Here is a 57,671-nt window from a genome sequence, read left to right on the forward strand (position 1 = left end):
GTCGAAGTGAAATGGGTGCATGTGTTGTGTTATACACCTCGATGAATTCAAAAGCATCCTTGCCTTTGCGGTTTTTTGAATTCACGACGATTTCTGTCATCAATAGCTCAGGAATTTGTGAGAGATCCTCTTCAAATCCGTTTAAGTGAACTGCTTGTTCGGTTGTTTTGATGACAGACTTCTGCGTCAGGAATTCTGTATAGTAATGAACTGTTGGATTCCACAACTGATCTGTCGGGATTTTCGCTGTGAATTCTGGTTTCATCCCCGGTAATCGTTCCATTGGGATCAATCGATATCCTAGTTCATCACTCTGTTTATAGTACAAGTTTGCAGACAAAATTTGCTCTGACTGACTAATAGATGCCCTAAATTGAAGATCACGTTTTTTTCCTTGAACCGGACGGACATCTACTTGAAATTGATCAAAGATAAAAGGTGAAAAGGGCTTATTTCGTATGTTCACTTGTGTTTGTGTCAAAGATCCTGCTGAAGCAGGCTGACTGAAACAAAAAAGAATGCTCAAAAAAAGCAAAAGAATGATTTGTCTGCTCACATTCACCATCGTGCACCGCCTCCCTTCGGATATTGTGTCTCCTGAAGACGGTTTTTATGACAGATGGAACGGGGAAACGATATAAATTCACACAAAAAAACCGTTAGCTTTTTTTCGCTAACGGTTCCACGATTCCTTTCTGTATGAGCAGATGGAAAATGGATAAAATGACAGCCATCCAAATGGCCGTTCCAAACCCATCAATGTTAAAACTATCTCCCATAAAGCTTGAGGTCATCATCAGTGTGATGGCATTAATGACAAAGAGGAACAATCCTAGTGAAAGTACTGTCACTGGCAGCGTTAAAATGATCAAAAACGGCTTCACTAAAATATTGAGCAAGGACAAAATAATACTTGCTACAATCGCTGCGCCAAAGCCTTCAATATACACACTACCAAGGCCTGGCAAAATGCCTGAATCAAAATATCCAGCAATGACGATTAAAAGTAATGCATTGACGAAAATACTAACGATCCATCTAAGCATTTAGTTAGTGCCTTCTTCCGGAACAACAAAATACCAGATGAAGTAGATCAAGAAGATCGGCATAAATGCTGTCATAAATCCGATGATCACCGTTAAAATACGAAGCAGGGATGCATCGACACTTAAGTATTCAGCAAGTCCACCGACAACTCCCGCTATTTTTTTATCTGTCGCTGAACGATAAAGCTTCTTCATGTAGAATCACTCCTTGTCTGATTGGTGCTTTACTTGGATTGAGCCTGTTTTTGTTTCTGCAAAAATGGATATATTGTGCTCCGCCTGTTGATTGGCTTTGATCATTTTCTCTTTTTGCAGCGTTTCATTTTTCTCTTTAATCATATTTGCATCAAGCAGCTCATGAGAGATCGATCCGAGATTGCTTTTCAGCTCTGCAGTCACTGCACAAGCACGCGGAATCTGAACGTCCACACTGCCTGTTGTCGTTTTTGCATAGATCGAACGGCATTTCTCATCTGACAGCTGAACAGCAATGTTCCCATTGAAGCTCTGTGCATCAATTGATTCACTTTTCCCGCGCAGGTCAATGAGCCCATTAATGGTTTCTACTTCAATCATACCACACTCGTGATCAGCCAGTTTGATTTGTCCATTTGCTGTTTCAATTCCGACTTTTTCTGCTTGTAAAGAGGCAAAAGAGACGACGCCATTTGTTGTTTTTGCAGCCAGTTCTTTTGTCTTTAGCTTTTCCCCGCGAATCGGTCCATTAAACAGTTTGACTTTGATTTTATCGTATTGGATACGTGGTACATACAGGGTGACATTGACCTTCATGGTCTTCTTTTCAGTTCGGATAAAAAATTTGTCCCCTTCAAGCCCGCAATCCAGATGTTGAAGAAATTGCTGTCTTGCCTGCTCTCCATCCTCTGCACGGTAAATTTTCGCATGACACTCTGCCCGAGCATCCCCATCATCCCAAGGCATCAAATTGAGACTGCCGTTTGCCAATTGAATATCTAAATGAGACAGTGCCGCGTCTTTGAATTGAAAAATGTGTTCAACGTCGACGGACTGTCCAAAGTTCAAATCAAGATCTACATCTTTGACCTTTTTCACCGCCGAATCTAACCATCCAAACAGCTTTGCACCGAGGTTTTCAGTACCAGTTCCTTTATTCTCTGTGCCAGCTTTTTCTTCATGAAAGGTATGATCAGCCGTTGGTTTTTCTAGTGAAATGGACTGATTTTCTTCTAGTTTTTCAAGCAGCGTAATCGCTTCTTTTGCAGATAATGTCCCGTCTTCTACTAATTTTAAAATGCGTTCTTTTTCATTCATACAAAGCCCTCCTACGATTTGATGGATTGAAGCACTTTAATACCTTGAATGATATTCCAAATGACAGAGATCAAAAAGCCAATGGCGACTAAAAAGGACAAGATAAGTACGGTGAACACTGGAACGAGTGAGTCGCTTGCCTGTGTCGTCAATAAAAAGGGGATAGCTCCAAAAACCAGCAGCACACACGCTGCGACTGGCAAAACATGTGACCACAATGCACGCAGCGAATGCCGTTTCGTTTCCTTTTGATCCACTACAAAATATGCCACGATCGGTACAATAAACGGCATGAAAAATACACTAAAATAACAAATAGATGCAATGATCGACTGATCTCTGTTCATATATATTCGCTCCTTCATGATGAAAATTCCTTTCTAACTCATACGTTTATGGCGTATAAAAAGTTTCAAACTCATTCGATTTACATATGACCTTAGACACAAATTATTTCTTTTTGCACCTAAGTGTAGATTCTTCATGGATTACCCTTTAAAATATGTTGAAAAGATGGTGATTATCATTATAGGGGGTAATTATTTTGACAGATCATCATAATGCTAACCACACGGCACAAACGCTTTTAGACCTTATACAGAAACAGAAAAGCATGAACAGCGATATGATCAAGGAGCTAGAGGCCATTCATCCGTCTCATCCGAAGTATGGTGATATCCGTTATTTAAAAGTACTGCTCGATAGTAGCAGCACTCATATTTTAAAGGATTTAACGCACCTCAGTAACTTAATGCCAAAGGAAGATGTGCAATAAAAGGAAAACCCCTCTTTCGGAGGGGTTTTTCTTTATGAGGATGTCACACTTTCTGTTTCTTTGACTAACTGTTTCATTCGCTCACGATCACGCTCTAAAATCGGTTTTAAGTATCGACCGGTGTAAGAAGCTTCTTCTTTAGCAATGTGTTCAGGTGTTCCTGAAGCAATAATCGTTCCTCCACCAGCACCGCCTTCTGGTCCTAGATCAACAAGGTAATCGGCTGCCTTAATAATATCAAGGTTGTGCTCAATGACCAATACCGTATCCCCGTTTTCGACCAAGCGCTGGAGCACTTTTAACAACCTAGCAATATCATCCACATGAAGACCCGTTGTCGGTTCGTCTAAAATATACAAGGATCTTCCGTTTGAACGGCGGTGAAGCTCGGATGCCAATTTCACGCGCTGCGCCTCTCCACCAGACAATGTCGTGGCAGGCTGCCCAAGTGTAATGTATCCTAATCCAACATCAAAGATCGTTTGCAGCTTCCGCTTAATTTTCGGGATATTCTCGAAAAATTGAAGTGCGTCCTCTACCGTCATTTCAAGCACATCGGAAATATTTTTCCCTTTATACGTGACCTCTAACGTCTCGCGGTTATAACGTTTCCCGTGACACACTTCACAAGGCACATATACATCAGGTAAAAAGTGCATTTCAATTTTAATAATGCCATCTCCACGACACGCTTCGCAGCGTCCACCTTTCACGTTAAAGCTGAATCGCCCTTTTTTATAGCCTCGTACCTTCGCTTCATTGGTTTGCGCAAAGACATCCCGCACGTCATCAAATACACCTGTATACGTAGCAGGATTGGATCTTGGTGTACGGCCAATTGGAGATTGATCAATATCAATGACTTTGTCTAAGTGATCCATTCCTTTGATTTCTTTGTGCTGTCCTGGCTTCGCTTTTGCTCTGTGCAGTTTTTGGGCAAGGGATTTCAATAAAATTTCATTCACAAGTGTACTTTTCCCTGATCCTGACACACCTGTCACAGCGGTAAAGACACCTAAAGGAAACTTCGCATTCACGTTTTTAAGGTTGTTTTCTTTTGCCCCTTTAATTTCAATGAATCGGCCGTCAGGCTTTCGTCTCTCAATCGGAAGCGGGATGAATTTCTCACCAGATAAATATTGTCCAGTCAACGATTTTGGGTCTTTCATGACTTCTTCTGGTGTTCCAGCTGAAATCACTTCTCCTCCATGAACCCCTGCACCTGGTCCAATATCAATGAGATAATCAGCGGCAAGCATCGTATCTTCATCATGTTCTACGACAATCAGTGTGTTTCCGATATCACGCATGTTTTTCAATGTTCCAATCAATCGGTCATTATCCCGTTGATGCAGACCAATCGATGGTTCATCTAAAATATAAAGAACGCCTGTCAGTCTTGATCCAATTTGTGTCGCCAAACGAATCCGCTGCGCCTCCCCGCCTGATAATGTGCCAGCAGACCGGCTTAATGTCAAATAATCTAATCCGACATTATTTAAGAAGGATAAGCGCTCTTTGATTTCACGTAAAATGAGCTGGGCAATCTGCAAATCTTTCTCAGATAACTCAATTTTCTCATAGAAATCAAGGGCATCAGATACAGACAAATCGGTCATTTCTCCGATATGTTTGCCATTGATGAGAACCGCAAGTGTTTCTTTTTTCAGGCGATATCCTTTACAGGTCGGACATGGCTGATTGGCCATATATTTTTCCATCTGCTCCCGAATATAATCGGAGCTCGTTTCCTTGTAGCGCCGTTCAATGTTACGAAGCACACCTTCAAACTCGATTTCATTTTCACGGACCTGGCCAAAATCATTTTCATATTTAAAATAAATCAGCTCAGAGCCGCTACCATATAAAATTTTATCAAATAAATGCGCCGGAATATCTTTTACTGGAATATCCATGTCAATTCCATAGTGTGTACATACCGCCTCAAGAAGCTGCGGGTAATATTGTGAGCTTTGAGGCTCCCATGGGGCAATGGCATGCTGACGTAAAGTCAAATCCTTATTCGGAATCACAAGCTCTGGATCTACTTCTAGTTTAGAACCAAGCCCATCACAGCTTGAGCAGGCACCGAAAGGGCTATTAAACGAGAACATTCTCGGCTCAAGTTCCCCAATAGAGAATCCGCAGTGCGGACAAGCATGATGCTCACTAAATAACAGCTCCTCTTGTCCAATCACATCGATCATCACACGACCTTCACCAAGTCGGAGTGCCGTTTCAAGAGAATCAGACAACCGTGCAGCCACGCCTTCTTTCACGACAATTCGATCAATCACCACTTCAATGGAATGCTTTTTATTCTTTTCAAGCTCGATCTCTTCTGACAGGTCCTCCATCTCGCCATCAACTCTGACTCGAACGTAGCCCTGCTTCCGAATTTGATCAAGTACTTTCACGTGTGTTCCCTTACGTCCAGATACGATCGGCGCAAGCACTTGTAGTTTCGTTCGTTCTGGATACTCTAAAATACGGTCTGTCATTTGCTCAATCGTCTGTGATGTAATTTCGATCCCATGAATAGGACAAATCGGTTTTCCGACTCGAGCATATAATAGACGCAAGTAATCATAAATTTCTGTAACAGTCCCAACGGTTGATCGAGGGTTTCTGCTTGTCGTTTTCTGGTCAATACTAATCGCTGGAGAAAGCCCTTCAATCGCATCTACATCTGGTTTGTCCATTTGACCGAGAAATTGACGTGCATAGGCTGACAGTGATTCAACATACCTGCGCTGACCTTCTGCATAAATGGTATCGAAGGCAAGCGACGATTTTCCCGAACCAGATAAACCCGTAATGACCACTAGCTGATCGCGCGGGATATTGACATCAATATTTTTAAGGTTGTGGGCTCTTGCCCCTTTCACCTCTATTCGTTCCATAGCCATCTGGCATTCATCCTTCCGCTTTTAGCTCTAGCAATAGATCTCTTAATTCTGCTGCTTTTTCAAAATCAAGCGCTTTTGCTGCATCTTTCATTTCCATCTCGACGTTTTCGATCACTTTTTCTCGTTCTTTTTTGCTCATTTTTGACAACTTTGGTGCTGCTTTTGTTTCGTATTCTTCCGAATCCTCATGTACTTTTGTTGCCTTGATCACATCTCGAATCTTCTTATGGATCGTTTGCGGAGTGATACCAAATTTCTCATTATACGCTTCTTGCTGCTCACGTCTCCGCTTTGTTTCTTGTATGGCAATGTCCATTGATTTCGTCATATTGTCTGCATACATAATAACCCGGCCTTCTGCATTTCTTGCAGCACGGCCAATCGTCTGGATGAGGGATCTTTCTGAACGTAAAAAGCCTTCTTTATCCGCATCTAAAATCGCCACGAGCGACACCTCTGGAATATCCAAACCTTCTCGAAGAAGGTTGATCCCAACAAGCACATCATATTTTCCGAGACGTAAATCACGAATAATCTCAATCCGCTCTAGTGTCTTAATTTCTGAGTGCAGATAATTGACCTTGATTCCGATTTCTTTCAGATAATCTGTCAGATCCTCAGACATTTTCTTCGTTAAAGTCGTCACAAGCACACGCTCATTTTTCTCAACCCTTGCATGAATTTCCCCAATTAAGTCATCGATTTGTCCTTCAATCGGACGGACTTCAATGATTGGATCAAGCAAACCGGTTGGTCGAATAATTTGTTCCACAACCTCTGGCGTTTTCTCAAGCTCGTATGGGCCAGGTGTTGCGGATACATGCACAATATGGTTAATGTGTTTTTCAAACTCAGCAAATGTGAGTGGTCTATTATCAAGTGCTGACGGCAGACGGAATCCGTGATCAACAAGCACTTGTTTTCTTGCCTGGTCCCCATTGTACATGGCGCGAATTTGCGGGATGGTCACGTGTGACTCATCGACAACAATCATAAAATCATCCGGAAAATAATCAAGCAATGTGTAAGGTGTTGAACCGGGCGGACGTAAGGTGAGATGTCTTGAGTAGTTCTCAATCCCTGAACAAAAGCCCATCTCTCTCATCATCTCAAGGTCATACCTTGTCCGCTGCTCAAGACGCTGTGCTTCAAGTAGTTTTCCGTTTTCACGAAGCTTTTCCAACTGTTCCTCAAGCTCTTTTTCAATATTAATAATCGCTTTTTCCATCTTTTCTTCTCTTGTGACGAAGTGAGATGCTGGGAAAATAGCAACGTGGTCACGATCACCGAGAATTTCTCCAGTGAGAGCATCTACTTCACGAATACGTTCAATTTCATCACCGAAAAACTCCACTCTGATACAATGCTCATCTCGTGAAGCAGGAAAAATTTCAACGACGTCTCCTCGAACTCTGAAGGTTCCGCGCTGAAAATCTATATCATTACGAGAATACTGAATATCCACAAGCTTACGCAGCAGTTGATTGCGTTCAATTTCCATTTCAGTTCGTAAAGACAGCACAAGCTCTCTGTATTCTTCAGGAGAACCTAAGCCATAAATACAGGACACACTGGCAATGATGATGACATCTCTTCGCTCAAATAATGAGGATGTGGCGGAGTGTCTTAGCTTATCGATCTCATCATTAATACTGGCATCCTTTTCAATAAATGTATCAGTTTGAGGCACGTACGCCTCAGGCTGGTAATAATCATAATAACTCACAAAATATTCAACAGCATTATTCGGAAAGAATTCCTTAAACTCGCTGTATAATTGTCCGGCAAGTGTCTTATTATGCGCAATGACAAGTGTTGGTTTGTTCACTTCTTTGATCAGGTTAGATACAGTAAAGGTCTTTCCCGTACCTGTAGCACCTAATAGCGTTTGATGCTGTTTCCCCTGATGGATGCCCTCCACAAGCTTTTCAATGGCTTTTGGCTGATCTCCTTGGGGCTGATAGTTAGAAACTAATTCAAAGCGGTCACTCACATCAAAGCCTCCGTTTCGTTACGAAATCTATCTAATGAATATATTATCATAAAAGAACACAAAAATACGAACTAAAGTTCGTGTCTGACTTGATTTTTATTTCCAATACAACCATACCCTCTCTGCCGTGGCTCATAACCCTCTAAAGAAACCTTCCTTTCAGTATGGAACATTTTGGAGCGAGATATTCGATCAGCAGAAAAACCACAAAAAAGAAAGCTGCACTCACTAGAATCGTAAGCACAGCTCCTGCAATCAAAAACATTTTCTTTTCATCAAGAGGGATCACATCAATGATGTTTTTCAGCCTTCTCTCTTTTTTCGACTTCTTTCTTGGCCATAAACAATGCCCCGGCCACTAAAGAAATAATATCTAATCCTACGATAAAGTAGGTTTCTGTATAGCCTTTCATATACGAAGCAAATAAAAGCGCTGCTGTTAATGCAATGCCAACGTAATGATTATAAGTAACCTTTGAAAATAAAATAACGAGCAAGAAAGGAAAAACAAGTGCAAATATGGCTTTTGTAATCACAAAAACCCTCCCTCTACATGGTCTACTCCCTTGATTATAGTAAAGATTGGCATAATGAACAATTCACAGTTTTCAATTTCAGCTTTTTTCTTCTCGGTTGAAGACTTTTGATATAGATGAGGAGGAAAATTAGTGAAAACGTCCCCTTTCTAAAGATAGGTCTTTACGTCTTTGACAGTTACATCCAATAAATTCTATGATGAAAATGATAGTGCGCACTATCATTTTAAAAAACAAAAAGAGACAAATGAAACCATTGGCTATTTGGATAAGGGGGCATTCCCATGTATTCAGTATTATTTCATGCGGCTGAAGAATCCGCATCACTCGCAGGGGCAAAAGGCGTGAATTTAATTAAATTAAACAATCACGGACTGCCAGTTCCAGATGGATTTATTATTAAAACGAACAGCTTTGCAAGCTTTCTTTCATATCACAATTTCCATCCAACTGATCAAAATCTTGCCCGAAAAATCACAGAAGCTTCGTTTCCTTCACAAATGGAGACAGAATTACTTTCATCCTTTCAATCATTGTTGAAAACATATCCATCCGTTGCAGTGCGATCCTCTTCTGTTGCGGAAGATCTTGAAGGCGCCTCCTTTGCAGGTCAATACGAGACCTATTTAAATATCAAAACAAATGAAGAATTCTTGCAAGCCGTCAAAGAATGTTGGTCGTCTTACTTCGCAGCAAGAGTCACAGAATATAAGGAAGAAATGATTGAGAACGAGGAAGAGATGCCGCTCATGGCTGTTGTTGTACAAGGCTTGATCCATTCTGACATCTCTGGTGTCATCTTTAGTGAGAATCCTGTATCAGGAAAAACAAACGAAGTCATGATGACTGCAAGCTATGGACTAGGAGAAGCCATCGTCTCCGGCCTTGTGACGCCAGATACATTTATTGTAAACAAAGAAACGTACTCTATTGAAAAATCACTAGGAACAAAAGAAGTGCAAATTGTCCCCTGTCAAGAGGGCGTCGTTGAACAACCCGTAGGTGAGGAGATGGCTGGCCAATTTTGTCTTCGAGATGATCAATTGATCCAAATCACGAAAATGACAAAACAAGTAGAAGAACTTTATGGACATGGAGTAGATATCGAATTCGGCATGTCAGATGGTACTTTTTATTTACTTCAAGCAAGACCGATTACTGCTTCTTTTTCCAATACAGCAAATGGCTCCTCAGGTGCAGCCTTTCAAATGAAACCTGAAGAGCTGCAAGACTTCTGGATCTCAATGGACGATCATATGCCTGGACCCACAAGTCCTCTTTTTTCAAGTTTGATCATACCTGCTTTAAAAAACGGGATGAAGAAAAACGGAGAGAAGTATCAAGTACCAGACCTTAATATTAAAGATATCAAGCTTTATAGAGGTCATTTGTATTCTTCACCGTCCATGCCAGAAGCGTCAGAGGAACCAGTTTTTGACGAGAGCCTATTCGAAATGTTTCCTCGTTTAAGCGAAAGAATGTATCGCATTTTAAAGCAAAACTTGTTCCCATTATACGAAAAACTTGATCAGCAAATCACTCAACCGCTAACAATTGAGGAAGCCATTAATGGCTTTCAAGAATTAAAGGAGATTTATCTAAGAGCGTATGACGACCATTTTGATATTGTCATACCTCAAGTCATTCTATCAGCGATCATTGAAGACATGCTTGTCACATATACTGGGGATCAAACACAAGTCGTTCTGCTGCATGAAATGATGATAGGTGTGATGAACAAGTCTCTTGAAACAGATCAAAAGCTATCTCACTTGGCAAAAGACGTTCTTCAAGATTCCGAGCTTCTTCAGGCATTTAAAGATCATTCAACGAATGCTGAACTATTATTTGCCCTCAATCACACAGATAAAGGAAAAAACTTCATTTCCGACGTAGAAGCTTTTCTCCAAGTCTATGGTTGGCGGTCTGTTAAAAGCCATGATTTCACAGAGGAAACATGGGTGGAAAATCCTGAATTTGTCTTGGACATCATTAGAAACAACATTCGGTATCAATCTGATTTTGATGAAGAATTTGCACAAGCCGTGATCAAAAGGCAAGAAACGTATGAACAGTTTATCAGTCAAGTGACAGATGAAGCGTTTAAAACAAAATTTGAGGAACTTTATCATTTTGCACTCCATGCAGCCAATATTCGAGATGATCATCACTTTTACATTGATGCCATGTTAGATGCAAAAGCGAGACTCTATCTCTTAAAAATTGGTGAACTTCTTGTTCAAAAAGGAGCGATCCCTCATCAAGAAGACCTTTGGTATCTTTACGATGATGAAGTACTCAATGCGCTCACAACTTCGACCACATACGATTCGATCATTCAGCAAAGAAAAATTGAAATGAAGGAAAATGAATCCATCCAACCACCAGCTTATACAGGAACGCCTTCTGAAGCTGAATTGCAGCAAGTAGAAAGAATGCTCGGTTCGCTAAGGGAAAATGAAAACAACACAGACGATGCAATCTATGGAATTGGTGCATCTAGCGGCATTACTTCCGGAAGAGTCAGAGTCATTACATCTGCTGATGAATTTTCACAATTTGAGAAAGATGACATTTTAGTTTGTAAAACAACGACACCTTTATGGACCAGCTTATTTAGAGACGCAAAAGCAGTCATCACCGATTCTGGCGGCATTTTGTCCCATTCCGCTATTATCGCTAGAGAATATATGATACCTGCTGTCTTAGGTACACGGATCGCAACTGAAAAACTAAAATCTGGTGACCTCGTGACAGTAGATGGAGCCAATGGGCGTATCCAGTTATTAAATCAGCATTCACGGGCATAGTCGTCACTGTTTGGATCATATTGGCGGTCACAGATTTTATCGGTATACTTACTTTGTTGCAAACACATTCATAACCTGAGGTGAGTATGCTTGTTAAAATCAACAAATCAGCGGATCATTCGCGCAACAATGGAATTATTGTCTGAAAAGGGCTATCAAAAAACAACGACAAAAGAAATTGCGACAAAAGCGAATGTAAGTGAAGCGACAATTTTTCGTAACTTTAAAAACAAACGCGGCGTGATTGCTGCCATTATGAAAATGAAATCAACACCGACCAAAACCCTTGAAGCTGAATTTAAAGACGATTTATACACCGATTTAAAATTTCTCGGTAGCTATTTCCTTGAAGATTTGACTTCAAAAAAAGAATTTATCTATATCAGCATGAGAGAACCCGCTATGTTTAAAGATTTAACAGACCATGAAAAAATTTATCCTCAAGAATTGAGAGACATGCTGATTCATTATTTCAAAAAAATGAGTGCTCAGCATCGTGTATTAGAAGGAAAAGAAGACATCTATGCTGATATATTTATTAGCACGTATTTTGGCTTTTTCATTCAACAGCTAGAGCAAGACATTCAGCTTGTTTTAACACAAAAAGAAGACTTTATTGAGACATGCACACACATTTTCATGAGAGGAATTTCTCCCACTTAATTGGGTGAAATTCTTCTTTTTTACAAAGGTGGTAAACACATTGAATCTTAAAAAAGAGAACTTGATCATTTATTCTTTGCTGCTTGGAGCTATTTTAGTTCCAGTCAATTCAACCATGATCGCAGTCGCTCTATCATCCATATCAACTTATTACGAGCAATCCATATCAAACATTACTTGGGTGGTCACAATTTATCTAATTGTCATGGCAGTCACTCAACCTATTGCGGGTAAGCTGGGAGATATATACGGCCACCGCAGCATGTATTTAGCTGGTGTGATACTCTTTTTGGTTGGCTCCATTGGATGTGCTTTCGCACCTAATCTTGCTTTTCTTATTAGCTTCCGATCAATTCAAGCGGCAGGCGGAGCTATATTAACACCGAACAGCATTGCTTTAATTCGAGCAACAGTATCACATGAAAAGCTTTCTAAAACTATGGGTTTTTTCGGTTTTGGAGCGGGAATTGGTGCCGCACTTGGACCTTTTATCGGCTCTATTCTCATTCAGAGCTTTGACTGGCATTCCATTTTCCTAGTGAATATACCATTTTTGATTCTCACACTTGTGACAGGCGTTTTTATGATTCCGAAGATGAAACATACGCGTTTACAAGCCAATGTAGATATCATCGGTTCGTTATACTTAACAATCGGGATCGCCACACTCATTTTGTTTACTAAAAGCCAATTATTAAACGAATACATGATCTATGGCGTTCTAGCGGTCATTTCCATTCCTTTATTTTTCAAACACGTACGGAAAGTTACAAATCCCATCATTGATTTAACATTATTTAAAAACAGTACCTTTACGAACGCTAACCTTTCTATCATGCTTAGTAATTTTGTGATGTACGCGATTCTTCTCATTATGCCGCTGTTTATGGAGCAAAAACTCGCGCTTTCTCATACACAAAGCGGGATTTTCCTTTCGATCTTTTCACTCTGTATGTCTATTAGTGGATTACTCGGGGCAAAGCTCCATCCAATAAAAGGTGCCAAAAAAATGATTCGATTTTCATTTCTCTGTCTTACTTTATCAGGTGTTATGCTGATCACACTAAGCAGCTACCCAAATTTACCACTCCTTATCATCACATTAGTCGCTGGGGGGATCTCATCAGGTATTGGCATGACTAGCATGCAGATGGCTTCTTTAACATCTGTTGATCAGAGTTTATCCGGCTCTGCATCTGGGATTTTTTCTACCTTTAGATATTTCGGAAGTATCATTTCATCTACTTTAATTGGTATATTAAGTGGTTTTCAATCTTTATTTATCATATTAATGGGCGCAGGTATTCTTGGTTTCCTCCTCTCTCATCGTCTAAAAACGAAACCCACTTCTCATTCATCTGAACACTCTGCTTAATGACTCCCTTCGCTCTATTTAGGGCGGGGGAGCTATGATTATTTGTTACTGTAACCGATTATGGATACAATGATCAAACTGTGAAAATGATCTTTTACTCATGAAAAAATGTCATATAAATAGACGAAAAAGAAATTTCAGCTTTCATTTACCTCTACTTCCCCACCTAAAAACTTCTTTTCATATCTTCCAGCATTCATAACTTCGATTTTTTTTCACAATTTTTGTGTTATGCTTTTTGAAAATAGAGCACCAAAGGAGCAGAAGGATGAAACGAGTGAAATATTTTTTAATATGCTTGCCAGCTCTACTATTTTTCCTAGCAGGCTGCGGAAAAGACCAGCAATTTACGCCCCCTGGCAGCTCTCAATCAATTGCTGTCATTTCTCAACTAAAAAAAGCCTCCTTTTCAATCGTTGATTTACAAAAAAATAAAATTGTCTCTTCCGTTGATTTAAAACATCCTCTCACTGATCTTGTTCACATCAACAAAGACGTGATCATTGCATCAAGTAAGGAAGGACAATCTCTTATAGAAATCAATTTAAAAAAAGGAACAGCAGCGGACTATATGAATGTGAATAAAGGTCTGACTTCACTTGCGTATGATGCGGATACCAACACTTTACTTGTGACCGATTCAGAGAAAAATGTCGTTTATTTTATCGATACAGTGCACAAGAAAATTAAAGCAACTGTGAAGACCGGGACATTACCCTCTTCTATGGCGTTGTCTTCTTCTGGAACGTTGTTTGTTTTAAATGCAAAAAGTCATTCTGTTTCAGTCATTGATATTGAAAAGAAAAAAAAGATACGAACGATTTCCGTCCTAGAACGGCCATCTGGCATTCATTTTGATGGGCATTCCATTTGGGTTGGAGGACACGGTAAACCGGGCACATTAAATAAGAGCATTTTTGCTTACGACCCTAAAACAGGTAAAAAACAGCGAGAAATCAAACTAGGTGTTATGCCAGTCGCATTTTTTTCAGAAAAAAACTCTTCTACTTTATATGTATTATGTCATGGAGACCATACACTATATAAAGTAAATACCGAGAAAAACAAACTGCTTTCCTCTGTTGAGACCGGTCAAAATCCGAATTATATCACTGCTGATTCCTCATCTATATATGTCAGTAACTTAGATGACAATTCAGTATCCGTCATCGACAAACATACATTTATGTTGAAGAACCGACTGAACATCCCAGCAGGACCTTATGCTATCATGTTGGAGGAAAAGAAATGAAAGAACAGATGAATATTTTAATAGTAGATGATGAATTAGATATGCTTGAGTTAATCGGATCCTTTTTGCAGAGACAAGGCTTTCACGTGATAACTGCAAATAATGGCACGGGCGCCTTACATCAGCTTGAAAAAGAGGCCATTGACCTTGTTGTATTGGATATTATGATGCCAGATATGGATGGATTCGAAGTCTGCCAGCGCATTAGGCAAACCTCTCAAATCCCCATTTTATTTTTAACAGCTAGAAGTTATGAAGAGGATCGCATTAAGGGGCTGGAAATTGGAGCAGACGACTACATCATGAAGCCTTTTAGTCTACGTGAGCTTGCAGCTAGAATTGAAACGACATTAAGACGAATTAGAGGTCTTTCTTTAAAGCGCAGTCGAATCATGATTGGTGACTTGGAGATCGATCAAGATGGCAGACAAGTCTATCTCAAGCAAGAGCCCATCAATTTAACAAGAAGAGAATTTGATTTACTTATGTTTCTTCTGCTCAATCAAGGCCAAGTCTTTTCCCGTGAACAGCTCTATCAAAAATTGTGGGAATCACACTCACCTAGTGGCTCTTTAAGAACAGTCGATACACATATTAAAACACTAAGACTGAAATTAAAGGAAGCGGAACGGTATATTAAGACCGTTTGGGGTGTCGGCTATAAGTTTGAGGAGGACAAATGAAGCCATTATCTATTAAAAGGAAAGTGCTTTTCTTAATCCTTTCCGTTATAGGCATCGTTGCTGCCTCAGCTCTTGCCCTGACTTATTACTTATACCAGCACTTATATATAGATAAACAGATTGACTCTTTAAGTTTACAAGGAAAGAAGCTGGCAGAAATCTATCACAAACACGGGAAAGACACATATTTTACTGACAGAATGAAGTGGGCAAATGACTCAAGTCAGGCAAGTGTTATTTTTACTGATGATCCTATGGAGCTTTCAAGCGGTATTCCTTTCGATACGAATACAAACGATAACCTCATTACGTTTAAAGAACGCCAAAAGCTTCTTCAGGGGAAAACAGTTGTGTTAATTAGAGAACACCCCCAGTTTCATCAAGATATTCTCGGAATTGCCATCCCTGTGTTCTCAAACAAAAATGATTTATCAGGAACCATTTTCCTCTCTATGCCTTTATCTGATGTGTATGAACCGTTTGTTCAAATTCGATTAACACTTGGCATCTCTATTTTAATTATCCTGCTTTTGATTTTCTTTATTGGATATAAAAGTTCTAATAAAGTCGTAAGGACGATCAATCAAATGAAAGAAATTGCAATGGAAATGGAATCTGGTGATTTTTCAAAACGCATGGCTGTGACCAAAAAAGGGGATGAGTTAAATCAGCTGAGCCGTTCCTTTAATAAACTGTCCTCTACCTTAGAAAAAGTTGAACAGCATCGCAGAGAGTTCCTTGCCAATGTCTCCCACGAACTGAGAACGCCTTTAAGTTATATGAAAGGCTATGCTGAAGGAATTGAAGAAGGCATTATTGATCAAAAGAAAGGCATGCAGATTATTCAAGACGAATCCACACGATTAAGCCGGCTCGTACATGACCTTCTTGATCTCGCACAGTTAGAGGGGGAATCTTACCCACTAACGATGGAGCCGATCGTCTTTGCGCAGCTTATTCATGATGTTCTTGATCAAATGACATTCATTGCTAGTCAAAAGAGAATCTCGTTCAACCGAGAACTTGAAGAGGACTGTATTATTTATGGTGATAGCGATCGACTTGAGCAAGTCATTCGTAATTTATTGGACAATGCCATCCATTACACGCCTTCAGGAAAATCGATTTCGATTGAATTATTCGTTCACCAACAAACTGCTGAATTGAGAATTACAGATGAAGGCAGCGGAATTCCAAAAGGAGATCTCCCTCATGTCTCTGAGCGTTTTTATCGAGTGAATAAAGCCCGCACAAGAAAAGATGGCGGCTCTGGTCTTGGACTAGCCATTGTTTATCAAATTATAAAAAAACATCGTGGCACGTTCGTTCTTCAATCTGAACAAGGCCTAGGTACGACCGCTATTATACAATTACCAAGTGCAGAGACCTCTGAAACTCCGCCTGTCTCCTCATAAAATAAGATGACATCTTAAACAAAACAGCTCTTTCCTAGAGCTGTTTTTATTCAACAGAAAAATAAAGAATTGGCCTTTTTTTATTAACAATTTATTCATATTTGCTTGTTACACTTTTTTCAAGTTAAGAAAAAGGAGTGACAAGCTTTTGATTAGACGCTTTCAGAAATTTGATCTTTATTTATTTTTCATATTGATTTTATCTGCCATTTTAAACATTTATAACATTTGGAACGACGATACGGTGAACGCTTATTATACAGCGGCGGTCACAAGTATGATGCAAAGCTGGCATAATTTCTTCTTTGCTTCGTTCGATCCCTCAGGTTATGTCACGGTGGATAAACCACCGCTCGCCTTCTGGCTGCAAACGATCAGTGCCAAAATTTTTGGCCTGCATGGCTGGAGTGTGATCTTACCCCAAGCTTTAGCTGGCATTGGATCTGTTTATTTAATCTACCGCCTAGTCAAACCTACATTTGGTCAGGCTGCTGCAAGACTGTCAGCGCTCATTATGGCGTGTACACCAATCGCAGTTGCTGTATCTCGTACAAATAACATTGACAGCTTACTCGTCTTTATTCTTTTACTCGCAACAGCCATGATGTTCAAGGCTGTGAAACAGCAGAAAGTGCTTTGGGCGATTGCTTCTTTTGCAATGATCGGTGTCGGTTTTAATACAAAAATGCTACAAGCGTATATGATTGTACCGGCTCTCGTCCTGTTTTACATCATTGCCTATCGAACGACATGGAAGAAAAAGTTGTTATCACTGATGATTTCAATGATTGTTCTTTTAGGTGTATCTGCTTCATGGTCTATAGCGGTTGATCTCACTTCCAAAGACAATCGTCCTTATATGGGATCAAGTCAATCGAACTCAGCACTAGAATTAGCCTTTGGTTACAATGGTCTTCAGCGGTTGACTGGTCAACAGTCTGGTGGAGGAGGCGGCACAAATCAGGGTGAGGGACAGCCACCTTCACAGCAGGGTGATCAGCAAAATGACACTGATTCATCCACCATGCCTCAGCCACCATCTAATGAAAATCAAAGCAACTCAGACAGTTCAAACCAATCATCCAGTCAGGAACAGCCTTCAATGCAAGGACCACCAAGCAATGCAAACGGCACAACACCACCTGATATGCCTTCAGGCGGTAATGGTGATGGACCGCCAAATGGTGGGGGCGGAAAAATGGGAAGTGGTTCTGGCATGTTTGGAACAGGAACAAAAGGACCATTACGTCTGTTCCAATCTGAACTGTCCGATCAAATCAGCTGGCTGCTTCCATTTGCGCTCTTTGGTGCGATTGGTCTCTTCTTCTCGACAGCCTTTGAAAGAAGACGGCTCAATACAAAACAAAAAGAAACACTATTTTGGTTAGCTTGGCTTATACCCGTTGCTGCATTTTTCAGTATAGCAGGATTTTTCCATCACTATTATTTAATCATGCTGGCACCGCCAATTGCTGTATTAGCAGGAGCCGGATGGGTGTCTATGACTCAATTGTTTCAAACAGGAACTGGCTTTAAAAAATGGCTACTGCCAATTGCGATATTCGTCACAACCGCATTTGAAATCTTTATCCTATCCACATTTACAAGCACAATCGGTCTTGGATTAAGCATTGCAGTCGGTATCATTGGTATTGGAACGATCCTTTCTCTACTTTTGATAAAAGGGAAAGAAAAACTAAAACAATTCATGTCTCTCATTGCCATCCTTGGCATGCTGATCGCACCCCTATACTGGGCAAGCACACCTCTTCTTTACGGAGGAAACAGTATGCTGCCAGAGGCTGGGCCTCAGCTTGCAACTTCAAGTGGGAGCATGAGTTCACAAGTCAATGAAAAGCTGATCAGCTATCTGGAGAAAAACAATACGGGAGAAGAATTCCTATTCGGGACAACAGATGCAACCACTGCTTCGCCTTACATTATTAAAACAGGAAAAGCTGTTATGGCATTAGGTGGATTTAGTGGATCTGATAACATTCTCACGCTTAATGAATTCAAACAGCTCGTTAAAGACGGCAAAATCAAATACTTCTATCTTTCTGGTATGAGAGGCGGCAGCTCTGACATTCTTACTTGGATTCAAAAAAATGGCAAAAAAGTATCTGCTTCTAAATGGCAGAACAGCTCTACATCCAAAACGAATCAGCAAACAGACAGCCAACAATCAAAACAAAATGATCAGTCAAATGGACGAATGGGCGGAATGGAGAGCGGTACTCTTTATGAACTATCCGTTGATTAATTCATCTATTAAAAGGGAGGAACGATGACTGATGGAAAAGAACATACAATACTCTGTTGTAGTCCCAGTGTATAATGAAGAACTTGTGATCCATGAATCGTATCAGCGCCTCAAGACCGTCATGGATTCGACGGGAGAAGCATATGAGCTTCTCTTCGTCAATGACGGCAGTATAGATCGAACAGCTGAACTGATTAAAGGGTACTGCCAGACCGATCCGCATGTGAGACTTATTGATTTTTCTCGTAACTTTGGGCATCAAATTGCCATTACAGCGGGAATGGATTATGCAAAGGGAGAAGCTGTCGTAGTGATTGATGCGGATTTACAAGATCCACCTGAATTGATTTTAGACATGATTGAAAAATGGAAGGAAGGCTATGAGGTCGTATACGCGGTCCGCACGCAACGAAAAGGCGAAACAGCTTTCAAAAAGTACACGGCTTCCCTTTTCTACCGAGTGCTACGTCAAATCACCGAAGTAGATATTCCTATCGACACCGGCGACTTTAGATTGATGGATCGTAAAGTGTGTCATGAAATGAAAAAAATACGCGAGAAAAACCCATTTGTCCGCGGATTAGTGAGCTGGGTTGGCTTCAAACAGATTGCGGTAGAATATGTTCGGGATGAGCGGTTGGCAGGAGAAACAAAGTACCCTCTCAAAAAGATGCTCAAGCTCTCGATGGATGGGATCACATCTTTTTCTTACAAACCTTTAAAGCTAGCCAGCGTGGCAGGTATTGCCCTTTCAGCTATTGGCTTCATTTCGATGTTTCTAGTTTTATATTTAAAGCTTTTTACAAACAGCACCATCACCGGCTGGAGTTCATTAATTGTCATTCAGCTATTCTTTAGCGGGATCATCCTCTTTATGTTAGGCATGATTGGGGAGTATATCGGCCGAATCTACGATGAAGCCAAGGACCGGCCGCTTTATATCGTCAGGGATAGCTATGGCCTTCAGGCAAAGCCACATCCCGTTCAATCCCCTGTCCACTTCAAGCAATATAAACAGCATTAAAAAAAGCGTGCGAGACCCTTCAGAAGGTCCTGCACGCTTTTTAATAAATTAGACGGCTGTTTCAAACCGTTTTCTGTTAATAAAGAAAGATAGTGTAATGATTAAATAAATACCCATGGTGACCAGCGTTTGAACAATTGGTGTATTGAATACAACGCCGACAAAAATGGCCATGATCGCAATAACTGAAAACCACGTTGTGAAAGGATACAGCTTCACGCGATATCCGCCTGGCTGTGCGACGCTTCGAGATTTCAAATGACCGACAGCAATGATAAACCAGATGAATAGAACTGTGTAACTTAAAGAGCCCATTAAGTAATTAAACGTTTGACTTCCTACAAAAAGAGAAATCAATACAGCTGCATACAAGGTAGATGTACATACAAGGATGGCTCGAACAGGCACCTGCTGTTTTGACAGCTTGGAGAATCCTTTCCATACACGGCCATCCATTGCCTGTGTATAAAGCACCCGTGATGAAGCATACAAGCCAGAGTTCATAGAAGACAAAATCGCTAGTAAGATAATACCATTCATGATATCACTAGCATACGGTACTCCGATTGTTGCAAACACTGTCACAAATGGACTTACTTGCTCATTGTTTACTTGATTCCAAGGGATTAAGCTGACAATGATAAAGAACGGTAGTACATAAAAACCGATGATGCGTACAAACGTACTTTGAATGGCCTTTGGGATGACTTTTTCAGGGTTTTTTGTTTCTGCTAACGTGACCCCAATCATCTCCGTCCCACCATATGAATACACGACAACCAGCATTGCTGCAATTAATCCGCCAGTACCATTTGGGAAAAATCCACCGTGATCCGTTAAGTTAGACAATCCAGGTGCTGCATGCTGTCCAAATGAGACAAATAGCATGGTAAATCCAATGATAATAAATAAGATGATGACAGCAATTTTAATAGAAGCCAACCAATACTCTGTCTCAGCAAACATTTTGACTGAGCAAACATTAATGATTGTGACTACAAGTGAAATGATTAACACAAGCATCCAGATTGGCACTTGTGGGAACCAGTACTGAATAAAGATGGCCGACACAATCGCTTCTGCTGCAATGTTCAGCACCCACATCTTCCAATAGATCCAGTCTAAGAAATAGGCCGGATACTTTCCTAACACAGGTTCAATCAAGTCACGAAATGTTCTTGCTCCAGGTCGTGCAACGGTCATTTCGGCAAGTCCTTGCATAATAAATAATAAAATAAGACCACCAATCATGTATGCCAAAATGACAGCAGGACCCGCAATATCAATGGCAGAACTGCTTCCTTTAAACAGACCAGCACCGATGGCACCGCCAAGTGCAAGCATCATAATATGCCTTGATGTCATTGTTCGTTTTAACTGCACATGTTCCTTTTCCATTTTCTATAGCTCCTTTAAATTTGAATCTTCAGACAAATATGAGATAAAAGCATATAAAAAGGCCAGCCATCTCCTGGAAGAGACGACTGACCTTGCAACCGCGTTACCACTCTTATTGATTCAGCCATGGCTGAATCCAACTTAAAACCCGATAACGGAGGTCACACGTAAAGACTTACTATTCATTCAGTCTTACCGCTCTTTGAGCGAGTTCAATGATTCGTTTTACTGCGTTGCACCGACCCGCAGCTCTCTTAAAAAACGGATGTTCATTTACTATTCTCAAGTCAAAGCGTTTATAGTCAAATTTGTATATTCGTCAAAGATTTTATTTTTTAAATATACTGACTAACCACGCAATTGTCAACAGCCTTTTTCAGACAAACAGCGATTAACGAATCCAAACAGCTACTTCATCCATCGGGCGACGTGTTTTGCCGCGTTTTGGCTCAGTGACACGATAACCAAAGGCTGCCATGACAGAGATGTCGTATTGACCATCCTCCAGTAACCCTTCTTCTTCTAAGATACGATGGATGTGATCGTAGCTAAATCCTTCAACTGGGCATGAATCAATGCCGATCTGTGCCGCAGCTGTCATCATGTTACCTAAGGCAATATACGTTTGTTTTGAAGCCCAATCAAATAATGTACGGTCATTTTCTAGTAGATGAAGATCGTTCTCTTGGAATTCTCTGTAGCGCCCCTTGACCATTTCAAACGTTTCGTCTGTCATTCCTTTGATTTGCTTGTTGATGTATTCTGCATATGCTGAATCATAGCGGGCATCTGTTCTTGCCAAGATGATTACAAAATGGCTGGCAGTTGGAAGCTGCTTTTGCGCCCCCCATGTATACTCTTTTAATTTTTCTCTGAATGCTTCATTTTGAACAACGAGGAACTTCCAAGGCTCAAACCCTACAGAGCTTGGAGAAAGTCTTCCTGTTTCTAAAATAAATGCAAAATCATCCTCTGGAATCTTTTTCGCTGGGTCAAACTCTTTTGTCGCATGACGGAATTCATACGCCTCAATGATTTCTTTTTTTAATAGCTCTTTGTCTCGCATATTATTCATCCTTTCTAATGAACAGGTGTGTTCCCACAATCCAATTTCTTTCCATTCCCTAATAGAAATTGTTATGATAGGAAAACAAACAACCCGAATGTGTGATGTCCTATCTCTATGGTAAAAGAAAAGCTTCCATTGATTCAAGTACGCACATTTTTGTTCGTTAGGTACAAACATGTTCGTTTATGACCATTTTCGTTTAAGAAAGGAATGTTGAGATGAGTGCACCATCCAATCCAGTCAGTATTGTGAATCATGGCTGTCCCGTGTCTATCACTACAAATGTCATCGGAGGGAAATGGAAAGGCGTCATCCTTTATCATTTGACTTGCGGTCCAAAGCGTTACAACGAAATACGCCGGCTTCTGCCAAGAATTTCGCAGCGTGTCTTGACGTTGCAATTACGAGAACTTGAACAAGACGGGATTGTTCACCGTGAAGTCTATGAGGAAGTTCCTCCTCGTGTCGAGTATTCACTGACTTCTCTTGGAAATACGTTAAAGCCCATTATCTTTGCCATGCGTGAATGGGGCGAATCCTATGGGAAAGAAACGCGCCCAAAAGAAAAAAGCTGCCATCTCTAGCAGCTTTTTTAAGATGAAATCGCCGTTGGCTCTTGCTGTGGATCGTCCTTCACAAACAAGATACCAAGCTGGTGATGCTCCCCTTCGTAAGAGGCGCGTTTCTCAAACCTTGTCTGACCATTGAGACCAATGATCTCGAGCTTTGTCAGAGCACGGTTGGTTTGTAGTGCTTCATAAAATTCTGAAACGGTTTTGATCTCGATTCCATTGACCTTTGTAATAATTTCTCCGATCTCAAGCTTTAAATCAGCCGCAGGGGTATTCGGAATGATACCAAGCACCATAAGCCCTTGATTCCGCTTAGAGAAAAAGAATGGTGCAGCGTTGTCATTCGCCCTCTGCTTCCATGATAAAAAGGCTCTTCCTGCAATCGCTAGAACAACAGCTCCCCACGCAATCGGCTCAAACCAAATACTTGCCGCACCTACTGCAGCAACAACTAGACCGAGCATCATTATTCGGCGTGACGTAATTTGAATACTCACAATTGGCAGCGATCCTTGAATACGCTGGCCAAAGCCGATGATGTACGGGATCACAATAAATGAAAAGCTTTGATCGTGCACTTGAAGCACAGGCCACCATGGCAGAGAAGAAGTCCATTCACCTGCCGGCATCAGCAAAACAAGTGGTAGAAGCCACAGACGGTTTGCTCGCTGCTGGCCGATCAAAAGTCCTCTCGCACTCATCACCATTGCAGGCGATGTACGTAAATGCGCCGTTCGATAGGCTAAGATGCCTTCGGTCATTAACAGTAGCCCTAACAGGATCACAACGGCTGATGCATTCATCATTGAAAGCTGCGGCAGCCAAGAATGGCTCACTTGAACAGACATCAGTCCAAATGCCGCAATAAAACTGAAACCGAGTGTGTATGCAGACGAAAGCGCACTCGCCTTAAAGAATAAAGAGAAAACGATGGTCATCGCTGCAATCAGCACGATGAATCCAGGCGGAAGGGAAATCCCTAAGCCTACAGATATGATCGATAGACAAATTCCTGGAACCCATCCTTTTGAATATGTAAATTTCAGTTCATCGTAAACATCTTCTATTCTTGTTTGAAACGCTTTTCTCTCCCGCTTTACGCGGATGTAGCCATATAATAGGCTGATTAATATCATAAAATAAAAAAGAGGATGGATTAAAAACAGACCGACCGCTTTTAATCCGGCTCCCATCCACTCCGAGCTCATTATCGTTCACCGCCCAAGTCAAGCATTTTCTCTTATTCTATCAAATAAATCGATGCTTGACATCAGGTTTATTTCTCCTGATTCATCCAAAGTGTGACATTCGACAGTGAAAAATCTTTTAAATAGTGATTTACATCTACATCTAGTATGCCGCCGAGAAGCTGCATGGACCTCTTGATGTCGGTTAAGTTTATACCAAGTCTCTTATGATTATCCATTAAATAATTGAAGTATATCTCAGCACAGTCTTCATCGATCTCGTCGACTGATTCTACCGTTGTGTAATTGACCAAGTACCTGCTTAACAGCATGAGTAGACTTAATGCCTTTGTAGCCGAAAACGTCACATCTTTCGTACGACTCTTAAGCTCCTCTACCAACTCGTAATATTTTTTCTCTCTCACAATACTTGCCCTTTTCAATTGTGTACCCCCATTTACTAGTTCTTTTAAGAAAAGCGCAAACCTCGGTACAGCTCAATGCTTAAGCTGAATATCCGCAAAAAATAAAATATTTAAAATGAGTGCTACTTTTTATTGTAAGAATTATTTATGTAACATACAACTTTCAAAAGTTTCATTTTCATGACATGTTTAAATCAACAGAAAGTCTCTTATATAAATATGTTATCGGGTAAATTCGAAGGAATGTTATGTTTTTTGTAAAATAAATGAATATATTTCTCGATATAATATATTTTTAAGAATAAATTATTACATGTTCGTAACACTAATGAACCAAAAAAAAGAGGCATTTATTCGCCTCTTTATTTTTTGAGATATAGTGCTTTTAGTGCAGTTTGTAGCTGAAGATCATTCTTTTCATAAGATTTCACTTCATCTACCATCTTGTTCATCATTTTCGCTGTCTTTAAATCAATCACACCTGATTTTTCGAGATTGTATGTGCTTTGAAATGCGAGTACAGCCTTTTTCGTTTCTTCGTCAAAATATCCATCTACTCTGCCAGGGTCAAATGATAACCCTTTTAACAATGTCTGTGCTTGTCTGACTTCTTCATTGTTCATATCAAGCTGAAGCGGTTCTTTCAGCTGGAGCGGGCCAACGGTGAAGTAATCTGGTTGATGAATCGCAATGGTCGGCACAACGCCTTTTTTGTGAATCCAATTCCCTTTCGGTGTCAGCCACTTATACAGCGTTAATTTAATGTTACTCCCATCTCCCATTGGTACCGCCTGCTGCACAGTTCCTTTACCAAAGGAAACGTCACCTACCACTTCATACTTCCCTGCTTCTTTCATGGCACCAGCCAGAATTTCAGAAGCGGATGCACTTCCTTTATCAATTAAGACATTGACCGGGTATGGTTTTTGTTCTTTTCGTTTTGAAAAATATCGTTTTCGATCGCCATTCCGTTCTGCAATTTGAATATATGGCTGATCCTTTGTGATAAAATGTTTCAAAATGTCTTCCACACTTTGTAGATAGCCGCCAGGATTTCCTCTCACGTCCAGCACAAGGCCTTCCATGCCCTTTTTCTCGAGCTTATTCAAACTTGCCGTGAAATCCTTCGCCGTATCTTCAGAGAAGCTAGAGATCGCAATATAGCCTGTTTTATGACCATTGACCTCTTTCATTGAAGCCGTTACGGTTTCAAGCGGTATTTCTTCTCGTTTGATATGGAATGTTAGCTCTTTTTCAATTCCATTTCGTCTGATTTTCAAGGCGACAGACGTTCCTTTTTTTCCTCTTATTTTCAGTACAGCATCGTTTAGGCTTTTTTCTTTCATCGACTCACCGTCAATGCTGATGATTTCATCTTTCGGTTTCAGACCCGCCTTTGCCGCAGGGGATTTTTTAAAGGCAGAGACAATGATAATCTTTCCTTCATCCATTCCAACTTCTGCCCCAATTCCTTCAAATGAGGAATCAAGTGAATCCGAAAATTGCTTTGCGGTTTGCTTGTCCATGTATACTGAATACGGATCATTTAAGGTTGAAAGCATTCCTTGTATGGCACCTTCAAGCAGCTTTTGACGATCCACTTCCTCTACATATTCATTCGAAATGAGGTCATAGGCTTTCTCAATTTTCTCCATTCCGTTTTCCTTCGCTCGATCACTTGATTGAGCTTGTCCAGCCACTGCAGCCGCTTTCGGTGACTCCGCTTGAGTCGCCTCTTTATGCGTCATAACCCCTGCACTTATGATGAGAATGACACTTGCCATGATGGATGCGATTTGTTTTTTCATATTTGGCCTCCTTCTTCAACTCTTCCTGATGACCTGAGTTATTATATGCCAGAAGAAGGGATTTCATGTAAAGACATTCTCCTAAGGAGGCTTGACTAATCATTTCAATAGGTGTAATTTTTATTTTGTTACGATCGAGAAGGAGTCTTCGCTATGTATATTATATTGACGATGCTTTTATTAGGAATTTTACTAGGGTTTGTAGGAGCTGGCGGGGCTGGTTTTGTCATCGCATTGCTGACGTTAATCTTTGATGTACCAATCCATACTGCACTTGGGACATCTTTAGCTGCTATGGCATTTACGACTTTATCTGGTGCATACAGCCACTACCGGGAAGGAAATATCCAGCTCAAATCAGGTTTGATTGTCGGTGCACTAGCTTGTATTGCTTCATTTGCCGGAGCAAAAGTGGCTCCTTTTATTCCAGAGGATAGCCTGCACTATTTAACAGCTGGTATGCTCTTTTTATCTGCTGTTTTTATGATGATCAAATTGTTTGTCCTAAAAGAAGATGCTGAGCAGCAGCCGCTTTCTTCACGCCAATTGCTGATCAGGGGCATTATATTAGGCCTTGTATCAGGGATGCTTTCAGGGATGTTCGGTATCGGATCAGCACCATTTATTCAAGTGGGGCTTTTGATTTTGCTGAAGCTGTCTATTAGACAAGCTGTTGGCACAACGATGCTAGTGATTATTCCAATCTCTATTGGCGGTGGAATTGGTTATATTTCAGAAGGCTATGTTGACTTTATCCTGCTCGTTCAGATCTTAATCGGTACCGTATTAGGAGCTTTTATTGGGGCAAAATTTACACGCCTTGCGCCGAAACCTCTCTTAAAATCCGCTGTGCTTTTAACACCTATTATTGCCGGATTACTGCTGTTATTTTAACTTCATCTACTTGAAAAAAGCCGATAACATGCTGTTATCGGCTTTTTGTCAGCGGATATATTGCGCTGGATTGACTGCATTTGATTTCGCGCCATTCCATAATCCTTTATGAATTTCAAAATGAAGATGCTGGCCATAAGACTGACCTGTGTTGCCCATATATCCAAGGAATTGACCTTGCTCGACTCTTTGACCTGTTGACACACTTCTTGTTGAAAGGTGAGCGTATACCGTTTGATACGTTTGGCCATTGATGTTATGTGTAATGAACACCACGTTTCCATAACTCGACGAGTAGCTTGAGTTCGTGACTGTTCCAGATGCGGCTGCAACGACAGATACAGTGCCCTTTGCAGCGATATCTAATCCGTAGTGCTGTCCGCCAGAACGTCCGCCAAAGCCTGATGAGAAACGGCCTGCAGCTGGCTTAATGAAACCTGAGCTACTTGCTGGTGTATCTGACACTTGATCAGATCCTCCACTTGGTGCAGGTGCACTTTTTTCAGCAGCTGCTTGTTCTGCTTTCTTCGCTTCTTCTTTTTGACGGCGTGCTTCTTCAGACTTTACCGCCGCTTTCTGATTCGCTAGAATTTCTTGTTCATTTTCAAGCTTTCCTAGTTCATCATGTGCATGTTCTTTTTCTTCCGTTACATGACCAAGGACTTTTCCTTTTTCTTTTTGCTGTTTAGATAGGTCCTTTTTCAACGTTTCAAGCTCTTTCAAAGATGTTTCAAGTCCACTTAGCTGTTTATTTAGCTCTGCTTCTTTTTGCTCTACTAGCTCCAAATCATTTTCGTGTTCTGTAATCATGTCTTTATCTGCTTCGACGATGGTTGTAACAGCTCCCACACGACTGACAAAATCACTAAAGCTACGAGCACCTAGCAGCACATCTAAATAGTTGATTGTACCGCCACTTTTTTGCATAGAACGAATTCGATCTTTGAAAATCGCTTTTCTCTTTTCAATTCGCTCGTTGATGACTTCAATCTCTTTTTTTAGTTTTTTGATCTCTTGTTTCGTCTGTTTGACCTCTTTTTCTTTTTCAGCGACTTTTTCAGTTGCGGCACTTACTTTTTGGTCAATTTTTTCAATTTCTTGCTTGAGCTTTGATTCTTTCTTTTCAAGCTTTGCCAGTTCTGATTTCTTTTTCTTCAAGGTTGATTCAGTCTTCGATGTTTTCTCTTCAATTTGTTGACGTTTTTGATCTAGGTCTTCGTATGCGAATGCACGATTTTCGTTCCCTGGAATGTATAGCCACGTTGTTCCAATAAACGCTGCCATTCCAGCCATTATCAGCTTTCTTTTCAAAACGATATTCCCCTCCCATGACAACTGCCTGCATGAAGAGTCGACCGGATGAATTGGATCAACCGGTCACATCTTCTATAGAATCTTCGAGTGCTGCCATCAATATAAATAGATTTATACTTTCAAGAATTTACGGATGGACGTTAAACTTCCCCACACACCGATAATGGCACCGATCAATAGAAGGATCAGTGATACTTGATAGACAAACGGATTGTATGGAAGCATTGAAATAAATGAACCTTGTACCCTTGGCGCCACCCAGCCGACAGCATATTGATACGTGCCAAGCAATACAGCGATTGGTATAATCGAGCCAAATACACCAAGTAGTAATCCTTCGATGAAGAACGGCCAGCGGATAAACCAGTTCGTTGCACCTACTAGTTTCATAATCTCAATTTCTTTACGTCTAGCAAAAATCGTAATTTTGATCGTATTGGAAATCAAGAACATCGCTGTAAATAAAAGCCCAATAATAAGTGCGATGCCGACATTACGCGCCACTCCGACAACATTAAAGAGTCGGCTGACCTCTTCTTTTCCATAAGTGACTTTATACGTCCCTTTTAGGTTTTCTAATTTCTTCGCTACTTTTGGTGTATCGTGGGGATCTGTTGTTTTCACAATAAACGCATCATTCAATGGATTTTCTTGATCAACCAGTCCCATAGATTGTCCATTTTCACCAAAGCTTTTAATCAGTGCTTTTAGTTCATCATCCTTGGATGAATATTTCACATCACTGATTTCAGGAATCTTCTCAATTTCTGCTTTTAATTCATCCTGCTGCTTTTGATTCGCCGTTAAATCGATGAGAACTTTTACTTCTACTTCTTTCTCAGCGTTCGATGCCATGTTATTCAAGTTGAGCATAATAACAAGAAAAACCCCAACTAAAATCAATGTGACAGTGACCGCACTAATTGATGCAAATGTCATCCACGTGTTTCTTCCAAGTGAACGGAAGCTCTCACGTAAATGCCGCGAGAGAGTTTTAATCATAAATTCCGTACTCCCCTCTTGCTTCGTCACGCACAATCATTCCATCTTCGATTGCGATGACGCGTTTCTTCATGCTGTTTACAATCTCTTTGTTGTGTGTCGCCATGACGACTGTTGTTCCGCGGTTATTAATCTCTTCGAGTGTCTTCATGATTTCCCATGAAGTATCTGGATCAAGGTTTCCTGTCGGTTCGTCTGCAATGACAACCTCAGGATGATTGACGATCGAACGAGCGATCGATACACGCTGCTGTTCACCGCCGGAAAGCTGATCTGGAAATTGACGAGCTTTGTGCTTTAATTGCACCAAATCAAGTACCTCAAGCACTTTTTTCTTAATAATACTTGGCTGTTCACCAATGACTTCAAGAGCAAATGCCACGTTCTCAAAGACCGTGAGACTTGGAAGCAGTTTGAAATCTTGGAATACTACGCCAATTTCTCTTCTCACATAAGGAATTTCTTTTTCCTTCATCGAGCCTAAATCTTTGTTATTAATTAAGATTTTCCCTTTTGTTGGCTTCTCTTCACGATACATCATTTTAATGAACGTGGATTTACCAGCGCCACTGGGACCAACAACATACACAAACTCTCCTGGATGGATAGAGACATTGATTCCATTGATCGCCTTTACACCATTAGGATAGATCTTATAGACTTCCTTCATTTCAATCATGTAATCACCTAATCTTTTCTTATTCGCTGTCAAACAGCTTATCATGATGTTCTGACACTTCTCGTCAAAAAACGTTATGTATGGTCACGCACATACCCTTCGATACGCACAAGCAATTTATGTCCTTTTCATCCAAAAAGATGAAAAAATTGAATCGTCTAAATTTCAACAACTCCAATTATACGTCATGAATCGACGCAATGGTATTACATTTATATTTCAAAACTTATAAATAAAAGGTAAATAGAGCAATCAAAACCGAAAAACGTGTCTTTTTACCCTTATTTTTTAAATAAAATTTAATATAATACGTTTTCATACTATCCAAAAGTCTTTTTCTACAAATAGAAAATAAAAAAACCTTGTCGATTAGACAAAGGTTTTATTTTTTCTCTGCAAGCCATTTGGCGACTTCTTTTGCTTGTTTTTCATCTACCATTCCGCTTGGCATAGATCCTTTACCGTTCTGGGCAATATCTGCAATTTGGCTTTCATTATATTTCTTCCCGACTTCTTTCAGGCTTGGGCCGCCTCCGCCAGATAAGTCTTTTCCATGACAGCCAATACAGTTTTGCTGATAAATCTCTTCACCACTGCTCACACTTGAAGCACTTTTACTGCCTTCTTTATCACTGCTGCTTGAATTTCCTCCACAGGCCGCAAGTACAAAAAGCATAGCGACAAAAAGAAGCGTTAATCCGCTCTTTTTCATGTATTTCCCTCCCTTACAATCATTTGGTCAACGTTATTATATCCTTGTTTACGCCCTTTTAAAACCCTCACCAAGCACCTCTTTTGCATCCATGACGATGACAAATGCTGATGCATCGATCGCTTTTACCACTTGTTTCAACTTTGTGAATTGTGACTGCCCTACCACACACATTAAAATAGGCCGGTCATGGTCGGTGTACCCACCTACTGCTGAAATCTTCGTTACACCACGATCAATTTGATCAAACACCGCCTGTCTGACCTCATCCTCATGGCCCGTAATAATCATGGCCATCTTCGAGTGACTAAAGCCAGCCTGTACCACATCAATCGTCTTACTAGAAATGAACACTCCGATCACAGCGTACAGTCCTTCTTCAATCCCAAAAACAGTCATGGCCGCCAAAACAATCAAACCGTCCATCATCGCTAAACAAGTACCTAACGTCAGCCCTGTATATTTATTGATGATTTTGGCCGCAAGTGCCGTTCCTCCCGTTGAACCATTGCCGAGGAAAACGAGCCCAATCCCGATCCCAATCACTACACCGCCAAATATTGCGGCGAGCAGTGCTTCATGGGTGACAGGAGCAATGTGTCTTGTTAAGAACACCATTAAAGGTAAAAAGACAGAACCAACGAGCGTTTTTACCCCAAATGTTCCACCTAATAAATAAAAGCCTGCGATAAAGAGCGGAATATTGAGACCCCATTGTACATATGCAGCTTCAAAACCGAATGACTGCATAATGGTACTGATTCCACTCACACCGCCAGCAGCAATCTGATTTGGTAATAATAACGTATTAAAGCCAACCGCCACGATGGCTGATCCTATTAAAATGAGTACATAATTTTTCACTTCAATCCAAAGTTGAGAATGTTCCTGCTTCATTTCTTTCTTCCTCCGTTACTTCTGAATGCACACCTATTTTAAGCCCTCTCATTCAGATTGTAAATAACAGCCAAATGCAGTGCTAATGGATTAATACTTTATCACACAACCGGATCAGCGTACTTGCCGTTTGGCAGAAGAGTAAATGATGGTATATTTAATATGTACATGAGAAAGAAGGGACATACGATGAAGAAAATACTGAAGATCACCGGTATTACATTACTTGCACTCATCATCTTAGCTTTTGGTGCTTTCTATACATGGAGCCGCTTTACATATGGACCATCGGAAGCGTTAAAAAAGCAGATGAAGATTGAGCAGGTCGATCATAAAAATGGGATATATTCATTTGAAGCATCAAAAAGCGATACTGGCATCATTCTATATCCTGGGGCAAAAGTTGAACCTCTTGCGTATGCCTATCTAGGGAATGCGCTGATGAAGAAAGGCTATTCGGTCTTTATCCCAGACATGCCATTTTCCTTCGCGATTTTTAATACGAAGAAGGCAGAGGATATCCTCAAAAGTCATCCAGCCATCAAGCATTGGTACATTGGCGGGCATTCGCTAGGCGGGACAGCTGCCGCTATGTATGCAGAGAAAAATCAAAGCAAGCTGGACGGCCTCTTTTTCCTTGCCTCCTATCCTGCATCAGATGATTTGAAACAGGCTTCCTTGCAAGTATTATCTATTTCAGGCGAAAAAGATGGGCTGGCGACACAAGAAAAAATCAAAAAATCGAAAAAGCAGCTACCTTCTCAAACGGTGTACCATGAGATAAAAGGCGGTAATCATGCTCAATTTGGCATGTATGACAAACAAAAAGGGGATCAGCCTGCAGACATTCCAGTCCTCACGCAACAAAAAGACATCGTTCAGACGATGCTGGGATGGTTAAAACCAGCAAAAAAGCTCCCGTAATGGGAGCTGCAAGATTGATGACAAAGGGCTAAAATGAACTTGATTTTAGCCCTTTGTCTTCTTTTCAGCGTGATAGAAAACCTTTGCAGTCTAGGAAGGACAGCTACTTTTACGGAGCGAATTTGACATTCGTGAGTACCAGCGCACAGGACTGACACAGAATGCGAGGGTTTGTCTACCGCTGAAGCTCCCGTAATGGGAGCTTTTCATTTTTTATGCCTTCGTCGCTTCTAAAAACTCTTCAGCATCTGCCACAGCCAGTGAAATGGCCTCTTCCCAAAATGCTTTTTGAGTCAGGTCGACACCTAGGTGCTTATATGCCAAATCTTCTACAGTCATTGACGCTGTATCTTTTAATAGCGCAATATATTTCTCTTCAAATGATGCCCCAGCCTGCAATGCTTTTGCATAAATACCTAGAGAGAACATGTATCCGAAGGTGTAAGGGAAGTTATAAAACGGGACACCTGTAATATGGAAATGCAGTTTAGACGCCCAGAAATGCGGATGGTATTCATCTAAAGAGTCGCCAAAGGCTTCCCTCTGTGCTTCTACCATCAACTCATTCAAGCGGTCAGCTGGCACTTCTCCTTGTTTGCGCTCTTCATAAAAGCGTTGTTCAAATAAGAAGCGTGATTGAATATTCATAAAGAATGCCACACTGCGCTGCAGCTTATCCTCTAACAAACTGAGACGCTCTTCTTCATTGGCCGCCTCTTTTAATGAAGCATCTGCCACAATCATTTCTGCGAATGTCGACGCAGTTTCAGCTACATTCATCGCATATTTACGATTCAACATCCGAACATCCTGCATGACTTCCTGATGGAACGAATGACCAAGCTCATGTGCTAGTGTCGCTACATTGGATGGAGTCCCTGAGAAGGTCATAAAAATACGTGATTCTCCGCTATCAGGGAAATTCGTACAGAAACCGCCCACTCGTTTGTTTGGGCGATTCTCAGCTTCTACCCAGCGTTCATTAAAAGCTTTTTCAGTAAAAGCAGCAAGCTCTTTTCCAAACCCTGCGAAATGCTTGATAATAAAAGCGGCTGCGTCTTGATAAGAATAGGTTTTTGTCTCACTTCCAATAGGCGCTCCCACATCAAACCAGCTTAGTTTATCAACCCCAAGCATGTCAGCTTTACGTTGTAAATAATCAATGAATGGCTGTTTATGTTCATCAATGACAGACCACATTGTATCGAGCGTCTCTTGTTTCATCCGGCAAATATCAAGGGGCTCTTTTAATATATGATCCCATCCCCTTGCTTCATATACTTGTAGACGAAAACCAGCGAGATGATTGAGTGTGCTTGCAAACAAATGTTCATCCTGTGTCCATGCATGTTCTAAATTATGATACACGGCTTTTCTCACTTCACGGTCTGAATCATCCATCGCATTTTCTGCTTGGCCTACAGAAATCATTTGTGTTTCACCATTTTGCTCAAATGGAATGGTAATTTTGTTCACCAAGCTAGAATAAAGTTCATCCCACGCATGATACCCATCTACTGCTAGTTTTTGAATGAGTGTTTCCTGTTCAACAGGCAGTTGATCTTTCACATGTTCTCTTCGTTCATTTAATATGTAACGAACATCTGAGAAAGCGGCTGAATCCATTAATTCTTCCCACTGGCTAGTAGGAATCTCAGCAAGTGATTGATCAAACCCTGCTAGAATGGTTCCTAATTCAGCTTCCAGCTTGGCAATAGACCCCCGGAGACTGCCCGCCTTCATATCCTTTGTATTTTGAGATTGTAGACAGGATACAAATGAACCTGCTTGCGCTAGTTTTTTATATGTGATTTCATACGTTTCAAGGACAGCTGTTAACTTTTTTTCAATTTGTGTATCTTCTTTTGAAAAGGCATCTACCTTTTGTCGTAACTCATCTAATAGCTGCTGTATATGCTCTAAGTATGTGATAAATTCTGATGAAGAACTGCCTCCTTTAAAAAAGGCATCTAAATCCCACGTCTCTTGTAATGATTTTAATCCCAAATTATTTCCCCCTTTAATTGCTAATTTCATCATACAAAGGATATAGAGTCAGTATGGCATATGTATTCCTTTATATTCATTATATTTTCTCACAATTAAAAAAACCCGGCAAGAAGCCGAGTTTTTATGATAATTTTGAACGTAAATACGCATCGATAAAGGAATCTAAATCTCCATCCATCACCGCTTGAACATTTCCCATCTCCGTGTTGGTACGATGGTCTTTCACAAGAGAATATGGGTGGAAAACATACGAGCGAATTTGGCTTCCCCAGCCAATTTCTTTCTGTTCTCCTCTAATTTCATCCAATTCCGCCTGCTGTTCTTCGATCCGTTTTTGATAAAGCTTAGATTTCAGCATTTTCATTGCACGTTCTCTGTTTTTGATTTGGGATCTTTCCGTTTGGCACGTCACGACGACATTTGTTGGGATGTGTGTGATACGAACCGCAGAGTCCGTCGTATTGACGTGCTGACCCCCTGCACCACTTGCACGATACGTATCCACCTTAATATCCTCTGTACGAATATCGATATCAATTTCTTCATTAAATTCTGGCATGACATCACAGGAAACGAAAGAGGTGTGTCTACGGCCAGATGAATCAAATGGAGAAATACGGACTAAACGATGAACACCTTTTTCTGCTTTTAAGTAACCATAAGCGTTATGTCCTTTAATCAGTAATGTCACAGACTTAATTCCGGCTTCATCCCCTGGAAGATAATCAAGGGTTTCAACCTTAAAGCCTCTGCGCTCTGCCCAGCGGGTATACATTCTGAGGAGCATCGATCCCCAGTCCTGTGATTCCGTTCCACCTGCACCCGGGTGAAGCTCAAGAATGGCATTGTTTTTGTCATACGGTTCGCTTAAAAGAAGCTGTAGCTCAAATTCATTAAACTGCTTCGTTAAGTTCTTCAGCTCTTTTTCAAGCTCTGCATGAAGCTCCTCGTCATAATCTTCCTTTAATAAGTCATGTGTCATTTGTAGTTCTTCATGCGATTCACTGAGTTCATGATAGGAGTTCACAGAATCCTTTAGTGCATTGGCTTCATTGATTACCCCTTGAGCCTTTTGCTGATCGTTCCAAAAATCAGCCTCTGACATCGTCGCTTCAAGCTCTGCGATTTTGACTTCTTTTGTTTCTAGGTCAAAGAGACCCCCTAAAATCAGCTAGCCTGCTAGCCATATTTTCAAGCTCTTGTCTAATTTCTACTAATTCCATATCCTTCACCTCATAGATGTATGGGGGCTGACATGAATAGAAAGAGGTTTTCACCTCTTTCCATTACTTATTCTGTCTTCCCATGACAATTTTTATATTTCTTGCCGCTTCCGCAGTGACATGGTGAGTTTCTTCCGATATCCACCACTTTACGCACCGGCTTTTTCTTCACTGTTTTCTCCTCATCGCCTTCTTGAGGCTGATGAGCAGTTGTTTGTCCTTGAACGACTTCTTCACGTTCTAGGTTGTTTTGGATTTCTGATTTCAGCACATATTTAGCGACGTCATCTTCAATTGAAGCGACCATATGCTCAAACATCGCAAATCCTTCCATTTGATACTCACGAAGCGGATTGGTTTGTGCATATGCACGTAAATGGATTCCTTGACGCAGCTGATCCATTGCATCGATATGATCCATCCACTTCGAATCTACTGCACGAAGAACGATGACTTTTTCAAATTCACGCATTTGTTCATCGCCAAATGTCTCTTCTTTTGCATCGTATTTCTCTTTAATCCGCTCCATGATGAATTCGGTGATCTCATCTGCTTCTTTACCGAAGATATCTTTGACCGTAATGGCACCTTCATCTAAATAGTTCGTGTTGATTAATTCAACAAGACCATCTAGTTTCCATTCTTCTGGAAGCTCATCTTTCGGCGTATAAGATCCAACAGCCCGCTCAATAGACGATTGAATCATATTGATCACAATCGATTTCAAGTTATCAGAATCGATGACTTCAAAACGCTGTTTGTAAATGACTTCACGCTGTTGACGAAGAACATCATCATATTGCAGAAGCTGCTTACGGGAATCAAAGTTATTCCCCTCAACACGTTTTTGAGAAGATTCAACAGCTTTTGAGACCATTTTACTTTGAATTGGAGTAGAGTCATCCATACCGAAGCGATCAAGCATCGCCATTGTCCGCTCTGCACCAAATCGGCGCATCAATTCATCTTCCATTGAGAGATAGAATTGAGTAATCCCTGGGTCTCCTTGACGACCAGAACGACCACGGAGCTGGTTATCGATACGGCGTGATTCATGACGCTCTGTCCCAATAACAGCAAGACCGCCTAGTTCTTTCACACCTTCGCCAAGCTTGATGTCTGTTCCACGTCCCGCCATGTTTGTCGCAATTGTGACGGCACCTTTTTGTCCAGCTTCCTCAATAATTTGTGCTTCACGCTCATGGTTTTTCGCGTTTAACACTTGATGAGGGATGCCTTTATTTTTAAGCAGTTTTGAAATCAATTCAGATGTCTCAACCGCAACAGTTCCGACAAGAACCGGCTGTCCTGTCATATAACGCTGTGCGACGTCTTCAGCTACTGCTTTAAATTTGCCATCCATTGTACGGTAAATTAAATCAGGTCTGTCATCACGCACAACCGGTTTATTGGTTGGGATTGTGACAACCTGCATATTGTAAATGTTACGGAATTCCTCTTCTTCCGTTTTCGCTGTACCTGTCATACCAGATAGCTTTTCATACATACGGAAGTAGTTCTGGAACGTAATGGTTGCAAGTGTCATGCTTTCATTCTGCACTTCAAGACCTTCTTTTGCTTCAATGGCTTGGTGCAGACCTTCACTATAGCGACGTCCTTTCATTAAACGTCCTGTGAAGGAGTCTACGATGACGACTTGACCATCTTCCACAACATAATCAACGTCTTTTTGCATCGCAACATGCGCCTTAAGAGCCTGCGCGATATGGTGGTTAAGAGCAACATGTTTGACATCAAACAAGTTCTCGATGCCAAATGCTTTTTCCGCCTTCGTCATTCCGCTTTCAGTCAGCTGTACACTTTTTGTTTTAATATCATAAGTGAAATCGTCTTCTATTTTTAACGTACGAACAAAGGCATTTGCTTGTACGTAAAGTTTCGTCGATTTTGCAGCTTGTCCAGAAATAATAAGAGGTGTTCTCGCTTCATCAATTAAGATGGAGTCAACTTCATCGATGACGGCATAATGAAGTGGTCTTTGAACCATTTGCTCTTTATACAGCACCATGTTATCTCGTAAATAATCAAAGCCAAGCTCATTGTTTGTTGAATACGTGATATCAGCAGCGTACGCTTCTCTTTTTTCATCTTTGTCTAAGCTGTTTAAGTTTAAGCCAACCGTTAAGCCAAGAAATTCAAAAATCTTGCCCATTTCCTCTGCATCACGACTTGCCAAATATTCGTTGACTGTCACAATGTGGACGCCTTTTCCAGAAAGAGCATTCAAATAAACAGGCATCGTTGATGTCAACGTTTTACCTTCACCTGTTTTCATCTCAGAGATATTCCCTTCATGTAGGGCAATCCCCCCCATGAGCTGCACCTTAAATGGGAACATTCCTGTCACGCGGCGGGAAGCCTCACGAACCGTTGCAAATGCTTCAACCAAAAGGTCGTCTACAGATTGTCCTTTTTCAAGTTTTTCTTTAAATTCGATCGTTTTATTTCGTAAAGCCTCGTCAGATAATTTCTCAAAATCTTGAGCGAGAGCTTCGATTTCATTTGCCTTTTTTTCATATCGGCTGATCGTACGTTTCGTAGGATCAAACACTTTGTTTAAGATTCCAAGCATATAATAACGCTCCTCTATTTCATGCAATTTTTCGGCATGTCCAAAAGTTTGACAGGTCCATATTTACCTGCATTTATCATACCATACCTTCCTTGATTTCCAAAGAATTTGCAATGATTTAGCACAAAAAACCCGCCCCTAATGAAGGGAGCGGGTTTACTTTTTTTAGGTCATTTTCGGATCAAAAGGAACGAATGATTAAGCGTTCGGCTCAATGAGTCCATATTTACCGTCATTTCGGCGGTATACCACATTGGTCAAATTTGTCTCAGCATTTGTGAAGACAAAGAAACTGTGACCTAACATGTTCATTTGGAGAATGGCCTCTTCGCTATCCATTGGTTTTAAATTGAAGCGTTTTTGTCTGACGATTTCTGTTTCATCAATCTCTTCGTCATCTTGAACTGCTACTTCGGACGCACCGTTTCCTCCAGCAAATAAATGCTTTTTCGCACCTTGCTCACGGAATTTACGGTTCACTTTCGTTTTATGTTTTCTAATTTGACGTTCTAATTTACTGGTTGCTAGGTCTACTGCATTGTACATATCCTCATTATGCACCTCTGCTCGAAGTGCTAGATCAGTCATTGGAATGGTAACCTCAACTTTAGATTCTTGATCGTTGTAAAATTTCAAGTTCACGTTGACTGAAGCATCAACATCTGACTCAAAATAACGCTCCAGCTTTCCAATTTTTTTCTCGACATGATCTCTTAGTGCAGGTGTTACTTCGATGTTTTCTCCTCGGACATTGTAATTCATGTAAAGAACGCCTCCTTTAAAATTAAGGATATGTAAACTTATTTCTACTTTTCCCTCCTTTTCTCCTGCTCAAACGTAAAAAAAATGTGAATTTTTATTGAAATTTGTCGAATCCTGCGGTGCTTCAGCTTTTACTTGATAGGTGATGAATATATATTCGATTGATTCTTGAAAAAGACCATCGCACTGTTAAATCTTGAAAGATGAAATAGATGTTTTCAGTGATTGAGACAAAGATTTTAAATCTTCCGCAGCTGCTTTCATTTCCTCATTCGCCGCTAGTGATTCTTCAACAGCCGCCGACATGTACTCTGTTTCCTGAGAATTTCGCTTGGCTCCTTCTTCTATCACACCAATTGTTTGAGAAATTTCTTCTGTACTAGCTGAGATTTGCTCTGTCGTGGCAGAAAGCTCCTCTGCTTTCATCGAGATATCACGGATGGATTCCAGAATTTCTTGAAAACTCTGTTCAGACAATTGCGATACTTTCACACCTTCTGCTACATCTCGTTCCACTTTCGTCATAGATTGAGACGATCTTTCAGTATCTTTGTTCACGTTGGCGAGTAGCTGACTAATTTGATCAGTCAGCTGACTTGATTCTTCCGCCAGCTTTCTGACTTCATCTGCAACAACCGCAAAACCTCGTCCATGTTCCCCAGCCCTTGCTGCTTCAATGGCTGCGTTTAAAGCAAGTAAATTTGTTTGATCTGCAATGGCATGAATATTCCCCAGCAGGTCTTGAATGCCGGTAAACTGTACTTGTACATTGGCCATTGTAGAATGATGTTCATTCACAGATTCCTTAATAGAACTCATTTGTTTCACAAATTGTTGAATGAGGGATGCACCCTCTTCAGCCTTTTCAGTCACTGAAATTGAGTGACCCGAAACATCAGACGTATGTTCAGCCGCATTATGCATACCAGTCGAGACTTCTTGAATCGCCGAAGCTACTTTTCCTACTGCATCCGATTGTTCACGTGAAGCTTCACTGACCTGTTCAATCGAGCTAGACGTCTGTTCACTAGCCGAAATGGTTTGACTGATGGTTTCTTCAAATTGAGCAGCAGAATCAGCTAATTGCCTTGACCCGTTTTGCACCTGTAAGATGAGCTGACGCAAATGAGCTGTCATTTGGTTAAAAGCCGTACCGAGCTGGCCAATTTCATTTTTAGAGGTTACTTCAATCTCTTCAAGTGTGAGGTCACCATCTGCCATTCTTCTTGCTGCATGTGTGACAGAGACAATCGGTTTTGTCATACGATGAACAAATCTTGTGCCAATGACTAAAAAGCCGACTATAATCGCTGCGCTAACGAGAATGAGCGTCAGCAATAATTGGTTACTTTCTTCATTGAGCTGACTGATTTTTTGATCCCGCTGTTTCAATTGTGTTTGAGCAAATTCTTTTGTAAAGGTATGTATTTCTTGTTCGATAGGTTGTAATTCTTGACTGAGGCGGGTGTTGAATTCTTTTTGATTGTTGGTATTCAATGAGATAAATAGCCTTTTCGTGGATTCATAATAAAGCTCATTCTTCTGAGAAATCTTTTCTAACAATTTTTTTGCTTGTTTGACTGTACTCAGTTTTAAAGCATCACCTGTTTTTTTATTAATATCAACATAGGTATCTTCAATATTTTGTGAGACTTTCCTATCCTGCACAACCACATACGTTTTGATTTGTGCTTCCTGCTTTTGTAGCAGTGCCTCTAATTCCAGTGAGGTCTGGTACAGCTTTACTTCTTTGGTGAGGAGTGCTTTATACGATTGATCTGTTTTGTAATAGATAAAGCTAGAAAATCCTAAAATACTGACAAACAATACACATATGACAATAAGTCCAAATAAAAATTGATTTTTTAGTCTCATAAATTCCTCCGAATGGTCTGAATTGAACAAAAATTAATGAATGACATACGGCCTCATACAGGCATGTATTTCATCCATCCACTTTCTATATTCAGGTATAAAATATGATGTAAGGAATGACTGGAAGTGATTTGAAGGGAATGTATAGAAAGCTAGTATATCGAAACTTAAAAAAATTTGGTCAAACGATCGAATCGTCTTGGCAAAGTGCTCATTTTCAATAATCGAAAGCAGAAGCGGATGTGTTGTCTCTAAATGAAAGAAGGCATGGATCAGATCATTAAAGATCCGATCCCCTTCTGTTTTAGCGAAATCCTTCTCAATTTCATCTAAATATTTTAGACTCTCTTCTATCGTATATAGAAGGTCATAATATGTGGTTAATAAAATATAGTCATCTGAACGATACGCCACAGGTCTCACCTATTTATTTCCGTTTATCGTAGTATACGCCGTCACTTGTCATGGGCTGATACGGATTTTGATAATTCAGCTGTTTTGTTTTCTTACGTTGAATGGCTTGAATATCTGCCTTGATCCCATTTTGAATCTCTGTTAATTGCTTGGCCATCAGTTGATCTGTTTGAATGATTTCTTTGATTTTCTCTTTTTCTTGAACGGAAAGCTCATGTTGAATGTCTCTCATTAGTTCGTCTCTCTCAACTAAAAAAGCATCAAAGTCTTCAACGAGTGTCTCACTTTGCGGGTTGGCCTCTATTTCCGCTGCCATTTTTAACGTTTGGTCGTGCAGTTGGTCCACAATACTCATAGAGATCCTCCAATAGAGTGGTGACGCCCTTTTCGATCGGTTTGAATGACTTCCTTCCAAGCATCTCGGAAATCAGTCACATATTGCTCTACTTCATTCAGGATCTCTTCGTCATTTTGCAGATTGGCTTCAATCAGTCTTCGATAGATGTAGTCATACATACTTGCCATGCTCTTTGATACATCATACGTACGATTTAAGGTGACATTTAATTCTTGGATGATGTTTTGAGCCTTTTTCAGGTTCAAGTTTCTCATTTCAGCATCTTCTTTTTGAATGCCATGCTTTGCTAGTCTAATAAACTTTAAGCATCCTTCATAAAGCATAAGCGTTAACTCGGCCGGTGTTGCGGTCTCAATAGAATTTTTCTGATAGGCGGCATAAGGGTTCTGAATTGCCATATGTTATAAACCTCCAATTATTGTCCAAGCAGTTGAGAAAGATAGCCAGATTGGTTGTTTAGCTTTTGAATCGCACTATCCATGGCGTTAAACTTTTTGTAGTAACGAGCTTCCACCATTTTTAAACGGTCTTGGAATGTGCTCATTCGTTGAGTCAAAGAATCAAGGTCCTTACCAAGTCCGTATTCCTTTGATGCCATCGTTGTGCTACCAGCCTTTGTCTGAATGCTCTTTGAGAAGGCTGATAAGGAATTTTTGATACGATGAATGATTCCTTGTTCTTTATATTGCTGCTGCGCTTTATCTTTATCTTTTGAATCTACATTTAGCGAACCTGACATAAATATTTGACTAATCTTCTGTGGGTCTTCTTGAATGGCTTTTCTTAGTTTCGGTTCATCAATGACAAGCTTTCCGCCATCTTTATATTTATCTGAAGTGGCAATTCCGATTTGTGTCATGTGAATTTTATTCCCATCACTTGTCGTAATATCAACATAAAAATCACTTCTTAATTTAGATGCACCAGATCGTAAAATTGAATCACTTCTCAGCAAGCCTGACTTCGCAGTCGTTTCCCATAGCTCGACTTCTTTGTCAGACATGGCTTTTTTCTCTTCTGCTGTTAATGGATAGTAGTCTCTATTTCTTTTTTCATTGACTTTACCATTAATCTCTTCAACAAGTTCATTGTATTTATCAACGAATTGTTTGATTTTATCAAAGATGGCATCGACATCTGTTGAAACGTTCAAACTGACAGGCTTATCTGTTGTTCCTTTAAGTTCATATGTGATACCAGCCTGCGTGAAGGTATTATTGTTATTTTCCATTTTGAGACCATTAATTTCGTATTGCGCTTTCTGACCTTGAGTAGTCGCAACTAATTTATTATCTCCATCCACTTGGAAGCCTAATTGCGTTAAAAATGAAGCAGAATTACCATCCACTGCCTTAATACTGACACCTTCTCCAGTCGTACGGGAAGTCAGAGCGATTGTATCCACGTAGTTGGTCCCATCAAAGATTTGACCTTTATAAGCCGTGACACCTAGTTGAGCGTTGTTCAATTTTGACACGATTGTATCAAGGGTATCTTTATCAGTCGTATTAATGGTCACTGTTTTGGGTGTCGTAGAATCTGGTGTCGTCACCTCAAACGTGAACGTACCGTTTGCAGCAGTAAATCCAGATGTGCCAGAAGATTTGAATACGGAAGCTGTCGCTAGTTGAGTCACATTAATCGAGCCAGAGGTAGCATTTGTTGATCCAGTTGCTGTGACAGCAGATTCATTGGAGCTTGTGATTTTTTTTGCGCCATAAGTACTCGGATATGTTAAATTTAATTTGGCAATGAGATCATCTAATTCTTTGACCTTTGAATTGATCTCGCGGTAGCTGTCTCTTTGCCATTCAAGTGTTTGTTTCTGGCGTGTCATTTTATCTAGCGGTGCTTGCTCAGTTTTCATTAGCTTTGAGACGATTTCATCAATATCAAATACATTTGAAAATCCAGTAATTCGATTAACCATTGTTTTTCTCCCTTCAATTACATTCTTTTATCGACAAATAAACCGACAATCTCTGTCATTGCCGCATAGAAATCAAGCCATTCTTTGGAAGGAATCTCTCTAATGACTTCTTCGGTTTGGTTATCTACGACTTTGACATAATATTCATTGAGTTTTTCATGTAATTCAAATTGAAGATGAAATTGAGTAGGTTCAATCAGCTTATTTGCTCCTTGAAGCGTTTTCTCAATTTCTTCTTTTGAAACGACTTTTCCATTTGCTTGTAAATCAGTGTTTGCATTGTCATTTTGATGATTCGTAACACGGGTTTGAAATGCATCAATCAGTGGCTCTAGCGAAGTCAACTTACCAACAGACATAGTTATTCAGCTCCTGTGCTTTAATCTATCTTTTATATCGGCTTTGAATTATTAAATTAAATATAGATGGACCGATTTGTTAAAGTTTCATATAGATGGTGTACTTCTACGGTTTCACACGGAGGAGGATAGACAAATAGGATAAAAAAATCCTCACTTTTTTTGTGAGGATAATTGAGAAAGTAGATCAAAGGACAAGCTAGCAGCACGGCTGTTTTCTTCTTGAATAGACAGGTATACTTCCTTCCTGTGAATATCAATATGCTTAGGAGCCTCAATTCCGACTTTTACTTGGTCGCCTTCAATCGCAATAATTTTAACTTCAATATCGTCGCCTATTTGAATCGATTGATTTAATTTACGAGATAGAACTAACATGAGGAAGCCACCTCTAGCAAATGTTTTGTATGATAGGCTGAATCATGCAAAATGACCTGCTTGGCTTTCATGTTTTTCCGATTCACAATAATAGGCGCTCTTAAATTGGCTGTCGTTTTTTCAATAGAAGATCCCATTGTTAAAATAACCATGACTTCCACATCATTGGCATCTTCCACCCCAAGAATGTCTACAACCGATTCTTCTAAGTCAAATTCATATTGATTGAAGAACAAAAATGGGCTGCTGACAATAAAGCCTAGTTCTGCATTTTTCAAAGATTGAAGAACTAAAAATGGGGATTCTTCTGATAAAGGTAAAATGACAAATTGTTTTTGATCCAGAAATCCTGGTATCCCATTAGAGAAGTGAATGATTTGCTCCTCTTTAATCGTCACTTCGCCATGGTATTTTGTTTGAATGATCATAATTCACGACCTTTTTCATTTTTCTTAACTATACCTTATCACCATTTTGACCTGTTTCGTCAACTTCTATTTTTAATTCTGGGTATTGTAACATATCAATATGAACTTTACCTGGCTGGTAGTTAACAATTGGTTTATGAGGTGTTGCCTCTATAATAGCTTTTTGCGGCTCCACATCAATTTTAAGTTCAGATGGCTGATAGTGAATTTTTACACTAAAAAATGAAGGAATCACACCGATGTTGAATTGTTTTGCTGGAGGACTGCCGTTGATTTTCGCAAACTCAGCAATCGCATTCCCACCATTCTCGATCTTGACGAGTTCACTTCCTTCTTCCGCTCTACGTCCCATTCCTTCTCCAATCGCACGTTTCCCCTCAGCAGCCCATTCCTCTGAACGCCTAAAAATCGACTTAATATCCATATCGGCAAATGCCTCGGTTTGATCTATGGTTAATTTCGACGGTGTCCTTGTGATATTCATGACAGCTCTTGGCTGCTGAATGTCAAGCTCAGCTCTTGGCTGCTCTACTTCTTGCTTGGAAGGGGTTGTCGACATTTGCAGCTTTGCATAAGTTTGCTCCATTAACAATCTAGGGATTTGCATAGGTTCACCTCCATGATGCAAAAAAGCACCCAACGGATGCTTTTTCTTATCTTAAGAAATCGACAAGGGATGGCTGAATCACTTTAGCTGTCGTCGCTAAAGCAGCTCTATTCACAGTCTCTTGTTGAAGAAGATCAAGAATGGCTTTTTCACTTTCTACATCTTCGGCATCTGATTTAGCCTTTTTCAGCACTTCAAATTGCGAAGTCAAACGGCTCCCGACTAAGTCGATACGATTGGATCTAGCCCCAAGATCTGAACGCTCAGCACTCATCACTTCTTTAAACTGATCGATATTTCCTAATGCATCATCTGAATTTGTAAACGTTCCATTTTTTAATGAGTTTTCTAAATCAGTCAGCATTTCAATGACATTTTGACCACTGGCAGATTGCCCACCAAAAGCTGAAAGAGGATTTGAATTCACATTTAATGTGATTCCATCAGAAATGTTCGACTGAACCACGTTTGCATCTGTATAGTTTTCAAAGTTAAATGTAAACGTACCATCTGCATTCTCTACAACTGGTTTAACATTGGTATTCGTCCCATTAAAAACAAACTTACCTAACATCTGCGTGTTCATTGCATCAATGATTTGATTCTTCATCTGACCAATTTCCACTCCGATAGCAGCTAAATCTTCTGGCTGTTTTGTTCCATTGGCCGCATCGAGTACTTTATCTCGTATATTTGACATGATATCAATTATTTCAGTGACACTTGTTTCAGATGTATCAATCCAGTTTCGTGCCTCATTTAAATTAGTTTGGTATTGCTCATTTCGAAACATGGCTGTACTATACTGAAGACTTTTCACTGCTGCAACAGGATCATCAGACGTTTTTGTGAAACGTTTTCCAGACTGTGCCTGCTCATTAATTTTAGAGAGTTTTTCATAACTTTTACTAATATTTCGAAGTGAATTTTGAGAAATCATACTTTGCGTGACTCGCATCAGTTACCCTACCTTCCTACGACTCCCATGCCGTTTATTATTTTATCTAATACTTCGTCTTGCATCGTCATAATTCTTGCTGCTGCATTATACGCATGCTGAAATTGGATCATGTTCGTCATTTCTTCATCTATAGATACAGCACTAGTTGACATCCTGCGTTCATTGGCTGAATTCACAAGAGCTGCTGAACTGCTTTCAAGGGTCATGTTCTTTTTAGCTTGTATCCCCATTTCGGCAATGACATTCTGATAGTAATCCTGAATTGTTGTGGTATTTCCGCCGATTGGTAGCTTTAAGTTTTGAATATTAGCTAATTTCGTAGCATTCGAACCATCACCTTGCGTTTGATTAAGAGATGCAGCAATGTTATCTGTCGATGCTAAAATCACGTCACTCACTTTGATACGGGCTGCCAAGCCTTTATTCAAATCATTGTTATTCTCAATATCGAAAAAGTCTTGTCCACTTGTGCCATTTAACGTGTATCCTTGCTTATGGACGTCGTTAAAAGCATCCATAAATACTTTTGCTACTTCATCCAGCTCAGCAAGCATATCCGGGTACATGCCTTTTTCATCTCCATTAGACATGTAGCCATACGCCTCAACAAGTGCTTTTACTTTACCATTCACTTGTAATTGATCAGCTGCGATGGTTGTCGTTCCAAATTGGAGTGAGTTAACAAGTCCCGTCGTATTATCATAGGAAAGTTGCAATTCAGATTTTTCATTGGTAATGCCATTTAAAATTGTTCCAGCAGATTGTCCATTTGCACCGATAATATCGATGTTAACGGTTCCTTCAGCAATTTCCAGAGCATTTCCTCCAGAAGGGTTGTAGCTCACTTTAATATCAACAAGTGAGGAAAGCTGATCTATAAGAGCGTCTCGCGTATCATAAAGATCATTGGGAAGATAACCATTTGGCTCAACTGTTGCAATCTGTTTATTCACTTCATCAATTTGAGTTAATAGGGTGTTCACATTTTTTGCCGTTGAATCGAGTTCAGTTTTTAAATTCTTTTGTATCGTTGTTAAAGAAGAATTTAGCAGGCGGAATTGATCTACTAAAGCTTGAGCACTTGTCTTAACAACTGTACGGGCTGAAGCAGTATCAGCATTTTTCGATTCTGATAAGACTTGTAATGATTTCCAGAGATTATCAAAGGCTCTATTCAAGCCTTCATCTGTCAAATCATTCATCACTCCTTCCATTTGTGAAAGAGCATCAGACTTCGTCGCATAATAAGACAAGTTATTGTTATGATCTCTATACTGAAGATCTAAAAAGCTGTCTCGAATTCTTTCAACAGTTCCAACTTGGACACCTGTCCCCATTTGGCCGTATGTCTTGCCATCATAAACAGAAATCACTGGGTAAGGATTCTCTGCTTTAAAGGTAACTCTCTGTCTTGAGTAGCCATCAGTATTTGCATTGGATACGTTGTTTGATGTGACATAAAGCCCTGCACGCTGGGCTGTGATTCCTCTTTTTGCCGTTTCTAGTCCCATGAATGTAGAACCCATAGATATCCTCCTTGTTTACGCCTTTGAATCAAACAAAGCCCTATGCTGTTTAGGCTTTGAACTCTCAAGACCATTTTGTCCGTAATTCATATTTTCTTTGTTAGGATTCACAAGATCGAATGTCAGTGAAATAAATTGAAGTGACTGCTGAATAAGCTGTTTGTTCAGTTCGTTTACATCTTTCAGTTCCACCATGATGTCATTCAGCTTCTCATATAACGAAATAAGCTCTTCTTGATCCGTTCCTGTAGCTTTTTCGATGCATGCGGTGATTGTCGGCGATTGATCACTTTGTAAAAATTGAACTGCTGCTTCAATCCGCTTTTCTTCTAATTGTGAAATGGCCTGAATATATTTTTGCTCAAGGTTCAGAACCTCTGAAAGAGCATCGATCTCATTATTTTTCAGCATTTCTGTTTTATTCTTAGACAGCTTTAGAAGCTGTTCATGTAATCCGTAGAGACGGTGCAGTTCTTCAATCATTATTTTTACTGACATTCACGCTACTCCCTTTTGTTATTGTTGTTTATAAAAATTCAACATTTTATCTGCAATGCCTTTTGTATCTACTTGATATGTTCCGGCTTCAATGCTTTTTTTAATTTGGTCTATTTTATCTTGACGTTCTTTCATGATATTCGGCACCTTTTGCATTTCGATTGCCTTTTTAGAAATTTCGACTTTGTCAGTTGATTTTGCTTGATTCGATTGCAACGTTTGTTTCTCATATGTTTTCTTGTAAGGATTTACTGGTTGTGTTCCATATCGATTAATTTTCACGGGATTCCTCTCGCTTTCCGTTACAGTCTGTCTTGATTCTATCCATTTTATCGACCAAACTGCAACTTAGTTTAGGGAATCAGTCGTTTTTAGGATTAATGGCATAATAGGTGTCTTTTTTCCTAGATTCAATCTCCCTTTTACGCTCTTCTTCTTGGTCCATTTGGCTGATTTGCGTCTTTATATCCTTTTCACAATGGCTACACAGCTTGTTTTTTCTGATCGGTTGGCCGCATCTTTCACAAGGATAATTGATATTCGGGAATTGACTAATTTGAAGTCTTTTTAAACGGATAAATTTCAGGATTAATTCTTCATCAACTTCTGTTGCGTCTACTATTTCAGCAATGGTTGATTGTCTATTACTTTGCTTACGCAAGAATTTATAAACGATATCAAAAGAACGTTCTTCTTCTTCAAAGCATTTGTTACAAACCGTTTGGATGGTGGTTTTTAAAAATAACTGATTACATTGTGGACAGTTTGCCAATTGATTCATAACCAAAACCCCTTACGTTATTTTCTTTTCTTAATATCGGTTGATTGTCATGATTTTTAACTACGAATCAACGTAAAAGAGGAAACACTTTTGGCGCCTGCGTCTTTTAAAATTTTTGCTGCATGATAGACTGTCGCCCCAGTTGTATAAATATCATCGATTAATATGATATCCTTTAGAACGATCGGGTTTGACTGCCTTAATTGGAACAAATTCTGTTGATGTAAACGTTCATTTTTTCTTTTCTTAGACTGCTTACTTTGATGTACTTTTATAAGTGGCTCCAATATAGGTCCGCCAATCATGGAAGCAAGCATCATTGACTGATTGAATCCTCTTTCCTTTAATCTCTCTTTACTCAAAGGAATTGGGACAAGGACCGGTTCTTTGATTGAAAAAGAACGTTTAAACGCTGACTGTACATCTTTTTTAAATAGATCAGCTAAAGCCGTATCACCTCGAAATTTAAATCGAGCTAGAATATCTTTCATAAAGTCGTTGTAAGCATAAACAGACCGATTCATTACAAGAATCTCAGCAAAATCCCGTCGTTTATCCCACCTTGAACAATCCTGACACAATTGATCATTTGATTGCGCTCTTCCGCATTTAGGACAAGTAGGACCTTGAATCTTCATCAGGTGGTTCTTACATGCTACACATAAACGATCTTCATTTAATAGTAGGAATGATTTCCATGTAAAAGCAGCCACAAAATGGCTCTCACAAATTGGACAAATCAACGCTTTTCTTTGTTCAACGGCAAATGATTTTCGCACCTTGGATATGTAGTGACCGTTGAAGCAGCTTCTGTCAGAATGACGAGCATCGCCGTATTTTTCTGTTTATCCACCATCTCGGATTTACTGTAGGATATTTTATCGATATCTGTTATATATTGCGGTTTCACTTGATTTAGAGAAATGGCTAATACATCTTCTATACATTTTTCACAATGACAAATCATGTTTAATTGGTTGAGATATTGATAGAGAATTTCTTTAAGTAGTATTTCTTTTGCGTTGAGTAGCATATTTTGTCTCTCCTGCCATTTGTGTTTTGTGAATATAATGTACCATGATTTAGTTGAACCCACACTATTTTTCAGAAAACTCTTTTTCAGCTGTATTATTCATTTTTACGATATGTTTCTTTGCTTGTTTCATACTTCTCGTTAAACCAAAATGAAAAAAGTATACGTCTCCGTTAAAAAAATCTGGATGTCTCCCTGCTCTACCAGAAATTTGGACAAGTGCACTTTCTGAAAAAATAGGAGATTCCGCACCTAATACGCCCACCTGAACATCTTGAATGGTAACGCCTCTTTCTAGAATAGTTGTTGTAACCAATACATCATATCTATGATCTCTGAAATGCTGGACTTTTTGCTTCCTTTCTTGATCATCCGCAGAAACACCCTGTACATTTACATCTTGACCTTGAAGAATATGAGTTACCTTCTTCATAGTAGAAATAGAAGGAACAAAGAGTAACACTCTTTTTTTCTTTGTGATATGTTCATGCAGCCAGTTCATTGTAGATGCTGGAAGCCGATTTCTTTTTAATTTCTTTTTCCAATCTCCAACCCATTGAAATGTTGGGACAGGCAACGGTTTTTGGTGGAAGCGCAGAGGAATTTTGATCGCTTCTAATTGTCTATGAGCAACATCCTTTTGCATTTTTTTAGATGGTGTGGCACTTAAGTAAATTCTAACTCCTGTTTTTTTCATTGATTTTGAAACAGCAAACTGAAGCCGTTCATCCATTGAATAAGGAAAAGCATCGACTTCGTCTACAATGAGGACATCAAAGGCGTTTTTATATCTCATTAGCTGATGGGTTGTAGCGATCATAAGCGGTGCCATTTGAAACCTTTGAGAACTCCCGCCATAAAGTGCAGCTATATTCAGTCCTTGAAATGCCTTTCTCATTCGAGGTTCGAGCTCCAGTACAACATCGGTTCTAGGCGTCGCAATACAAACACTCATTCCGTTATTTAGCGCATATTTTATTCCATGAAAAAGCACCTCCGTTTTCCCCGCACCACAAACAGCCCAAACGAGCAGATCAAATTTGTTTTGGATTGCTTCTACTAGCCTATCGGACGCTCTCTTTTGCCCTTTAGAAAGCTCTCCCTGCCATGTTAATTCAACTCGTCTTGTTTCTTTCTTTTGTGGACCCGTCCATTCGTAGAGAAAGCCACATTCGCTTACTTTTCCCAGCATGATGCAGGATCTACAGTATACACAGTCTTTTTTACATGTTTCACACGGAGAGAGGGCAAAGTAGCGCTTGTTTGATACACCGCACCGGCAGCAGATCAAACCACTCGACACCCTATCGACAGCAGGTGTTCTATGGATGAATCCTTGATTCTCCAGCCACTCCAATTCGGACTGTGTACATTGACATTCAATAGGAAGAAGGTGCCTTGATTGTAGCTTGTGACTGAGTTCCATTGCTTTTTCCAGATTCAATTTCACGCACTACCTTTCAATTCATGTTGACCCATTATGTACAAAGAGAAGGCCTTTCGTCTAATTGTAAAAATAGAAAAACAAATCCCCTTTTCCATGAGAAAAGGGGATTTTGATATCTACCTGATGATCCAGCCAAGTGCTAAAGAGCCTTCGCCTAGATGAGTGCCAATCACGGCACCAAAGTAGCTTTTATAAAATTCAACATGAGGATACTTTTCTAATAAGTGCGCAATTAATTCATCTGCTTCTTCTTCTCTATTACCATGTATCAGAGTTGCCCTCATTGGAACACCACGTGATGCATCTTCATCAAATAATTCAAAAATACGTGAAATGGCTTTTTTGCGTGTACGAATCTTCTCAAAAGGGACAATTAGCTTGTTGTCAAAATGCAAGATAGGCTTTACCTTTAAGAGGCTTCCAATAAAAGCCTGAGCACCATTTAATCTGCCGCCTCGTTGTAAATGAGTTAAATCGTCTACCATAAAATAAGCTCTTTGATTTTCTTTCAGATAATTGAGATGGGAAATCACTTCTTCTGGAGAAGCACCACCTTGGATTTTTTCAGCAGCTTCTAACACATAAAAACCTTGCGCCATACAGCTAGTCTCTGTATCAAACGGATAAATGTCGATTCCGTCAACTAGTTCATTCGCTGAGGCCGCACTATTGTATGTTCCACTAATTCCGCTTGACAGATGTATACTAATCACAGCATCATATGTTTCACTAAGTTTTTCATATAATTCTATAAGTTCACCGAAAGCAGGCTGAGAGGTTGTTGGAAGATCTTTATGTTTCTTGACTTCTTCATAATATGTCTTCCAATCCATTTCTACTTCTTCACGGTATGATTCAGTACCAAAGATGACATTCAGAGGGATCATATGAATATGATGTTTATCACGTAGTTCTTGTGGTATATAAGCAGTACTGTCTGTTACAACGGCTATTTTCATTCTTAAATACCTTCCTTATCCGTTAAGTTGCTTTTTAAAAAAGAATGATCATTGTTTTTCACTAGATTTATAATACTAATCAAAAAAGCTTGCCTAATCAATAGGCAAGCCCGCTATATCCGAAAAAGACTCCTTACCTGCCTATCATTGCTCTCTAACTTGAATGTGAGAGAACTAAAAACAGGCGAAAAAGGAGTACTTGTCCGGAACATTATCTCATTTCTACCCAGCCGTTTTTAATTGCTACAACAACAGCTTGAGTACGGTCATTTACATTCATTTTTTGCAAGATGTTACTCACGTGGTTTTTGACTGTTTTCTCACTAATAAAGAGCGACTCACCAATACCTCTGTTGCTCTTTCCGTCAGCTAACATTTGAAGAACTTCACATTCACGTCTTGTTAAGATATGAAGTGGTCTGCGAATTTCAGGATATACCTCGTGCTGTGGATGTGCTGAAACGCCGCTTGTTGCTAAGCGTCGGAATTCATTTACTAAGTTATGAGTGACTTTCGGATGTAAATAAGAGCCTCCGTCAGCTACTACTTTTACTGCTTCAATGAGGGTATCTGCATCCATTTCTTTTAACAAGTAGCCTCTTGCTCCTGTTTTTAATGCATGTGTCACATAGTTTTCATCGTCATGAATAGATAGGATAATGACTTTTGATTCGGGATAAAGCTCTACTAGCTGTTTTGTAGCCTCCACACCATTTACATTCGGCATATTAATGTCCATAATGACAACATCCGGATGATAGTGTTCTACGATACGTGCAGCTTCGTCACCGTCGTCTCCTTCTGCAACTACTTCAAAAGTAGGTTCAAAATCTAAAATCCGTTTGACACCTTCACGGAATAATTGGTGGTCATCGATAATTACAATATTTACTTTAGTCACAAGCTACGCCTCCCCATGTTTATTGTTCTACACCTGAACTTTATGGTCAATATGTCTTTTGTCTCTATTTTACAATTTTATTTTGTAATGTTAACGGTACTCTAATCATGATGAATGTCCCTAGACCTATTTTTGAGTCTATGGTCATTTTACCTTCTAGTAAGTCTACGCGCTCTTTCATACCAAGTAACCCAAAGGATTTGTTTTTATTTGTTTTCACATCTTTCATATCAAAGCCTTTTCCATCGTCTTTGATAATTAACGTGACAAAGTCTTTCGTCACTTCAACCTTCACAGAGATTTCTTCAGCTTCAGAATGCTTTAAAGAATTTGTGACAGCTTCTTGAGCTAGTCTAAACAGTGCCACTTCGAACTGAGAAGCAATTCTTTCATTTTCTGTATCCCCTAGGCATTGGAACGTAATTTTGGTTTTTCCATCATATTCTTCAATTGTGTTTAAGTATTTTCGCAGTGTCGGAATGAGACCCAAATCATCTAAAGCCATCGGTCTTAAATCATAAATGATTCTTCTCACTTCGTACAGTGCATTTCGCACATTCTGTCTTAGACTTCTAATTTCTTTAAAGCCTTCTTCTGTTCCACGGTCTCTAAAAATTCGTTCAATTAGTTCTGAACGCATCATCACGTTTGCCAGCATCTGAGCAGGTCCATCATGGATTTCTCGTGATACCCTTTTGCGCTCTTCTTCCTGGGCTTCAATAATTCTTAGTCCAAAATCTTGTTTTGCCTGAGCATCTTCAAGTAAAACACCGACCTGACGTAAATCTTGGTTCAAGTAGTTGAGAACGACCGTGATCTGGCTCACAAGCGTTTCTGAACGTTCAATGACATCTTGTAAGCTTAACAATCGTCTTTCGAGATCATCTCTTCTTTCCCTCAGCTGTTTTTCGCGCTGCTGGATCATGGTCAATTCTACTTGCAGGTTATGTGCTTTTTCATAGGCTTCTCGTATTTCTTCTTCGCTGAATTTGTTGAAGTTTCTGCTGACCTCAGATAATCGATTTCTAGCATGTCTCGTATGTACTTCTAGTTTATCCCCAAAATCAATTACTTCGTTGACTTGCTGTTTAATTTGCTTGAGCTCTTCTACTAGGCTTTCATATTGTTGACGGGACTGTTCGCCGATTCTAAATACTTCGTCCTTACTGCCATCAACTGTACTTAGCATTTTCATGATGATTGAATCCAATAACTTCGGATCCATTTTAGGTGTTGTCATGGCTTTTCCCTCCCGTAACAGTGATGTCATCTTTTTTTATTATAAATGTCATTGATCTGCATTTTATGTCGAATTATAATGAAAGAATGCGTATAAATCATGAAATTTTTATGACGACCCTTTTTCCGCTCCTATCATCATAACAAAATACGCTGTAAAATTCTAAAACCAATGCAAATTTTCTCTAGCCTTACAATTTGCTTGTCAGGAGGGTATGTCTTTTGCTGAACCGCTATCTCACAGTAAAAAGCCGTGGCGAGCATGAGATCGTCATTGAAAAATCACGTTTTATTTGTCATATACAACGTGCTGTCTCAGAAGAAGAAGCACAAGCCTTTATACAATCCATAAAAAAACAACATTGGAACGCCACTCATAATTGTTCCGCCTATTTGATCGGTGAACATGATCTGATTCAAAAAGCAAATGATGATGGTGAACCAAGCGGTACGGCAGGGGTACCCATGCTTGAAGTGCTAAAAAAACGCAAGCTGAAAGATACAGTTGTTGTCGTCACTCGTTATTTCGGCGGTATTAAGCTAGGTGCCGGTGGATTAATTCGTGCGTACGGAAAATCTGTGTCTGAAGCTATTAATCATGTTGGTATGGTAGAACGCTGTTTAATGCGTACGATGCACACAACAATAGATTATACATGGCTTGGAAAGGTAGAGAATGAGCTTAGAGCCTCATCTTTTCAGCTAAAAGACATCCATTATGCAGAAGATGTGATTTTTGAAACGTATGTAGAAGAAACACAAACAGAGCAGTTCATTGAATGGATGACTGAGTTAACTAATGGAAAGAGTGTTACTAAAGAAGGCGAATTGATTTATTTAGAAAAGGACGTTGGTCCGATAAAGGAGACAGATGAATGGCACAACGAGTAAAAGTGCGTGTACGAAAGAAAAAGAGTAAGAAGAAAAAGATTTTCAAACGGATTCTGGTCTTATTTTTGCTTCTCTTCATCTGCATGGGCGGATTTGCAGTTTATAAGATTGTGAATACACTCCAGGCTGCTGACAAAACTTATGATGAATTAGAGCGTGGGGAGAAATCGAAACTCCGTGATGCTGTCATTGATATAAAGAAAAAACCTTTCTCTGTCCTATTTGTTGGTATAGAGGATTACGCCACAAATGGTGATCACGGCCGTTCAGATTCACTCATCGTCGCAACGATTAATCCTCAGGATAAAACGATGAAAATGGTCAGTATCCCCCGTGACACACGAGTACAGCTTGCTAGTGACACAACGGGAAATAAAGTAAAGATCAATGCGGCATTTGCTAAAGGCGGTAAAGACGAAACGATTGAAACTGTCGAACAATTCTTGCATATCCCAATTGACAAATATGCAACAGTGGACTTTGACGGTTTTAAGGATGTCATTGATGAAGTTGGGGGAATCGATATAGACGTTCCATTTGACTTCAATGAAAAAAGTGACGTCAAAAAATCGAAAAAGATTTACTTTAAAAAAGGGAATATGCATTTAAACGGGGAAGAGGCACTTGCTTACGCGCGAATGAGAAAACAAGATCCACGTGGTGATTTCGGGCGTAACGATCGTCAGAAACAAATCTTACGTGCCATGATTGATCAAATGGCGAAACCTCATAACATTGCAAACGTGGATAATATTGCAAAAGAAGTAAGTGATCATATAACAACCAACTTCCGCATCACAGAAGGACTTGCTCTACAGCAAATTTACAGTGGTTTTAAAGGAGACGATACTGAAACACTATCTATTAAAGGATCAGACCTTTATTTAGGACCAAATCGAACGTACTTCTTTGAGCCAGATCAAACCAACTTGGCTGAGGTGCAAAATGAGTTAAGGACACATTTAAAGCTTCCTGCTGAGTCATCGTCCTCAACTGAAACAAATACACAAACCGATTCATCTTCTGGTACAACAGGGTCAGCCGATACACAGGCCCCTTCGACCAGCACATCAGGACAATAATAGGAAAACAGCCCGTTCCTTGGAAGCGGGCTGTTTTTTTATTGTCTTTTGACCATTCGTTTGTAGAATTTCGTAAATGGTTTAAACTCTTCGTTCACCAAACCAGTGACTTCAGCGATAACTTGCATAAACATGACCAGTAAAAAGATGATGATCAATGACAGCCAAATGGTGGCACTTGTCAGCAAAATAGCGCTTAAGCTGAAGACTAAGCCAATCATGTAAATCACAATCACTGCCATTCGATGTGATAAGCCAAAGGCCATCAGTCGATGATGGATGTGTGATTTGTCAGGTGATGAGATAGGCTGTTTATTCAATATTCGTCTTATGATCGCAAAGGTCGTATCAAAAATAGGCACACCTAAAATAATTACAGGGACAACAACACTAAACAAAGTAACACTTTTGTACAATCCTAAAAGTGACAGGACCGAGATCATATAGCCTAAAAATAACGAACCTGTATCACCCATAAATATTTTTGCTGGATGGAAG

Annotated in this window: 57 protein-coding genes and 1 other annotated feature (2 of these 58 cut by a window edge); of the genes, 14 read left to right on the forward strand and 43 right to left on the reverse strand. The window is 39.9% G+C overall.

All coding sequences use genetic code 11. The features are described from left to right. The 5 genes from MHH31_RS16120 to MHH31_RS16140 all read right to left on the reverse strand — a co-directional run. A protein-coding gene (locus MHH31_RS16120) for a metallophosphoesterase (protein WP_342495004.1) crosses the window boundary here: on the reverse strand, positions 1-565 show its beginning. The gene continues 3,290 nt to the left of window position 1, outside the view; the window shows 565 of its 3,855 coding nt (coding positions 1-565); it begins with the start codon at positions 563-565; its stop codon lies off the left edge, out of view. A gap of 94 nt (positions 566-659) precedes the next feature. Then, positions 660-1,046, reverse strand: a complete 387-nt coding sequence (locus MHH31_RS16125; protein WP_007500042.1) for a phage holin family protein — start codon at positions 1,044-1,046, stop codon at positions 660-662. Further along, positions 1,047-1,241, reverse strand: a complete 195-nt coding sequence (locus MHH31_RS16130) for a PspC domain-containing protein (RefSeq protein WP_008348183.1) — start codon at positions 1,239-1,241, stop codon at positions 1,047-1,049. Between the two features lie 6 nt (positions 1,242-1,247). Then, positions 1,248-2,339, reverse strand: a complete 1,092-nt coding sequence (locus MHH31_RS16135; protein WP_342495005.1) for a DUF4097 domain-containing protein — start codon at positions 2,337-2,339, stop codon at positions 1,248-1,250. A gap of 11 nt (positions 2,340-2,350) precedes the next feature. Further along, positions 2,351-2,686 carry a hypothetical protein gene (locus MHH31_RS16140; RefSeq protein ID WP_008348186.1) on the reverse strand — a complete coding sequence of 112 codons (336 nt, stop codon included), beginning with the start codon at positions 2,684-2,686 and terminating at the stop codon, positions 2,351-2,353. A gap of 197 nt (positions 2,687-2,883) precedes the next feature. Here MHH31_RS16140 and MHH31_RS16145 point away from each other — a divergent pair, with 197 nt between their 5' ends. After that, positions 2,884-3,114 (forward strand): hypothetical protein, encoded by a 231-nt coding sequence (locus tag MHH31_RS16145; protein WP_008348188.1) that lies wholly within the window; start codon positions 2,884-2,886, stop codon positions 3,112-3,114. 32 nt (positions 3,115-3,146) lie between these two features. On the opposite strand, the gene uvrA is transcribed toward MHH31_RS16145, so the two are convergent. The 3 genes from uvrA to MHH31_RS16160 form a co-directional block, all read right to left on the reverse strand. After that, positions 3,147-6,023, reverse strand: coding sequence for an excinuclease ABC subunit UvrA (uvrA, locus tag MHH31_RS16150; protein WP_017357887.1), 2,877 nt, complete (start codon positions 6,021-6,023; stop codon positions 3,147-3,149). Between the two features lie 7 nt (positions 6,024-6,030). Continuing rightward, entirely contained in the window at positions 6,031-8,016 is a 1,986-nt protein-coding gene (gene uvrB, locus MHH31_RS16155) for an excinuclease ABC subunit UvrB (RefSeq protein ID WP_073412837.1), read from the reverse strand. A gap of 290 nt (positions 8,017-8,306) precedes the next feature. Next, positions 8,307-8,552, reverse strand: coding sequence for a CsbA family protein (locus tag MHH31_RS16160; RefSeq protein ID WP_008348197.1), 246 nt, complete (start codon positions 8,550-8,552; stop codon positions 8,307-8,309). Positions 8,553-8,836: 284 nt separating this feature from the next. On the opposite strand from MHH31_RS16160, the gene MHH31_RS16165 reads away from it, so the two are divergent. The 8 genes from MHH31_RS16165 to MHH31_RS16200 all read left to right on the forward strand — a co-directional run bounded on the left by MHH31_RS16165 (position 8,837) and on the right by MHH31_RS16200 (position 20,037). Next, the gene (locus MHH31_RS16165; RefSeq protein ID WP_144679144.1) at positions 8,837-11,362 is read left to right on the forward strand and encodes a PEP/pyruvate-binding domain-containing protein; all 2,526 of its coding nucleotides are present in this window, start codon (positions 8,837-8,839) and stop codon (positions 11,360-11,362) included. A 90-nt stretch (positions 11,363-11,452) separates the two neighbouring features. Beyond that, positions 11,453-12,025: a TetR/AcrR family transcriptional regulator gene (locus MHH31_RS16170; RefSeq protein WP_008348201.1), complete on the forward strand. Its 573-nt coding sequence runs from the start codon at positions 11,453-11,455 to the stop codon at positions 12,023-12,025. A gap of 40 nt (positions 12,026-12,065) precedes the next feature. Next, positions 12,066-13,400 carry an MFS transporter gene (locus MHH31_RS16175; RefSeq protein WP_212359823.1) on the forward strand — a complete coding sequence of 445 codons (1,335 nt, stop codon included), beginning with the start codon at positions 12,066-12,068 and terminating at the stop codon, positions 13,398-13,400. A gap of 268 nt (positions 13,401-13,668) precedes the next feature. After that, entirely contained in the window at positions 13,669-14,652 is a 984-nt protein-coding gene (locus tag MHH31_RS16180; protein WP_144679143.1) for a YncE family protein, read from the forward strand. Continuing rightward, positions 14,649-15,335, forward strand: coding sequence for a response regulator transcription factor (locus MHH31_RS16185; protein ID WP_025208049.1), 687 nt, complete (start codon positions 14,649-14,651; stop codon positions 15,333-15,335). The genes MHH31_RS16180 and MHH31_RS16185 overlap by 4 nt, the downstream gene beginning before the upstream one ends. Then, positions 15,332-16,750: an ATP-binding protein gene (locus tag MHH31_RS16190; RefSeq protein ID WP_058336972.1), complete on the forward strand. Its 1,419-nt coding sequence runs from the start codon at positions 15,332-15,334 to the stop codon at positions 16,748-16,750. Before MHH31_RS16185 ends, MHH31_RS16190 begins: the two co-directional genes overlap by 4 nt. 148 nt (positions 16,751-16,898) lie before the next feature. After that, a complete protein-coding gene (locus MHH31_RS16195) occupies positions 16,899-19,013 on the forward strand; it encodes a glycosyltransferase family 39 protein (protein WP_058336973.1) in 2,115 nt (704 codons plus the stop codon). Between the two features lie 31 nt (positions 19,014-19,044). Next, complete coding sequence (locus MHH31_RS16200) at positions 19,045-20,037, forward strand: glycosyltransferase family 2 protein (protein ID WP_058336974.1); 993 nt, start codon at positions 19,045-19,047, stop codon at positions 20,035-20,037. A 48-nt stretch (positions 20,038-20,085) separates the two neighbouring features. Here MHH31_RS16200 and MHH31_RS16205 read toward each other — a convergent pair whose 3' ends face one another. Both MHH31_RS16205 and MHH31_RS16210 read right to left on the reverse strand, forming a co-directional pair. After that, on the reverse strand, positions 20,086-21,435 hold the full coding sequence (locus MHH31_RS16205) for an amino acid permease (RefSeq protein ID WP_008348215.1): 1,350 nt from the start codon (positions 21,433-21,435) through the stop codon (positions 20,086-20,088). Positions 21,436-21,510: 75 nt separating this feature from the next. Further along, positions 21,511-21,735: a binding site (T-box leader), on the reverse strand. A 91-nt stretch (positions 21,736-21,826) separates the two neighbouring features. Further along, on the reverse strand, positions 21,827-22,501 hold the full coding sequence (locus MHH31_RS16210) for an NAD(P)H-dependent oxidoreductase (RefSeq protein WP_045033987.1): 675 nt from the start codon (positions 22,499-22,501) through the stop codon (positions 21,827-21,829). Between the two features lie 221 nt (positions 22,502-22,722). Between MHH31_RS16210 and MHH31_RS16215 the strand changes: the two genes are divergently transcribed. Then, on the forward strand, positions 22,723-23,088 hold the full coding sequence (locus tag MHH31_RS16215) for a winged helix-turn-helix transcriptional regulator (RefSeq protein WP_045033986.1): 366 nt from the start codon (positions 22,723-22,725) through the stop codon (positions 23,086-23,088). An 8-nt stretch (positions 23,089-23,096) separates the two neighbouring features. On the opposite strand, the gene MHH31_RS16220 is transcribed toward MHH31_RS16215, so the two are convergent. The 3 genes from MHH31_RS16220 to MHH31_RS16230 form a co-directional block, all read right to left on the reverse strand. Next, positions 23,097-24,269: a PDZ domain-containing protein gene (locus MHH31_RS16220; protein ID WP_082515448.1), complete on the reverse strand. Its 1,173-nt coding sequence runs from the start codon at positions 24,267-24,269 to the stop codon at positions 23,097-23,099. 83 nt (positions 24,270-24,352) lie between these two features. Further along, positions 24,353-24,706: a swarming motility protein SwrAA gene (locus tag MHH31_RS16225; RefSeq protein WP_007500014.1), complete on the reverse strand. Its 354-nt coding sequence runs from the start codon at positions 24,704-24,706 to the stop codon at positions 24,353-24,355. Positions 24,707-25,050: 344 nt separating this feature from the next. Then, the gene (locus tag MHH31_RS16230) at positions 25,051-26,496 is read right to left on the reverse strand and encodes a S41 family peptidase (RefSeq protein WP_041091482.1); all 1,446 of its coding nucleotides are present in this window, start codon (positions 26,494-26,496) and stop codon (positions 25,051-25,053) included. Between the two features lie 153 nt (positions 26,497-26,649). Here MHH31_RS16230 and MHH31_RS16235 point away from each other — a divergent pair, with 153 nt between their 5' ends. Beyond that, positions 26,650-27,390 carry a sulfite exporter TauE/SafE family protein gene (locus MHH31_RS16235; RefSeq protein WP_017368130.1) on the forward strand — a complete coding sequence of 247 codons (741 nt, stop codon included), beginning with the start codon at positions 26,650-26,652 and terminating at the stop codon, positions 27,388-27,390. 48 nt (positions 27,391-27,438) lie between these two features. Here MHH31_RS16235 and MHH31_RS16240 read toward each other — a convergent pair whose 3' ends face one another. From MHH31_RS16240 to MHH31_RS16260, 5 genes are all read right to left on the reverse strand, one after another. Continuing rightward, the gene (locus MHH31_RS16240) at positions 27,439-28,701 is read right to left on the reverse strand and encodes a M23 family metallopeptidase (RefSeq protein WP_039169766.1); all 1,263 of its coding nucleotides are present in this window, start codon (positions 28,699-28,701) and stop codon (positions 27,439-27,441) included. A gap of 114 nt (positions 28,702-28,815) precedes the next feature. After that, entirely contained in the window at positions 28,816-29,706 is an 891-nt protein-coding gene (gene ftsX, locus MHH31_RS16245; RefSeq protein WP_024719915.1) for a permease-like cell division protein FtsX, read from the reverse strand. Further along, on the reverse strand, positions 29,699-30,385 hold the full coding sequence (ftsE, locus tag MHH31_RS16250; protein WP_008348229.1) for a cell division ATP-binding protein FtsE: 687 nt from the start codon (positions 30,383-30,385) through the stop codon (positions 29,699-29,701). Before ftsE ends, ftsX begins: the two co-directional genes overlap by 8 nt. Before the next feature lie 382 nt (positions 30,386-30,767). After that, on the reverse strand, positions 30,768-31,097 hold the full coding sequence (gene cccB / locus MHH31_RS16255) for a cytochrome c551 (protein ID WP_008348231.1): 330 nt from the start codon (positions 31,095-31,097) through the stop codon (positions 30,768-30,770). 48 nt (positions 31,098-31,145) lie between these two features. After that, the gene (locus MHH31_RS16260; protein ID WP_035389657.1) at positions 31,146-31,994 is read right to left on the reverse strand and encodes a YitT family protein; all 849 of its coding nucleotides are present in this window, start codon (positions 31,992-31,994) and stop codon (positions 31,146-31,148) included. A 189-nt stretch (positions 31,995-32,183) separates the two neighbouring features. Between MHH31_RS16260 and MHH31_RS16265 the strand changes: the two genes are divergently transcribed. Continuing rightward, positions 32,184-32,918 (forward strand): alpha/beta family hydrolase, encoded by a 735-nt coding sequence (locus tag MHH31_RS16265; protein WP_342462015.1) that lies wholly within the window; start codon positions 32,184-32,186, stop codon positions 32,916-32,918. 213 nt (positions 32,919-33,131) lie between these two features. Here the strand turns inward: MHH31_RS16265 and MHH31_RS16270 are convergent, their stop codons facing one another. The 24 genes from MHH31_RS16270 to MHH31_RS16385 form a co-directional block, all read right to left on the reverse strand. Further along, on the reverse strand, positions 33,132-34,925 hold the full coding sequence (locus MHH31_RS16270; RefSeq protein ID WP_274660538.1) for a M3 family oligoendopeptidase: 1,794 nt from the start codon (positions 34,923-34,925) through the stop codon (positions 33,132-33,134). Positions 34,926-35,049: 124 nt separating this feature from the next. Further along, positions 35,050-36,151 (reverse strand): peptide chain release factor 2 gene (gene prfB / locus MHH31_RS16275; protein ID WP_096881918.1). Its coding sequence is split into 2 segments (ribosomal slippage): positions 35,050-36,078 and positions 36,080-36,151, totalling 1,101 coding nucleotides; the frame shifts between segments, so codons are not numbered across the junction. A 67-nt stretch (positions 36,152-36,218) separates the two neighbouring features. Continuing rightward, positions 36,219-38,744: a preprotein translocase subunit SecA gene (secA, locus tag MHH31_RS16280; protein ID WP_039169779.1), complete on the reverse strand. Its 2,526-nt coding sequence runs from the start codon at positions 38,742-38,744 to the stop codon at positions 36,219-36,221. 198 nt (positions 38,745-38,942) lie between these two features. Next, positions 38,943-39,506 carry a ribosome-associated translation inhibitor RaiA gene (gene raiA / locus MHH31_RS16285; RefSeq protein WP_007499992.1) on the reverse strand — a complete coding sequence of 188 codons (564 nt, stop codon included), beginning with the start codon at positions 39,504-39,506 and terminating at the stop codon, positions 38,943-38,945. 189 nt (positions 39,507-39,695) lie between these two features. Next, positions 39,696-41,381: a methyl-accepting chemotaxis protein gene (locus tag MHH31_RS16290; RefSeq protein ID WP_342495006.1), complete on the reverse strand. Its 1,686-nt coding sequence runs from the start codon at positions 41,379-41,381 to the stop codon at positions 39,696-39,698. A 33-nt stretch (positions 41,382-41,414) separates the two neighbouring features. Then, positions 41,415-41,795: a hypothetical protein gene (locus tag MHH31_RS16295; protein WP_008348244.1), complete on the reverse strand. Its 381-nt coding sequence runs from the start codon at positions 41,793-41,795 to the stop codon at positions 41,415-41,417. Between the two features lie 13 nt (positions 41,796-41,808). Next, positions 41,809-42,150, reverse strand: a complete 342-nt coding sequence (locus MHH31_RS16300) for a flagellar protein FliT (RefSeq protein WP_008348246.1) — start codon at positions 42,148-42,150, stop codon at positions 41,809-41,811. Beyond that, positions 42,147-42,551: a flagellar export chaperone FliS gene (gene fliS, locus MHH31_RS16305; RefSeq protein WP_008348247.1), complete on the reverse strand. Its 405-nt coding sequence runs from the start codon at positions 42,549-42,551 to the stop codon at positions 42,147-42,149. The genes MHH31_RS16300 and fliS overlap by 4 nt, the downstream gene beginning before the upstream one ends. A 17-nt stretch (positions 42,552-42,568) precedes the next feature. Next, entirely contained in the window at positions 42,569-44,083 is a 1,515-nt protein-coding gene (locus tag MHH31_RS16310; RefSeq protein WP_268356773.1) for a flagellar hook-associated protein 2, read from the reverse strand. Positions 44,084-44,100: 17 nt separating this feature from the next. Then, entirely contained in the window at positions 44,101-44,442 is a 342-nt protein-coding gene (gene flaG / locus MHH31_RS16315) for a flagellar protein FlaG (RefSeq protein WP_007499987.1), read from the reverse strand. Between the two features lie 153 nt (positions 44,443-44,595). Then, positions 44,596-44,820, reverse strand: a complete 225-nt coding sequence (gene csrA, locus MHH31_RS16320) for a carbon storage regulator CsrA (protein ID WP_008348252.1) — start codon at positions 44,818-44,820, stop codon at positions 44,596-44,598. After that, positions 44,814-45,248, reverse strand: a complete 435-nt coding sequence (gene fliW / locus MHH31_RS16325) for a flagellar assembly protein FliW (protein ID WP_025208061.1) — start codon at positions 45,246-45,248, stop codon at positions 44,814-44,816. Before fliW ends, csrA begins: the two co-directional genes overlap by 7 nt. Before the next feature lie 28 nt (positions 45,249-45,276). After that, positions 45,277-45,855 (reverse strand): DUF6470 family protein, encoded by a 579-nt coding sequence (locus MHH31_RS16330; protein WP_342495007.1) that lies wholly within the window; start codon positions 45,853-45,855, stop codon positions 45,277-45,279. A gap of 46 nt (positions 45,856-45,901) precedes the next feature. After that, a complete protein-coding gene (gene flgL / locus MHH31_RS16335) occupies positions 45,902-46,813 on the reverse strand; it encodes a flagellar hook-associated protein FlgL (RefSeq protein ID WP_008348257.1) in 912 nt (303 codons plus the stop codon). An 8-nt stretch (positions 46,814-46,821) separates the two neighbouring features. Further along, positions 46,822-48,342 carry a flagellar hook-associated protein FlgK gene (gene flgK / locus MHH31_RS16340; protein ID WP_058336981.1) on the reverse strand — a complete coding sequence of 507 codons (1,521 nt, stop codon included), beginning with the start codon at positions 48,340-48,342 and terminating at the stop codon, positions 46,822-46,824. Between the two features lie 15 nt (positions 48,343-48,357). Beyond that, positions 48,358-48,840, reverse strand: a complete 483-nt coding sequence (locus MHH31_RS16345) for a flagellar protein FlgN (RefSeq protein WP_007499977.1) — start codon at positions 48,838-48,840, stop codon at positions 48,358-48,360. Positions 48,841-48,858: 18 nt separating this feature from the next. Further along, complete coding sequence (gene flgM / locus MHH31_RS16350) at positions 48,859-49,122, reverse strand: flagellar biosynthesis anti-sigma factor FlgM (RefSeq protein ID WP_003213252.1); 264 nt, start codon at positions 49,120-49,122, stop codon at positions 48,859-48,861. Between the two features lie 79 nt (positions 49,123-49,201). Further along, on the reverse strand, positions 49,202-49,621 hold the full coding sequence (locus tag MHH31_RS16355; RefSeq protein WP_017357864.1) for a TIGR03826 family flagellar region protein: 420 nt from the start codon (positions 49,619-49,621) through the stop codon (positions 49,202-49,204). Between the two features lie 56 nt (positions 49,622-49,677). After that, the gene (locus MHH31_RS16360) at positions 49,678-50,364 is read right to left on the reverse strand and encodes a ComF family protein (RefSeq protein ID WP_172793290.1); all 687 of its coding nucleotides are present in this window, start codon (positions 50,362-50,364) and stop codon (positions 49,678-49,680) included. After that, entirely contained in the window at positions 50,361-50,654 is a 294-nt protein-coding gene (locus MHH31_RS16365) for a competence protein ComFB (RefSeq protein WP_008348267.1), read from the reverse strand. The genes MHH31_RS16360 and MHH31_RS16365 overlap by 4 nt, the downstream gene beginning before the upstream one ends. Before the next feature lie 64 nt (positions 50,655-50,718). Then, positions 50,719-51,846 carry a DEAD/DEAH box helicase gene (locus MHH31_RS16370; RefSeq protein ID WP_082136017.1) on the reverse strand — a complete coding sequence of 376 codons (1,128 nt, stop codon included), beginning with the start codon at positions 51,844-51,846 and terminating at the stop codon, positions 50,719-50,721. Positions 51,847-52,217: 371 nt separating this feature from the next. Then, the gene (locus tag MHH31_RS16375) at positions 52,218-53,060 is read right to left on the reverse strand and encodes a DegV family protein (protein WP_024719242.1); all 843 of its coding nucleotides are present in this window, start codon (positions 53,058-53,060) and stop codon (positions 52,218-52,220) included. Positions 53,061-53,271: 211 nt separating this feature from the next. Then, positions 53,272-53,961 carry a two-component system response regulator DegU gene (gene degU / locus MHH31_RS16380; protein ID WP_008348273.1) on the reverse strand — a complete coding sequence of 230 codons (690 nt, stop codon included), beginning with the start codon at positions 53,959-53,961 and terminating at the stop codon, positions 53,272-53,274. A 64-nt stretch (positions 53,962-54,025) separates the two neighbouring features. After that, positions 54,026-55,201, reverse strand: a complete 1,176-nt coding sequence (locus MHH31_RS16385; RefSeq protein WP_024719243.1) for a sensor histidine kinase — start codon at positions 55,199-55,201, stop codon at positions 54,026-54,028. A gap of 221 nt (positions 55,202-55,422) precedes the next feature. On the opposite strand from MHH31_RS16385, the gene MHH31_RS16390 reads away from it, so the two are divergent. Together MHH31_RS16390 and MHH31_RS16395 are read left to right on the forward strand one after the other, a co-directional pair. After that, entirely contained in the window at positions 55,423-56,091 is a 669-nt protein-coding gene (locus MHH31_RS16390) for a YigZ family protein (RefSeq protein WP_017357860.1), read from the forward strand. Next, positions 56,076-57,173, forward strand: coding sequence for an LCP family protein (locus MHH31_RS16395; protein ID WP_024719244.1), 1,098 nt, complete (start codon positions 56,076-56,078; stop codon positions 57,171-57,173). The genes MHH31_RS16390 and MHH31_RS16395 overlap by 16 nt, the downstream gene beginning before the upstream one ends. 38 nt (positions 57,174-57,211) lie before the next feature. Here the strand turns inward: MHH31_RS16395 and MHH31_RS16400 are convergent, their stop codons facing one another. Then, a protein-coding gene (locus tag MHH31_RS16400; protein WP_024719245.1) for an MraY family glycosyltransferase crosses the window boundary here: on the reverse strand, positions 57,212-57,671 show its 3' end. The gene runs 608 nt beyond the window's last position; the window shows 460 of its 1,068 coding nt (coding positions 609-1,068); its start codon lies beyond the right edge, outside the window; it ends in the stop codon at positions 57,212-57,214.

The sequence above is a fragment of the Bacillus sp. FSL K6-1033 genome, assembly GCF_038630765.1.
Classification (GTDB): domain Bacteria; phylum Bacillota; class Bacilli; order Bacillales; family Bacillaceae; genus Bacillus; species Bacillus altitudinis.

Coding starts and splice junctions, on each gene's coding strand:
- MHH31_RS16140 (WP_008348186.1), bottom strand. CDS start 2,686: ATGAACAGAGATCAGTCGATCATTGCATCTATTTGTTATTTTAGTGTA.
- MHH31_RS16235 (WP_017368130.1), top strand. CDS start 26,650: ATGTATATTATATTGACGATGCTTTTATTAGGAATTTTACTAGGGTTT.
- raiA (WP_007499992.1), bottom strand. CDS start 39,506: ATGAATTACAATGTCCGAGGAGAAAACATCGAAGTAACACCTGCACTA.
- MHH31_RS16265 (WP_342462015.1), top strand. CDS start 32,184: ATGAAGAAAATACTGAAGATCACCGGTATTACATTACTTGCACTCATC.
- ftsE (WP_008348229.1), bottom strand. CDS start 30,385: ATGATTGAAATGAAGGAAGTCTATAAGATCTATCCTAATGGTGTAAAG.
- flgK (WP_058336981.1), bottom strand. CDS start 48,342: ATGGGTTCTACATTCATGGGACTAGAAACGGCAAAAAGAGGAATCACA.
- ftsX (WP_024719915.1), bottom strand. CDS start 29,706: ATGATTAAAACTCTCTCGCGGCATTTACGTGAGAGCTTCCGTTCACTT.
- MHH31_RS16260 (WP_035389657.1), bottom strand. CDS start 31,994: ATGAAGCAGGAACATTCTCAACTTTGGATTGAAGTGAAAAATTATGTA.
- MHH31_RS16135 (WP_342495005.1), bottom strand. CDS start 2,339: ATGAATGAAAAAGAACGCATTTTAAAATTAGTAGAAGACGGGACATTA.
- MHH31_RS16210 (WP_045033987.1), bottom strand. CDS start 22,501: ATGCGAGACAAAGAGCTATTAAAAAAAGAAATCATTGAGGCGTATGAA.
- MHH31_RS16190 (WP_058336972.1), top strand. CDS start 15,332: ATGAAGCCATTATCTATTAAAAGGAAAGTGCTTTTCTTAATCCTTTCC.
- MHH31_RS16300 (WP_008348246.1), bottom strand. CDS start 42,150: ATGAGTATTGTGGACCAACTGCACGACCAAACGTTAAAAATGGCAGCG.
- fliS (WP_008348247.1), bottom strand. CDS start 42,551: ATGGCAATTCAGAACCCTTATGCCGCCTATCAGAAAAATTCTATTGAG.
- MHH31_RS16370 (WP_082136017.1), bottom strand. CDS start 51,846: ATGCTGGGAAAAGTAAGCGAATGTGGCTTTCTCTACGAATGGACGGGT.
- MHH31_RS16330 (WP_342495007.1), bottom strand. CDS start 45,855: ATGCAAATCCCTAGATTGTTAATGGAGCAAACTTATGCAAAGCTGCAA.
- MHH31_RS16230 (WP_041091482.1), bottom strand. CDS start 26,496: ATGAAAAAACAAATCGCATCCATCATGGCAAGTGTCATTCTCATCATA.
- MHH31_RS16180 (WP_144679143.1), top strand. CDS start 13,669: ATGAAACGAGTGAAATATTTTTTAATATGCTTGCCAGCTCTACTATTT.
- MHH31_RS16220 (WP_082515448.1), bottom strand. CDS start 24,269: ATGGGAGCCGGATTAAAAGCGGTCGGTCTGTTTTTAATCCATCCTCTT.
- secA (WP_039169779.1), bottom strand. CDS start 38,744: ATGCTTGGAATCTTAAACAAAGTGTTTGATCCTACGAAACGTACGATC.
- MHH31_RS16385 (WP_024719243.1), bottom strand. CDS start 55,201: ATGACAACACCTAAAATGGATCCGAAGTTATTGGATTCAATCATCATG.
- MHH31_RS16375 (WP_024719242.1), bottom strand. CDS start 53,060: ATGAAAATAGCCGTTGTAACAGACAGTACTGCTTATATACCACAAGAA.
- MHH31_RS16205 (WP_008348215.1), bottom strand. CDS start 21,435: ATGGAAAAGGAACATGTGCAGTTAAAACGAACAATGACATCAAGGCAT.
- MHH31_RS16310 (WP_268356773.1), bottom strand. CDS start 44,083: ATGGTTAATCGAATTACTGGATTTTCAAATGTATTTGATATTGATGAA.
- MHH31_RS16125 (WP_007500042.1), bottom strand. CDS start 1,046: ATGCTTAGATGGATCGTTAGTATTTTCGTCAATGCATTACTTTTAATC.
- MHH31_RS16185 (WP_025208049.1), top strand. CDS start 14,649: ATGAAAGAACAGATGAATATTTTAATAGTAGATGATGAATTAGATATG.
- MHH31_RS16165 (WP_144679144.1), top strand. CDS start 8,837: ATGTATTCAGTATTATTTCATGCGGCTGAAGAATCCGCATCACTCGCA.
- MHH31_RS16200 (WP_058336974.1), top strand. CDS start 19,045: ATGGAAAAGAACATACAATACTCTGTTGTAGTCCCAGTGTATAATGAA.
- uvrA (WP_017357887.1), bottom strand. CDS start 6,023: ATGGCTATGGAACGAATAGAGGTGAAAGGGGCAAGAGCCCACAACCTT.
- MHH31_RS16365 (WP_008348267.1), bottom strand. CDS start 50,654: ATGCTACTCAACGCAAAAGAAATACTACTTAAAGAAATTCTCTATCAA.
- flaG (WP_007499987.1), bottom strand. CDS start 44,442: ATGTCTGTTGGTAAGTTGACTTCGCTAGAGCCACTGATTGATGCATTT.
- fliW (WP_025208061.1), bottom strand. CDS start 45,248: ATGATCATTCAAACAAAATACCATGGCGAAGTGACGATTAAAGAGGAG.
- MHH31_RS16215 (WP_045033986.1), top strand. CDS start 22,723: ATGAGTGCACCATCCAATCCAGTCAGTATTGTGAATCATGGCTGTCCC.
- MHH31_RS16345 (WP_007499977.1), bottom strand. CDS start 48,840: ATGTCAGTAAAAATAATGATTGAAGAACTGCACCGTCTCTACGGATTA.
- flgL (WP_008348257.1), bottom strand. CDS start 46,813: ATGCGAGTCACGCAAAGTATGATTTCTCAAAATTCACTTCGAAATATT.
- MHH31_RS16355 (WP_017357864.1), bottom strand. CDS start 49,621: ATGAATCAATTGGCAAACTGTCCACAATGTAATCAGTTATTTTTAAAA.
- MHH31_RS16395 (WP_024719244.1), top strand. CDS start 56,076: ATGGCACAACGAGTAAAAGTGCGTGTACGAAAGAAAAAGAGTAAGAAG.
- MHH31_RS16290 (WP_342495006.1), bottom strand. CDS start 41,381: ATGAGACTAAAAAATCAATTTTTATTTGGACTTATTGTCATATGTGTA.
- MHH31_RS16130 (WP_008348183.1), bottom strand. CDS start 1,241: ATGAAGAAGCTTTATCGTTCAGCGACAGATAAAAAAATAGCGGGAGTT.
- cccB (WP_008348231.1), bottom strand. CDS start 31,097: ATGAAAAAGAGCGGATTAACGCTTCTTTTTGTCGCTATGCTTTTTGTA.
- csrA (WP_008348252.1), bottom strand. CDS start 44,820: ATGTTAGTTCTATCTCGTAAATTAAATCAATCGATTCAAATAGGCGAC.